General features: G+C 54.9%; 54 protein-coding genes, 1 other RNA gene, 2 pseudogenes and 2 other annotated features (2 of these 59 running past the window's edge). Of the genes and pseudogenes, 9 read left to right on the top strand and 48 right to left on the bottom strand.

Features of this window, described 5'->3' with window-relative positions:
* The 3 genes in view from mnmA to cymR are tightly spaced (at most 17 nt apart) and all read right to left on the bottom strand, a layout consistent with a single transcriptional unit that may run on beyond the window.
* Positions 1-801, bottom strand: the 5' portion of a protein-coding gene (gene mnmA, locus KNP74_RS05985; RefSeq protein WP_034776905.1) for a tRNA 2-thiouridine(34) synthase MnmA. It extends 321 nt beyond the left edge of the window; only the first 801 of its 1122 coding nucleotides appear in the window; its start codon is at positions 799-801; the stop codon falls past the left edge of the window.
* A 3-nt stretch (positions 802-804) separates the two neighbouring features.
* The gene (locus KNP74_RS05980; protein WP_214752580.1) at positions 805-1941 is read right to left on the bottom strand and encodes a cysteine desulfurase family protein; all 1137 of its coding nucleotides are present in this window, start codon (positions 1939-1941) and stop codon (positions 805-807) included.
* A 17-nt stretch (positions 1942-1958) separates the two neighbouring features.
* A complete protein-coding gene (cymR, locus tag KNP74_RS05975; protein ID WP_021066920.1) occupies positions 1959-2366 on the bottom strand; it encodes a cysteine metabolism transcriptional regulator CymR in 408 nt (135 codons plus the stop codon).
* Between the two features lie 60 nt (positions 2367-2426).
* Between cymR and KNP74_RS05970 the strand changes: the two genes are divergently transcribed.
* On the top strand, positions 2427-3734 hold the full coding sequence (locus tag KNP74_RS05970) for a replication-associated recombination protein A (RefSeq protein ID WP_214763824.1): 1308 nt from the start codon (positions 2427-2429) through the stop codon (positions 3732-3734).
* Positions 3735-3757: 23 nt separating this feature from the next.
* Here the strand turns inward: KNP74_RS05970 and KNP74_RS05965 are convergent, their stop codons facing one another.
* From KNP74_RS05965 to KNP74_RS05955, 3 genes are all read right to left on the bottom strand, one after another.
* The gene (locus KNP74_RS05965; RefSeq protein ID WP_214763823.1) at positions 3758-4525 is read right to left on the bottom strand and encodes a tRNA threonylcarbamoyladenosine dehydratase; all 768 of its coding nucleotides are present in this window, start codon (positions 4523-4525) and stop codon (positions 3758-3760) included.
* Positions 4526-4619: 94 nt separating this feature from the next.
* Positions 4620-4806: non-coding RNA, 6S RNA (gene ssrS / locus KNP74_RS05960), on the bottom strand.
* Between the two features lie 75 nt (positions 4807-4881).
* Positions 4882-6096, bottom strand: coding sequence for a DASH family cryptochrome (locus KNP74_RS05955; protein ID WP_214763822.1), 1215 nt, complete (start codon positions 6094-6096; stop codon positions 4882-4884).
* 345 nt (positions 6097-6441) lie between these two features.
* Between KNP74_RS05955 and KNP74_RS05950 the strand changes: the two genes are divergently transcribed.
* A complete protein-coding gene (locus tag KNP74_RS05950; RefSeq protein WP_214763821.1) occupies positions 6442-7086 on the top strand; it encodes a YczE/YyaS/YitT family protein in 645 nt (214 codons plus the stop codon).
* A gap of 47 nt (positions 7087-7133) precedes the next feature.
* Here KNP74_RS05950 and KNP74_RS05945 read toward each other — a convergent pair.
* Positions 7134-8166 (bottom strand): annotated as a pseudogene (locus KNP74_RS05945) (zinc-binding dehydrogenase).
* Positions 8167-8257: 91 nt separating this feature from the next.
* Positions 8258-9970: an ABC transporter ATP-binding protein gene (locus KNP74_RS05940; protein WP_214763820.1), complete on the bottom strand. Its 1713-nt coding sequence runs from the start codon at positions 9968-9970 to the stop codon at positions 8258-8260.
* A gap of 119 nt (positions 9971-10089) precedes the next feature.
* On the opposite strand from KNP74_RS05940, the gene KNP74_RS05935 reads away from it, so the two are divergent.
* On the top strand, positions 10090-10440 hold the full coding sequence (locus tag KNP74_RS05935; protein ID WP_034776892.1) for an iron-sulfur cluster biosynthesis family protein: 351 nt from the start codon (positions 10090-10092) through the stop codon (positions 10438-10440).
* Positions 10437-10619, top strand: a complete 183-nt coding sequence (locus KNP74_RS05930; RefSeq protein WP_214763819.1) for a hypothetical protein — start codon at positions 10437-10439, stop codon at positions 10617-10619. Before KNP74_RS05935 ends, KNP74_RS05930 begins: the two co-directional genes overlap by 4 nt.
* A 335-nt stretch (positions 10620-10954) precedes the next feature.
* Here KNP74_RS05930 and KNP74_RS05925 read toward each other — a convergent pair whose 3' ends face one another.
* The 8 genes and pseudogenes from KNP74_RS05925 to secD form a co-directional block, all read right to left on the bottom strand.
* Positions 10955-12088, bottom strand: coding sequence for a hypothetical protein (locus KNP74_RS05925; RefSeq protein WP_214763818.1), 1134 nt, complete (start codon positions 12086-12088; stop codon positions 10955-10957).
* A 116-nt stretch (positions 12089-12204) separates the two neighbouring features.
* Positions 12205-13977 (bottom strand): aspartate--tRNA ligase, encoded by a 1773-nt coding sequence (gene aspS, locus KNP74_RS05920; RefSeq protein WP_214763817.1) that lies wholly within the window; start codon positions 13975-13977, stop codon positions 12205-12207.
* Positions 13974-15254 (bottom strand): histidine--tRNA ligase, encoded by a 1281-nt coding sequence (hisS, locus tag KNP74_RS05915; protein ID WP_138859727.1) that lies wholly within the window; start codon positions 15252-15254, stop codon positions 13974-13976. The genes aspS and hisS overlap by 4 nt, the downstream gene beginning before the upstream one ends.
* A gap of 39 nt (positions 15255-15293) precedes the next feature.
* Positions 15294-15529 (bottom strand) — a binding site (T-box leader).
* 38 nt (positions 15530-15567) lie between these two features.
* Entirely contained in the window at positions 15568-16011 is a 444-nt protein-coding gene (dtd, locus tag KNP74_RS05910; protein WP_138859728.1) for a D-aminoacyl-tRNA deacylase, read from the bottom strand.
* Between the two features lie 16 nt (positions 16012-16027).
* Positions 16028-18160, bottom strand: a complete 2133-nt coding sequence (locus tag KNP74_RS05905; RefSeq protein WP_371743396.1) for a RelA/SpoT family protein — start codon at positions 18158-18160, stop codon at positions 16028-16030.
* A gap of 244 nt (positions 18161-18404) precedes the next feature.
* Positions 18405-18923: an adenine phosphoribosyltransferase gene (locus tag KNP74_RS05900; protein WP_214763816.1), complete on the bottom strand. Its 519-nt coding sequence runs from the start codon at positions 18921-18923 to the stop codon at positions 18405-18407.
* A 1-nt stretch (position 18924) separates the two neighbouring features.
* The gene (gene recJ / locus KNP74_RS05895; protein WP_214763815.1) at positions 18925-21216 is read right to left on the bottom strand and encodes a single-stranded-DNA-specific exonuclease RecJ; all 2292 of its coding nucleotides are present in this window, start codon (positions 21214-21216) and stop codon (positions 18925-18927) included.
* Positions 21217-21317: 101 nt separating this feature from the next.
* Positions 21318-23532: pseudogene (secD, locus tag KNP74_RS15090) on the bottom strand (protein translocase subunit SecD).
* 220 nt (positions 23533-23752) lie between these two features.
* On the opposite strand from secD, the gene zupT reads away from it, so the two are divergent.
* Positions 23753-24607 (top strand): zinc transporter ZupT, encoded by an 855-nt coding sequence (zupT, locus tag KNP74_RS05880; protein WP_214763813.1) that lies wholly within the window; start codon positions 23753-23755, stop codon positions 24605-24607.
* Positions 24608-24647: 40 nt separating this feature from the next.
* Here the strand turns inward: zupT and KNP74_RS05875 are convergent, their stop codons facing one another.
* The 9 genes from KNP74_RS05875 to KNP74_RS05835 form a co-directional block, all read right to left on the bottom strand.
* Positions 24648-26408: a methyl-accepting chemotaxis protein gene (locus KNP74_RS05875; RefSeq protein ID WP_214763812.1), complete on the bottom strand. Its 1761-nt coding sequence runs from the start codon at positions 26406-26408 to the stop codon at positions 24648-24650.
* Positions 26409-26594: 186 nt separating this feature from the next.
* Positions 26595-26873 carry a preprotein translocase subunit YajC gene (gene yajC, locus KNP74_RS05870; protein WP_021066898.1) on the bottom strand — a complete coding sequence of 93 codons (279 nt, stop codon included), beginning with the start codon at positions 26871-26873 and terminating at the stop codon, positions 26595-26597.
* Between the two features lie 84 nt (positions 26874-26957).
* Entirely contained in the window at positions 26958-28103 is a 1146-nt protein-coding gene (tgt, locus tag KNP74_RS05865) for a tRNA guanosine(34) transglycosylase Tgt (protein WP_021066897.1), read from the bottom strand.
* Entirely contained in the window at positions 28100-29143 is a 1044-nt protein-coding gene (gene queA / locus KNP74_RS05860; protein ID WP_128122996.1) for a tRNA preQ1(34) S-adenosylmethionine ribosyltransferase-isomerase QueA, read from the bottom strand. The genes tgt and queA overlap by 4 nt, the downstream gene beginning before the upstream one ends.
* A gap of 19 nt (positions 29144-29162) precedes the next feature.
* Positions 29163-30158, bottom strand: a complete 996-nt coding sequence (ruvB, locus tag KNP74_RS05855; RefSeq protein WP_034776878.1) for a Holliday junction branch migration DNA helicase RuvB — start codon at positions 30156-30158, stop codon at positions 29163-29165.
* Between the two features lie 10 nt (positions 30159-30168).
* Positions 30169-30756 (bottom strand): Holliday junction branch migration protein RuvA, encoded by a 588-nt coding sequence (ruvA, locus tag KNP74_RS05850; protein ID WP_034776877.1) that lies wholly within the window; start codon positions 30754-30756, stop codon positions 30169-30171.
* 83 nt (positions 30757-30839) lie between these two features.
* A complete protein-coding gene (gene nadA, locus KNP74_RS05845; RefSeq protein ID WP_138859733.1) occupies positions 30840-31919 on the bottom strand; it encodes a quinolinate synthase NadA in 1080 nt (359 codons plus the stop codon).
* On the bottom strand, positions 31882-32751 hold the full coding sequence (gene nadC / locus KNP74_RS05840; RefSeq protein ID WP_214763810.1) for a carboxylating nicotinate-nucleotide diphosphorylase: 870 nt from the start codon (positions 32749-32751) through the stop codon (positions 31882-31884). The genes nadA and nadC overlap by 38 nt, the downstream gene beginning before the upstream one ends.
* Positions 32705-34138 carry an L-aspartate oxidase gene (locus KNP74_RS05835; RefSeq protein WP_214763809.1) on the bottom strand — a complete coding sequence of 478 codons (1434 nt, stop codon included), beginning with the start codon at positions 34136-34138 and terminating at the stop codon, positions 32705-32707. The genes nadC and KNP74_RS05835 overlap by 47 nt, the downstream gene beginning before the upstream one ends.
* 95 nt (positions 34139-34233) lie before the next feature.
* On the opposite strand from KNP74_RS05835, the gene KNP74_RS05830 reads away from it, so the two are divergent.
* The 4 genes from KNP74_RS05830 (at position 34234) to KNP74_RS05815 (ending at position 37470) form a co-directional block, all read left to right on the top strand.
* Entirely contained in the window at positions 34234-35364 is a 1131-nt protein-coding gene (locus tag KNP74_RS05830) for a cysteine desulfurase family protein (RefSeq protein WP_251130107.1), read from the top strand.
* Positions 35342-35881 carry a transcription repressor NadR gene (locus tag KNP74_RS05825; protein ID WP_034776872.1) on the top strand — a complete coding sequence of 180 codons (540 nt, stop codon included), beginning with the start codon at positions 35342-35344 and terminating at the stop codon, positions 35879-35881. The genes KNP74_RS05830 and KNP74_RS05825 overlap by 23 nt, the downstream gene beginning before the upstream one ends.
* Positions 35882-35985: 104 nt before the next feature.
* A complete protein-coding gene (locus KNP74_RS05820) occupies positions 35986-36567 on the top strand; it encodes a DedA family protein (RefSeq protein ID WP_138859737.1) in 582 nt (193 codons plus the stop codon).
* 126 nt (positions 36568-36693) lie between these two features.
* A complete protein-coding gene (locus KNP74_RS05815; protein ID WP_214763807.1) occupies positions 36694-37470 on the top strand; it encodes an NUDIX domain-containing protein in 777 nt (258 codons plus the stop codon).
* A 44-nt stretch (positions 37471-37514) separates the two neighbouring features.
* On the opposite strand, the gene KNP74_RS05810 is transcribed toward KNP74_RS05815, so the two are convergent.
* The 23 genes from KNP74_RS05810 to KNP74_RS05700 form a co-directional block, all read right to left on the bottom strand.
* Positions 37515-38801 carry a hemolysin family protein gene (locus KNP74_RS05810; RefSeq protein WP_256441342.1) on the bottom strand — a complete coding sequence of 429 codons (1287 nt, stop codon included), beginning with the start codon at positions 38799-38801 and terminating at the stop codon, positions 37515-37517.
* Between the two features lie 15 nt (positions 38802-38816).
* Positions 38817-40106, bottom strand: a complete 1290-nt coding sequence (gene obgE, locus KNP74_RS05805) for a GTPase ObgE (protein WP_034776868.1) — start codon at positions 40104-40106, stop codon at positions 38817-38819.
* Positions 40107-40547: a Spo0B domain-containing protein gene (locus KNP74_RS05800; RefSeq protein ID WP_034776867.1), complete on the bottom strand. Its 441-nt coding sequence runs from the start codon at positions 40545-40547 to the stop codon at positions 40107-40109.
* 76 nt (positions 40548-40623) lie between these two features.
* Complete coding sequence (rpmA, locus tag KNP74_RS05795) at positions 40624-40905, bottom strand: 50S ribosomal protein L27 (RefSeq protein ID WP_016508537.1); 282 nt, start codon at positions 40903-40905, stop codon at positions 40624-40626.
* Between the two features lie 12 nt (positions 40906-40917).
* Positions 40918-41253 (bottom strand): ribosomal-processing cysteine protease Prp, encoded by a 336-nt coding sequence (locus KNP74_RS05790; RefSeq protein ID WP_029595817.1) that lies wholly within the window; start codon positions 41251-41253, stop codon positions 40918-40920.
* Between the two features lie 3 nt (positions 41254-41256).
* A complete protein-coding gene (gene rplU, locus KNP74_RS05785; protein ID WP_015881153.1) occupies positions 41257-41565 on the bottom strand; it encodes a 50S ribosomal protein L21 in 309 nt (102 codons plus the stop codon).
* Between the two features lie 15 nt (positions 41566-41580).
* Positions 41581-41652, bottom strand: a sequence feature (ribosomal protein L21 leader region).
* A gap of 55 nt (positions 41653-41707) precedes the next feature.
* Positions 41708-43033 carry a ribonuclease E/G gene (locus tag KNP74_RS05780; RefSeq protein ID WP_214763806.1) on the bottom strand — a complete coding sequence of 442 codons (1326 nt, stop codon included), beginning with the start codon at positions 43031-43033 and terminating at the stop codon, positions 41708-41710.
* 42 nt (positions 43034-43075) lie between these two features.
* Positions 43076-43933 carry a septum site-determining protein MinD gene (minD, locus tag KNP74_RS05775; protein WP_051627738.1) on the bottom strand — a complete coding sequence of 286 codons (858 nt, stop codon included), beginning with the start codon at positions 43931-43933 and terminating at the stop codon, positions 43076-43078.
* 5 nt (positions 43934-43938) lie between these two features.
* On the bottom strand, positions 43939-44607 hold the full coding sequence (locus KNP74_RS05770) for a septum site-determining protein MinC (RefSeq protein ID WP_240731247.1): 669 nt from the start codon (positions 44605-44607) through the stop codon (positions 43939-43941).
* Between the two features lie 5 nt (positions 44608-44612).
* Positions 44613-45107 (bottom strand): rod shape-determining protein MreD, encoded by a 495-nt coding sequence (gene mreD / locus KNP74_RS05765; protein WP_052090206.1) that lies wholly within the window; start codon positions 45105-45107, stop codon positions 44613-44615.
* A 1-nt stretch (position 45108) separates the two neighbouring features.
* Positions 45109-45999: a rod shape-determining protein MreC gene (mreC, locus tag KNP74_RS05760; protein WP_034776861.1), complete on the bottom strand. Its 891-nt coding sequence runs from the start codon at positions 45997-45999 to the stop codon at positions 45109-45111.
* 13 nt (positions 46000-46012) lie between these two features.
* On the bottom strand, positions 46013-47050 hold the full coding sequence (locus KNP74_RS05755; protein ID WP_021066877.1) for a rod shape-determining protein: 1038 nt from the start codon (positions 47048-47050) through the stop codon (positions 46013-46015).
* Positions 47051-47254: 204 nt separating this feature from the next.
* Complete coding sequence (locus KNP74_RS05750; RefSeq protein ID WP_214763805.1) at positions 47255-48091, bottom strand: DUF2785 domain-containing protein; 837 nt, start codon at positions 48089-48091, stop codon at positions 47255-47257.
* 136 nt (positions 48092-48227) lie between these two features.
* Positions 48228-48671 (bottom strand): hypothetical protein, encoded by a 444-nt coding sequence (locus tag KNP74_RS05745; protein ID WP_251130105.1) that lies wholly within the window; start codon positions 48669-48671, stop codon positions 48228-48230.
* 61 nt (positions 48672-48732) lie between these two features.
* Positions 48733-49389, bottom strand: a complete 657-nt coding sequence (gene radC / locus KNP74_RS05740) for a RadC family protein (RefSeq protein WP_242686679.1) — start codon at positions 49387-49389, stop codon at positions 48733-48735.
* Positions 49386-49973: a Maf family protein gene (locus tag KNP74_RS05735; protein WP_034776855.1), complete on the bottom strand. Its 588-nt coding sequence runs from the start codon at positions 49971-49973 to the stop codon at positions 49386-49388. The genes radC and KNP74_RS05735 overlap by 4 nt, the downstream gene beginning before the upstream one ends.
* A gap of 139 nt (positions 49974-50112) precedes the next feature.
* A complete protein-coding gene (locus tag KNP74_RS05730) occupies positions 50113-50820 on the bottom strand; it encodes a hypothetical protein (protein WP_214763804.1) in 708 nt (235 codons plus the stop codon).
* Positions 50817-52454, bottom strand: coding sequence for a pilus assembly protein PilM (gene pilM / locus KNP74_RS05725; RefSeq protein ID WP_214763803.1), 1638 nt, complete (start codon positions 52452-52454; stop codon positions 50817-50819). The genes KNP74_RS05730 and pilM overlap by 4 nt, the downstream gene beginning before the upstream one ends.
* A gap of 12 nt (positions 52455-52466) precedes the next feature.
* Positions 52467-53219, bottom strand: coding sequence for a prepilin peptidase (locus KNP74_RS05720; protein ID WP_214763802.1), 753 nt, complete (start codon positions 53217-53219; stop codon positions 52467-52469).
* A gap of 88 nt (positions 53220-53307) precedes the next feature.
* Positions 53308-53790, bottom strand: coding sequence for a prepilin-type N-terminal cleavage/methylation domain-containing protein (locus tag KNP74_RS05715; protein WP_214763800.1), 483 nt, complete (start codon positions 53788-53790; stop codon positions 53308-53310).
* A 141-nt stretch (positions 53791-53931) separates the two neighbouring features.
* Positions 53932-55149 carry a type II secretion system F family protein gene (locus KNP74_RS05710; RefSeq protein WP_214763799.1) on the bottom strand — a complete coding sequence of 406 codons (1218 nt, stop codon included), beginning with the start codon at positions 55147-55149 and terminating at the stop codon, positions 53932-53934.
* Between the two features lie 4 nt (positions 55150-55153).
* The gene (locus KNP74_RS05705) at positions 55154-56188 is read right to left on the bottom strand and encodes a type IV pilus twitching motility protein PilT (RefSeq protein ID WP_214763798.1); all 1035 of its coding nucleotides are present in this window, start codon (positions 56186-56188) and stop codon (positions 55154-55156) included.
* Positions 56189-56192: 4 nt separating this feature from the next.
* Positions 56193-57671, bottom strand: the 3' portion of a protein-coding gene (locus tag KNP74_RS05700) for a GspE/PulE family protein (protein WP_251130118.1). It continues 150 nt past the right edge of the window; the window shows 1479 of its 1629 coding nt (coding positions 151-1629); its start codon lies off the right edge, out of view — the gene reads right to left on this strand; the stop codon is at positions 56193-56195.

Raw genomic sequence — 57671 nt, 5'->3', positions numbered from 1 at the left:
TTCCACGTTTTTGCCGACGACGAACCATGGGTCCCCGTCGCCGCCGATGCCGAGGCCGTGGCGTTGACCGAGCGTGTAATACATGAGCCCGTCATGGTTTCCTTTTTGTTCCCCATCGAGCGTCTGCATGATGCCTGGTTGTGATGGCAAATACTCCGAGAGGAACTCTTTGAAGTTGCGCTCTCCGATAAAGCAGATGCCCGTCGAATCTTTTTTCTTCGCTGTCGCGAGCCCCGCTTCTTCGGCGATGACACGGACGTCTTTCTTGTCCATATGACCAATCGGGAACATCGTCCGCGCGAGTTGGTCTTGTGACAACTGGTTCAAGAAGTACGTTTGGTCTTTGTTGTCATCTTTCCCACGAAGAAGTCGATGCTCACCGTCGACGTACTCGACCCGTGCGTAGTGCCCGGTCGCGACGAAGTCGGCACCGAGGCGAAGCGCGTGGTCAAGGAATGCCTTGAACTTGATTTCCTTGTTACACATGACGTCCGGGTTCGGCGTCCGCCCGAGACGGTACTCGGCCAAGAAGTATTCGAACACGCGGTCCCAATATTCTTTCTCAAAGTTGACCGCATAATAAGGAATCCCGATTTGGTTCGCGACCGCAATGACATCTTCATAGTCTTCGGTCGCCGTACAGACACCGTTCTCGTCCGTATCATCCCAGTTTTTCATAAAGATTCCGATAACGTTATACCCTTGCTCTTTCAGCAAATGGGCCGTCACCGATGAATCGACGCCGCCTGACATCCCGACGACGACCGTCGTCTCGGCAGGGGCTTTTGTGCGTAAGTTCATGATTTATCTCACTCCGTTCGTGAATGTCGAGACGACCTCAGAGAGTCGTTCGGCGAGCCGCTCCACGTCTGCGACCGAGTTGCCATGTCCAAAGCTGATGCGGACGGACTGTTTCGTCCGATCCGACGTCCCGAACATCGCCGTCAATACGTGTGACGGTTCAATCGACCCTGCCGTGCAGGCACTGCCGCTCGAGATGGCAAAGCCGCGCATGTCCATCATGATGAGGAACGGTTCAAGTTCGATGCCCGGGAGATACAAGTTGACGATGTGCGGTAAGCGGTTCGCCCCGTTCACGTCATACTCGACTCCGAGTTCATCGAGTCGCTTGAAGAGCGCCTCGGTCATTTGCTGGTACGCGCCCACTCGTTCGACCTGTTCGATTTTGGCCAGTTCGGCTGCTTGTTGGAACCCGACGGCACCCGGGACGTTTTCCGTGCCGGCTCGACGTTTCCGTTCTTGTTGTCCTCCAAAAGAACGCGTCGCTAATTTTACACCTGTTTTTATAAAAAGAAAACCGATACCTTTCGGGCCATTGATTTTATGGGCCGAGGCCGACAATAAATCGACCCCGAGCGCCTTGACATCAATCGTTTCCGTACCGAGCGCTTGGACGGCGTCCGTATGGAAATAGGCCTGATGGTCGGCGAGGAGCGCACCGATTTCCGCGATCGGTTGAAGTGTGCCGACCTCGTTGTTGCCGTACATGACCGAGACGAGGATCGTATCGTCCCGGAGCGCAGCACGAACGGAGTCAAGCGTCACCGCACCCGTCGCGTCGACATCGAGATACGTCACGTCGAATCCTTCCCGCTCGAGTTGCTCCATCGCGTGCAAGACGGCGTGGTGTTCGACTTTCGTCGTGATCACATGTTTGCCTTTATGTTGATTCGCGTAAGCCGTACCGAACAACGCATAGTTGTCCGACTCGGTGCCGCCCGATGTGAAGACGATCTCGTTCGGGGTCGCCCCGATCCACGTGGCGAGCGTCCGGCGCGAAGTATCCAGTGCGGCGCGCGCCGTCCGTCCGATGCCGTGGATGCTCGACGGGTTGCCATAATGTTCGAGCATATAAGGTGTCATCGCTTCGAGCACTTCCGGACGCATCGGCGTCGTTGCGGCATGATCAAAATAGTTCATATTCGTTCACCTCATCTTTATATATAGAACATATAACCATCAGAATCTTCTTCAGCGAGATCGGCGAGTGTCGTCTCTTCGAGCACTTTCTCGATCGCCGCTTTGATTTTATCCCAAAGCTTCCGTTTCACGGCATCGTCCGCTTCTGAGTCTTCGACGATTGTGAGCGGCCCTTCGAGCAAGCGGATGATTTCTCCCGCCGTGATGTCCGTTGCCGGTTTGACGAGCTGATAGCCGCCGTACGCCCCGCGGACGCTCTTGACGAGACCGCCGTTGCGAAGTGGACCGATCAACTGCTCTAAGTAATGTTCCGGCAAGTCATGCCGGGCCGCAATCTTTTTCAAGCTGAGCGGTTTATTGTCCGTTTCCCGGGCCAGTGCGATCATGATCGTCAATCCATAACGACCTTTTGTAGATATTTTCATCTTCATATCTCCTTCTGCTATACTAGTCGAACAAACGTTTGTCGAAAGGAATGTGTACGTATGAGTGATTTATTTCAGCAATCGAATAGCGGTCCGCTCGCCAATCGGATGCGGCCTGAAACGTTAGACGAAGTCATCGGTCAACGCCACATCATCGGCGAAGGCAAATTGCTGCGGCGGGCCATCGAGGCCGACCGCCTCGGCACGATCATCCTGTATGGACCGCCGGGAACGGGCAAGACGACGCTCGCCCGCGTCATTTCAAATTATACGAAAGCGACGTTCGTCCAATTGAACGCCGTCACGGCCAAACTTGATGAACTACGAAGTGTCATCCGTGAGGCCGAGTCCCGATTCGACTTCGAACAAGAACGAACAATCTTATTTTTAGACGAGATTCATCGTTTCAATAAACTGCAACAAGACGCCCTGCTCCCAGCACTAGAGGCCGGGAAGCTCATCTTGATCGGGGCGACGACCGAAAACCCGAGTTTCGAGGTCAACGCGGCGTTGCTGTCACGCGCGACCGTGTTTCGGCTCGAACCGCCTGGACCAGACGAACTTCGTGTCGTCTTGGAGCGGGCCCTGTCTGACAAGAAAGGACTCGGCAACTATCCCGTCCAAATCGAGGAAGCCGCCGTGGACCATTATATCAAAATGGCGGACGGTGACTACCGCGTGCTGTTGAACGCCCTCGAGCTGGCCGTATTGACGACGCCCGAGGTTGACGGCAAAATCGACATCACGCTCGAAGTGGCCGAGGAGTCGATTCAACAAAAGGCCATCAAGTACGACAAGACGGGTGACCGACACTATGACGTCATCTCGGCGTTCATCAAGTCGATTCGCGGCTCGGACCCGGACGCGGCACTGTACTGGCTCGCCGTCATGATCGAGGCCGGCGAATCACCGCGTTTCATCATGCGCAGGCTCTATGTGCATGCGGCCGAAGATATCGGGCTCAGTGACCCGAACGCGCTCGTCATCGTCGATGCGGCCGCTCGCGCGAGCGAACACGTCGGTTTCCCGGAGGCGCGCATCCCGATGGCACAGGCCGTCCTATATCTCGCGACGGCACCAAAATCGAACGCGGTCATCACCGCCATCGATAAGGCGATTCACCACGTCCGCACGGTCGAAGGCGGTCCGGTACCGGTCCATCTCCGTGACGCGCACAGCCCAGGCGCCCGCGAGCTCGGCAACGGTGCCGGATACAAATACCCGCACGACGAGAAAGACGGCTACGTCGCGCAAAACTACTGGCCGGAGAACTTGGCCCGAAAACGTCCTAAATATTATACACCGACGAGCCGTGGCTTCGAGCAACAGCTGCAAAAACGACTCGATTATTGGGAAAAACGACGCTGACTCTTTTGAGCCGCGTCGTTTTTTCATTTCTGGATGCGGTTGATCTCGACACCAGCTGTCTCAAGCATTTGGTTGACGACGTACCCTGCTGCGACGAGGCCGGCGACCGATGGGACGAACGCGTTCGAACTCGGCGGCATCTTCGCTTTACGGATTGGGGCATCTTTCTTCCCGACGACCTCATTCACGTCTTCGCGTGTCACGATCGGCGACTCGTCTGAAAAGACGACCGGGACGCCTTTATGGATGCGCTCTTTACGGAGACGCGTCCGGACCATTTTGGCGATCGGGTCGTATGTCGTATCCTTGATGTCGACGACTTTGATGCGCGTCGGATCCATCTTGTTGGCCATGCCCATGCTCGAGATGACCGGGATGCCACGACGTTTGCACTCGACGATCAAGTGGATCTTATAGATGATCGTGTCCGAGGCATCGATGACGAAGTCGAGGTCTTGCGCGAAGAATTCTTCGAACGTCTCTTCCGTGTAGAACATTTTTAATTTGACGAGCTCGAGCTCAGGGTTGATATCGAGGAGGCGTGTCGCCATCGCTTCGACTTTCGGTTGCCCGACCGTCGATAAGAGCGCGTGAATCTGGCGGTTGACGTTCGTGATATCGATATCATCTTTATCGACGAGCACGATTCGTCCGACGCCACTGCGTGCGAGCGCCTCGGCCGCGAACGACCCGACACCGCCGACACCGAGGATGGCGACCGTCTTCCCTTTCAATGTTTCTAAACCTTCTTGACCAATGGCCAACTCATTACGTGAAAACTGGTGTAACATACTCTTCCTCCAAATGAATCCTATTTTCTCACACTATTTTACTCGGAATTATAATCAAAAAAAAGACGCCTAGCGACGTTTTACAATAAAATTGATGGGACCCGGAGTGCCGTGACGATGCCCTGCTTTTGAACCTGCTTAAGCAGGTGGGTGACCTAGCGTCCCCTTCACAAGTCCTCCTGCACGTGATGAGGCAGTTGATCTGGATAGCAGTTCGGTCTCCCGTATTCAAAGTGTTGGCTCAAAATAACGAAGGCGGCTCTCGTACACCTCAGGTATCCCATCTGTTGACCTTACTATAGCACTGTCTGTAAAAAGAAGTCAATCAGAAACGATGACTTCTCGTGACAGTTTCGTCACAACCACATGTTACGAAACGCACCGGTCGGGTCGTACGTGTCTTGTTGCCGACTGACGTTGAAATGCCGGTCGCGTGAGTCGTTGCCGACACCGGCCTGGTACGCCCAATTACCGTAGTTGCTCGCGACATCATAGTCAATTAGCGTCGATTCGAAATAGGACGCGCCGATGCGCCAGTCTTGCCCGAGTTCTTTCGCGAAGTAGCTCGCGACGATTTGACGGCCCCGGTTCGACATCCATCCCGTCGCGTTCAACTCACGCATGAACGCATCGACAAAGTCGACGCCTGTCTCACCCGCCTGCCAACGCGCGATGACGTCAGGGTCGACACGCCACGTCTTTCGTTTCGAACGGATGCCTTGGGCCCGGAAGAGTCGTTTCCCTTGCTCGAGTGCGACCCATTGGAAGAAATCACGCCAGAGCAATTCAAAATAGAGCCAATACGTCGACTCATTCGCCCCGTGTGACCGCTCATGTTGCTCGAGCTCGTGCAGCACCCGGCGCGGTGAGAGCGACCCGTTGGCGAGATAAGCCGACAGCTTTGACGAGTCGTCGACCCCGAAGCCCTTTCGTGTCTCTTTATACGTCCGGATTGGCCCCGCCAAATAGGCCGCGAGCCGCTCCCACCCTGCCCGTTCCCCGCCCTTGAACGGGAACGCGGTATGCTTGCCCTGCTCGACCCGTTCATAGGCGACAGGGAAATCAATCGGATATGCTTCCCCTTCACGCGGCCGGTCGAAGCGCTTTTCCGGTCTCGCATCAGACTTGACAGCTTTTCGAAACTCAGTGAAGAGGAATGGCATGCGCTCGAACGGGATTTCTGCCCGCGGATAGAGCGTGAAGCCGTCAAACCCCTGACTCGAGCCGCGCCACGCGGTCATGATTTCTCGTTCGCGCAGCCGTTCGTCAAAGCCGATCGATCGCTGGAACAATAGCCGGTCGTTCGGGTCGAGCACGTCGAGCGGATGCCCGACATGGACAAACAGAGGGATGCCGAGCGTTGCGAGCGACCCGCCCAAATCTTCGAGCGAATCGTTCAAAAATTGGAGCCGTCTCGGTCCTAGCGGGGTATGCCCGAATCGGTTCTCTGAGAGCTCATCTTCCCGGATGAAATAATGCCCTTCAATCGTGTCCTCGTGCCGGAGCGCCTCCTCGAGCGGACGATGGTCATCGACCCGCAAATCGTTTTGATACCAGATAATCGTCTTCATTGATTTCGCCTCCTGACCTCATTATGGGTCATGAATGCTTGTCTTACATAAGGTGAAGCTGTCCAAAATATGTTTTCATTTCCGCAACGGGTGGAATATACATCATTAGAAACAGAAAGGGGTGCAACAACATGGCTAGAAAAGGTAAATTTGGTACACTCATTAAAGTCGCGACAGCGGTCGCACCGTTCGTCTACGATTACTATAAAAAGAACAAAGCAAAAAAAGCATCGACACCTAAAAAGTGAGCCAAGCGCTTCGGACCTCGTCCGAGGCTTTTTTTTCTTGTGTGGAAACGAGATATGATATGATGGTGGAACATTTTAGGGAATCGAGGCGACCCTCATGCACGCGGTATGGGTACAATCTTTACGAATCAGTTTGAAGTGGGCGTTATTCATGGGCGGCCTGTTCCTGCTCGCCCTCGGGTCGTCGATGATGATCACGGCCGACCTCGGCGTGTCGACATGGGACGTGCTCCATCTCGGCCTCGCCCGCCACACGCCGATTTCCGTCGGGACGATCATCTTGCTCGTCGGTCTCTTGCTCGTCTTCTGCAAGTACATACTGGACCGGATTCGGCCCCAGTTCGGGACGCTCGTCAACGCCGTCTTCGTCGGGGTGTTCATGAATTTGATTCTCGAGCGCCACTGGTTGCCGCAACTGGACGGCATCGCGCTCAATATCGCCTGGCTCGTCCTCGGCATCTTCGTCATCGGCATGGGTGCCGGCTTGTACGTCGCCATCGGCTACGGGGCCGGCCCACGGGACGGATTGACACTCGCCTTGGCCGACCGGTTCAACACGTCGGTCCGCATGATGCGGACGTGGATGGAACTGACGGCTTGCCTCATCGGCTGGGTACTGGGCGGACCTGTCTTTTTCGGGACGGTGCTGTCGATTTTCTTAATCGGTCCGTTCTTCCAGTTTTGGCTTGAACAGTTCCGGCGTCTCGTCTCGGTCATCGACCGGGCGAAAGTGGCGGCATAAAAAAGAGAGGAAATCGGATGTCAGCGTCCGGTTTCCTCTCTTTTTGATTATGGGACGAGGACGATCTTCCCGAACTTGCCGCGCTGTTTGAAATACGCCTGCGCATCCCGTGCCTCAGCGAGCAGGAACGTCCGGTCGACGATCGGCCTGACCTTACCAGCTTTAATCGCCTCGAGCATCGTTTGGAACTCCGCGCGTGTGCCAAGCACGGAACCATACATGGTGATGTGTTTCAAATACATCGTCCGGAAGTCGAGGTTCGTCTGTTGCCCCCGGCCGAACCGGAAATACAGAACTTACCGCCATTCTTCAACACCTTGAGCGCTGTCGCGAACAAGGCATCGCCGACGACGTCGAGTACGGCATCGACCGGTCCTCCGTTCGCCTCGAGAATCTCATCGGCAAGCCTCTCGGAGCGGTATGAAAAGACATGGTCCGCCCCAAGTTCCCTGAGCTTCGCTTCATCTTTCAAGTCCCCGACGATGGCGAACACGTTCGCCCCATGCACGTTCGCCGCGATTTGGACGTTGAACGAACCGACGCCACCGCTCGCACCCGTGACGACGATTGTCTGCCCCGGCTGAATCTCAATCTGTTCGTTCATATGCCACGCCGTCAACCCGCTCACCGTGAAGACGGCGCTGTCAACGAAACTGTCGAGCGGCATATCGAAACAGAGCTCTGCCGGCCAGACGACATATTCGGCGTATCCGCCGTCGTACTCGGAGCCGATGAACGACATATCGTCAGCGATATGCTCGTCCCCTTCCGGCCCGCTCGATGTGAACGGGAATAGGACGATGCGGCGTCCGACCATCGTCTCCTCGACCCCACTGCCGACCTCTACGACTTCACCCGTGATATCGGAACCAGGAATACGCGGGAATTGGACCCATTCCGGCCGCCAGCCCGACTCTTTGTCCGTCCCATACGCGCCTTCTCGCATCCAAATCTCGGTATTGTTAATCCCGCACGCCTTCACGCGCACGAGCACTTCCCCTTGTTTCGGGCTCGGAATGGGACATCGACGACCTGTAATTGATCGACGTCCCCGTAACCGATGACTTGTACGGCTTTCATCACTTGTTTTCCTCCTCATAACCACTATTTGCTTGTCTATACCCAACTAACGCACGACAGCCACCAAAAATTATTGGTGGCTGCCCATTCCTTATAGTTGTTGGCGTCTGAGCAATCCGGCGAACACGCCGCCTTTCATGCTCAATTCATCGTGCGTCCCGTCCTCGACGATGCCGTCAGCGGTAACGACGAGGATGCGGTCAGCATTCTTCACCGTCGCCAAACGGTGGGCGATGATGAGCGTCGTCCGGTCAGCCGCGAGTTCATTGAGCGAGTCTTGAATGATCGCTTCCGTCTCCGTGTCGAGCGCGGACGTCGCCTCATCTAATATCAAGATCGGCGGATTTTTGAGGAACATGCGGGCGATGGCGATCCGTTGTTTCTGACCGCCCGACAGTTTCAAGCCTCGCTCCCCGATTTGCGTCTCGAGACCATGCTCGAGCTCCTCGACGAGCGAGTTCAAATGCGCCTTCTCGACCGCATGCATAATTTCCGCGTCGGTCGCGTCCAGCTTCCCGTAGGCGATATTCTCACGGAGCGTCCCGGCGAACAAGAACACGTCCTGTTGCACGATCCCGATTTGGCGGCGCAGACTCTCTTTCGTCATATCACGGATGTCCATGCCGTCGATTGTGATTTTCCCACTCGTCACATCATAGAAACGCGGGATGAGCGAACAGATTGTCGTCTTCCCGGCCCCGCTCGTACCGACGAGGGCGACCGTCGTTCCGGCCTTGATGTCGAGGTCGATGTCGGTCAACACTTGCCGATAGTCCGAGTAGCCGAACGAGACGTTTTGGAAAGCGATGTCGCCTTTAAGCGTCTTGACGTCGACGGCGTCCGGACGGTTCTCGATGTCCGGGGCCTCGTCGAGGAGTTGCGTGAATCGTTTGAAGCCCGCCATCCCTTTCGGGTACATCTCGAGGAGGGCCGTGATTTTCTCGATCGGCTTGATGAGCAAGTTCATATAGAGGATGAACCCGACGAGCTGACCGTATGAGAGTTGACCTTGATACGTCAAATATGCGCCGTAGACAAGGACGAGCAGCGTCATGAGCCGCGTCGTGATGTAAATCCCGGCGAGCGACTTACTCATGACCCGATACGCCTCAATTTTCGAGCCGCGATAGAAATTGTTGTCTTTCTGGAACCGCTTGATTTCGAACGTCTCGTTCGTGAACGATTGGACGACGCGTGCCCCAGAGACGCTGTCCTCGACGCGGGCGTTCACTTCGCCGATGTTCGTATACATCTTTTGCCACGCCTTGTTCATGTTCTTGTTGGCGTACGTGATCATGATGACGAGGAACGGCACGGCGACGACCGTCACGAGCGCGAGTTGCGGGTCGATCGAGAACATGATCCCGAACGCACCGAGCAGCGTCATGATGGCGATGAAGAAATCTTCAGGCCCGTGGTGCGCCACTTCGCCGATATCGAACAAGTCGTTCGTCACCCGACTCATCAAATGGCCGGTCTTATGGTTATCGAAGAACCGGAACGACTGTTTATGGATATGGGTGAACAGCTCTTCCCGCATATCGGTCTCGATATTGATGCCGAGCTTATGCCCCCAATAGTTGACGACGTACTGCATCATCATGGCGAGTATGTAAAGGATGAGCAAGCCGATGCTGATGATGATAATCCAGTTCCATTCCCCACCTGGCAACAAATCGTCGATGAACCATTGCACGGCGAGCGGAAAGCCGAGCTCGAGCAGACCGACGAGGATGGCGAACGAGAAATCGAGGATGAATAACTTCTTATGTGGACGGTAATAACTAAAAAAACGTGAGATCATTTCGTTTCCTCCTTCTAAACAAATAGTTTACGCCTTTTTGCAGGAAGTGGAAAATGGGAAGCACGTCTTTTTCAATCTTTTTTCCAGCGCGGTATAATAGAAATAAGGAGCTGATTCAAATGAACGTACAAATTACAGAACGCGCCCAAGAGCGGATTGACGCTTTAAAAGGCGACCGTAAGGGACAAATGCATTTGTTTTATGAGACGGAAGGTTGCGGCTGCGGCAATAGCGGCATCTTCGAGATTCGCTACGTGACCGAGACGACACCGGAAGACGTCGAGATTGATTCGAACATCGGCCCTATCCTCATCAAGAACTGGACGAAAGTGTTTCTCGACGAAGACATGATCATCGACTATCGCGAAGATAAACGATCGCTCGTCTTGAAGAGCAACGGCCAAGTATTCAACTCGAACTTGCTCGTGACCGACGGGACCGGTTGCCAGTTGAACGTCCCGAGCCGATGAAACAGGCGTTACGAGACCATCCGAGCCTCTGGCTGTGGTTTCTCCTCAGCTTCGGGCTCGGCTTGTTCGGCATCTACCTCGCTTTCACCGACTCCGTCTATACGATGACGGCCGTGATCGCCTCGCTGTTCGCTTTCGGGTTCGCGCTTCAACAGACTAGTAAACGAATGGATAATTAGGGGGTATAAGGTTTTTATTCCAATCCACATGATATAATTTCTAAAAAGGGGGCTATCTCATGTGGTTTAAAAACAAAATGCTTAACTATCCGACAGCGCTCTGGGGCGTATTTATTACAGGGCTATGGGTTTGGTTCAGCATCCGATTTGAAGATACTTTATCTTCACTTTTCGTGAATCTGACGTATATCGGTTTTATGTTAGCTTTGCTTCTTCTCGCTACGGTGATCCTCCGATCAATCAAATCTAGAAGCCGGACGAATCATAAAAAGAGTAGATGAAGCAACAAAAATCGTCACTTCCATAACCGGAGGTGACGATTTTTGGTTTCTATGTCAGTTCACATCGATGGTGTAGAACGTGATCAACCCGCCATCCCCAAGTTCGGCATAGGCGATTTGGCCATCACGATAGATCGGCTTGGACGTCGTGCCGCCTCGACTCGGCAAATACGAGACCGTCGCTTCATTCAAATCCGCAACTAATAAGCGATTCATGCCTTCACGGAATAGGATTCGCTGATTCGGCAAGAAACGAAATGAGTCAAATGTAATCTTTGACTGTGTGCTTTTATGTTGGAACTGTTTCGCTCCCCCCGTCAGCCCTACAAAATCGGCACGTCCTTCTTTTCCAAGAGCAACATAGTCCGCACCTGTTTCAAAGTCGACCAATGCGCCCATGTCTTCGTCAAACGTTCCATCGAGCGTGGTTAACTTTGTCGTCTTCTCCCCATCAGCGAATGAGCTTCGATGGACGATGACACCGTCCCCACCAACTCTGTAATCGAACACGTACTCGCCATCTCGTTTCTCTCCTTCTTGAAGCGTGTACGTCTGAATCGTTTCCACCGTGGCCGTATCATATAAATACTGCATCACCGCCGACGTCGTCATCGTTTCTGACGCCTCATAATCAACCCATGTGACGCGATCATCCGATGCATTCAAATGAGGAACGGGCGTCTCGAACATACTGACCCCGTTATACAGTTCAGTCAGTTCTGATGCGTCGAGCTTCATCCGGAAAATGGACCAAGTATACCCATTGTCTTCAGTCAGTTCGTATTCGATCCAAAATATTTCATCTTTGATGCCGACGAGACTACCGATTGTTCTCGATGTCTTATGTAACGACCGATTAGTTGCTCGTTCCGTATCATACACGTAGATGTCATGGCCGACTTCACCGACAGAATCCGTATAGACAATGTGTTCATCGACCATATGCTCCGGTGCAATCATCGCGACTTTATGTTGGAAGAACGATGATAGGTCATAGTCCTTCACTGCCCCGATTGAGGCGTCCTCGGCGACGGGACGCAATCGAATCATTTCCGAATCTTCCGATTTGGCCTCCTCGACGGTCTCGTCAACTTTCGGCGTCGCTTCCGTTTCTTGATTACATCCTGCTAAGATTGTCGTCAATCCAATCACCAACCCGATCGATTGAACAATTTTTCTTGGTTTCATGCTTCCCCGGCTCCCCCATCTTCATCATACAATTTATTCCATAACTATATCACCTTTCCACTTATTCACATATACGCAAAAAGACCCGCCAAGTGACGGGTCCTTGTGACTAACTATTATTTTTTCTCTTTCACCGCTGTCCGAATCGACAACTCCTCGAGTTGTGCATCCGCGACCGGGCTTGGTGCTTGTGTGAGCAAGTCGCTCGCCGACGCCGTTTTCGGGAAGGCGATCGTGTCACGAAGGTTCGAGCGACCCGCGAGGATCATGACGAGACGGTCGAGACCGAGTGCGATACCCGCGTGCGGCGGTGTGCCGTATTCGAACGCTTCGAGCAAGAAGCCGAACTGGTCGACCGCTTCTTGTTCTGTGAAGCCGAGCAATTTGAACATCCGCTCTTGAATGTCGCGCTCATAAATCCGTTGCGATCCGCCGCCGAGCTCATACCCGTTCAAGACGAGGTCATAGGCGAGTGCGCGTACGCTCGCTGGGTCCGTCTCAAGCAAGTGGAGGTCGTCACGGTTTGGCATCGTGAACGGGTGGTGGTTGGCGTAGAAACGTCCGTCTTCTTCTTCGAACGTGACGAGCGGGAAGTCCGTCACCCAAAGGAAGTTGAACTTCGACTCGTCGATGAGACCGAGCTCATGACCGAGTTTGACGCGAAGTGCGCCGAGGCTGTCGGCGACGACAGTCGGTTTTGACGCCACGAAGAGGAGCAGGTCGCCCGCTTCCGCGTTCGTCGCTTCCATCAACTTCTGGGCGTACGTCTCATCAAAGAACTTGGCAATTGGTCCGTTCAAGCCTTCCGGCGTCACTTTGAGCCAAGCGAGGCCTTTGGCACCGTAGACGGCTGTGAACTCTTGAAGCTTGTCGATGTCTTTACGCGAGAACTTGTCCGCCTCGCCTTTGACGTTGATCGCTTTCACTTGTCCGTTTGACTCGAGGGCCATATCGAACACTTTGAAGCCGGCACCTGTGACCGCGTCCGCGACGTCGATCAACTCTAGACCAAACCGAGTGTCCGGTTTGTCTGATCCGAAACGGCGCATCGCTTCCGCATATGTCATCCGTTCAAATTTGGCCGGCGTATCGGTGCGACCGAGCGTCGCTTCCATGACTTGCCCCATCATCGATTCCATCATCGCCATCAAGTCTTCGACGTCCATGAAGCTCGTCTCGATATCGACTTGCGTGAATTCCGGTTGACGGTCGGCCCGAAGGTCTTCGTCACGGAAGCAGCGTGCGATTTGGAAGTAACGGTCGAACCCGGCCACCATGAGGAGCTGTTTGAACAACTGTGGTGATTGCGGGAGCGCGTAGAACTCGCCGCCGTGGACACGGCTCGGGACGAGATAATCCCGCGCACCTTCCGGGGTCGATTTCGTCAAAATCGGCGTCTCGACTTCGAGGAACTCTTCTTCCGTCAAGAAGTTACGAATCGTGTTCGATGCTTTCGAACGGAGGCGGAACGTCTCTTGGAGCGCCGGACGACGAAGGTCAAGGTAACGGTATTTGAGACGGAGGTCTTCGGAGACGTTTTCCGCCTCGTCACCGATTGGAATCGGCGTCATCTTCGCCGCGTTCAAGATGTTAATCTCTGAAGCGATGACTTCGACGTTCCCGGTCGGCATGTTCGGGTTCTTGTTCTCACGCTCGAGGACAGTCCCTTTGATATCGAGCACGTATTCGCTGCGAATCGATTCGGCGAGCTGGTGCACCGCTTCGTTTTCCGGGCGAACGACGACTTGGACGATGCCTGTGCGGTCACGAAGGTCGATGAAGATGAGTCCTCCGAGGTCGCGACGTTTTTGTACCCATCCTTTAAGTTGTACCTCTTGGCCGATGAGTGACTCTGTCACGCGGCCGTTCATATGTGTGCGTCCGATCATTGTCCTGCTCCTTCCGATAGTTCACGAATTTTGTCTGCGACGGCCGAGAGCGGCACGTCGACTTGTTCCCCGGTCGCCATGACCTTGAGGGAAGCTGAGCCGCGTTCGACTTCATCGTCTCCGAGGATGACGGTGAACTTCGCGTTCAAGCGGTCGGCTTGTTTGAATTGGCCTTTGAACTTGCGGCCGAGGTAATCGCGGTCCGCCTTGAAGCCTTCGCTGCGAAGCAGTTGCAACAGGCGTGTCGCCGTCACTTCGACTTCCGTGCCGCCTTGGGCGACGACGAAGACGTCAAGTCCCGTCTCGAGTTCAGGAAGTACTCCTTCGTTCTCAAGAGCGAGGATGAGTCGCTCGAGCCCGATCCCGAAGCCGATGCCCGGCATGTCCGGTCCGCCGATGTCTTGGACGAGACCGTTATAGCGTCCACCGCCGCAAAGCGTCGTGATGGCGCCGAAGCCTTCTGCTTCTGACATGATCTCGAACGCCGTGTGCGTGTAGTAGTCGAGACCACGGACGAGCGTCGGGTCGACCTCATAGGCGACACCGAGCGCGTCCAAGTGCGCGAGGACTTTCTCGAAGTACGTCTTCGACTCTTCGTTCAAGAAGTCGAGAATCGATGGTGCCGATTTCATCGACGGGTGGTCGCGGTCGACTTTACAGTCGAGGACGCGAAGTGGGTTCTGGTGAAGCCGCGTCTGGCAATCTTGGCATAACTCATCTTGGACCGGCTCGAAGTGACGGATGAGCGCTTCGCGGTGAGCGTTGCGGCTCTCGGCGTCACCGAGCGAGTTGACGACGACTTTGATTTTTTTAAGCCCGAACGATTTGTAAATCGTGTAGGCGAGGCTGATGACCTCGGCGTCAACGGCTGGGTCGCTACTGCCGATCGCCTCGACACCGTATTGGTGCAGTTGGCGGAACCGTCCCTTTTGTGGACGTTCGTAGCGGAACATCGGTCCCATGTAGTACAGTTTCGTCGGCTGGTCAGGGCTACCGAACAGCTTGTTCGTGACGAAGGCGCGGACGACCGAGGCCGTGCCTTCCGGACGGAGCGTATACTCGTCCTTGCCTTTCTTGACGAGTGTGAACATCTCTTTTTGGACGATGTCTGTCGTCTCGCCGACGCTTCTTGTGAACAGGTCGGTCGTTTCAAAAATCGGGGTACGAATCTCTTTATAGTTGTAACGGGCGCTGATGTCGCGTAGTTTCTCTTCGACATACTGCCACGTCTCGACCGTGCCCGGAAGCAGGTCTTGTGTGCCGCGTGGTGCTTTCATCCAATTTTCCTCCTTAAAATACAAAAAGGCCCTCGTCCGCAAAGGGACGAGAGCCTGTTAAAGTTTCCCGTGGTACCACCCTCGTTGCAGAGCCAATACTTGAAACTCTGCCACTCGAAATCGGTTAACGCCCGATGAAACGGCTCCCCCTACTAAGCGTTCAAGGAAGCACCTCCAAAGTGTCGTTCGGGTCATCATCCAGTCGATGCTTTCAGCCTAGGCATCGCTCTCTTTGCTGGTGGGGTGACCGTACTCTTCTTTATCGCAGGTGTTAGGTTATATGGTTCATGATGCCGAATCGTGCCCGCTTCTGTCAAGCGTTTTTTTCGAGCATGAGCGTGACCGGTCCGTCATTGACGAGCGCGACATCCATCATCGCCCCGAACTGCCCGGTCTCGACGACGAGCCCGTGCGTCCGCAAACGATCGTTGAATTTCTCGTAAAGCCGTTCCGCGATGTCCGGCTTCGCCGCTTGCGTGAACGCGGGACGACGGCCTTTCTGCGTGTCGCCGTACAGCGTGAACTGTGATACGGACAATACTTTCCCGTCGACGTCTTGAATCGATAGGTTCATCTTCTCGTCCGCGTCCTCGAAGACACGGAGTCCGGCCACCTTGTCGGCGAGCCAGTTTACTTCCGTCTCGGTGTCCTCGTGGGTCACCCCGACGAGGAGCAGATAGCCGGCCTCGATTTGGCCGACCGTCTCCGCGTCGACGGTGACCGAGGCTTGTTTCACTCGTTGCAACAATACACGCACTGAAATCTTCCTTTCGTTACGTCATCATGACTCGGCTGACCGAGTACACGTCCGAGATTTGCTTGATCCGGTCGACGACTTTTTGCAGATGGTTCACGTTCGGAATCGAGATTGTCATCGAGATGCGGGCCTGTTTGTTCTGGTCTCCGCGTCCACTCACGGCCACGATGTTCGTGTTCGTCGCCGAGACGGCTTGAAGCACGTCGTTCAAGAGCCCTGAACGGTCGTAGCCTGTGATCTCGATGTCAACGTTATAGTTCTTCTCTTTTGCTTGTCCGGCTTCCCACTCGACCGTGAGGAGCCGCTCCGGATGCTGCTCATTGATGATGTTCAAGCAGTCTTTCCGGTGAATCGACACGCCGCGTCCGCGCGTGATATACCCGACGATTTCGTCGCCCGGTACCGGGTTACAGCACCGGCTCATGCGGATGAGCATGTTGTCGATCCCTTTCACCGAGACGCCGGCCTCGGCCGTCTTCTTCTTCGGTGACTGACTGACTTTCAATTCGTTGATCGCGTCCGACAGCTCGAGTTTCGGTTCTTTCCGCTGCTTCTCCGTCAACTTGTGGGCGACTTGCGCCGCCGTGATGCCATGATACCCGACCGCGGCGTACATCTCTTCTTCGTTCCCGAAGTTGAACTTCTCGACGACGACGGCAAGCGACTGGTCATCGATCACTTCTTTCGGTTCGAAACCGAGCTTCTTGATCTCGACGTCGACGAGCTCTTTGCCTTTCTCGACGTTCTCTTCACGCTGTTGGCGCTTGAACCATTGGCGAATCTTGTTCTTCGCTTGGCTCGAGACGGCGAGTTTGAGCCAGTCCTTGCTCGGCCCGTAGCTGTGTTTCGACGTGATGATCTCGATGATGTCACCCGTCTCGAGTTTATGGTCGAGCGGCACCATCCGTCCGTTCACTTTCGCGCCCGTCATCCGGTGACCGATTTCGGTATGGATGCGGTACGCGTAATCGATCGGGACCGAGCCTTTCGGCAACTCGAAGACGTCACCTTTCGGTGTGAAGACGTAGAGCATGTCGCTGAAGAAGTCGACTTTGAGCGATTCCATGAACTCTTCAGCGTCGGTCGTATCTTTTTGTAGCTCTAAAATCTCGCGAAGATGGGCGATTTTTTCATCGAACCCGTTCGTCGCGACACTCTTTCCTTCTTTATAGGCCCAGTGCGCGGCAATCCCGAACTCGGCGATGAAGTGCATGTCCTTCGTCCGGATTTGCACTTCGAGCGGCTCACCCTTCGGTCCGATCACCGTCGTGTGGAGCGACTGATACATGTTCGGTTTCGGCATGGCGATGTAGTCTTTGAACCGGCCTGGCATCGGCTTGTACTGCGTGTGGATGATGCCGAGGACGGCGTAACAGTCGCGAATCGAATCGACGATGATGCGGACGGCCATCAAGTCATAAATTTCATTGAACTCTTTTTTATGCTTCACCATCTTGTTGTAAATCGAGTAGATATGCTTCGGACGGCCGTTGACATCGGCCTCGATGCTCACGTCCTCGAGAACGGTGTTCACTTCCGTGATGACCGATGTGACGAGCGCTTCGCGTTCGGTGCGCTTCTGTTTCATCATCGAGACGATCTTATAGTATTGCTGCGGGTTGATGTAACGTAACGAGATATCCTCGAGCTCCCATTTTATCGTCGAGATCCCCATCCGGTGGGCGAGCGGGGCAAAGATTTCGAGCGTCTCTTCCGCCTTTTGAACTTGTTTCTCTTTCGGCATATGTTGAAGCGTCCGCATGTTGTGCAGACGGTCGGCCAGCTTGATCAAGATGACGCGCACGTCTTCTGCCATTGCGATAATCATTTTACGGTGATTCTCAGCGAGTTCTTCTTTTTTCGATTTATATTTGATTTTACCGAGCTTCGTCACTCCATCGACGAGCATGGCCACATCGACACCGAACTCATCGGCGAGTTCTTTGAGCGTGACGTCCGTATCCTCGACGACGTCGTGCAAGAGCGCCCCGATGATGGTCGTCGCGTCTAACCCGATATCAACGAGAATACCGGCCACTTGGACCGGATGCAGAATGTAGGGTTCGCCTGAACGTCGGAACTGACCGGTATGATGCAGTTTGGCGTATTCGTAAGCGCGTCTTACTTCGGCAATCTCGTCTTCACCCATATACTCCCCGAGCGCGTCGAGAAGGTCCTCAATACTTACGATTTGTTTTTTGGTCATAACATTCGACACCCTTTTTCTTACCGCTCCAATCGACTCGGACAAGTCGCAGCATGGTAGTAGTTAACGTACGTGGTTGTTCTAATTTTACTTACTATTATCGAAAAAATCTGACGACCTGTCAAAGGTTGTGGGTTGTTTTACTTAAAAAACTATTTAAAAAAGGGAAGCCATCGCTTCCCTTTGATTAATCTTCGTAACGGATGAGTGAGAACACGTCGTATCCTTCGAGACGCTCACGTCCACCAAGTCCATCAAGCTCGATTAAGAATCCGATCCCAGCGACGACGCCGCCGAGCTGTTCAATCATTTTGATTGTCGCTTCGATCGTTCCGCCTGTTGCGAGCAAGTCATCCAAGATGACGACTTGTTGGCCCGGTTTGATCGAGTCTTTGTGCATCGTCAAAATGTCTGTGCCGTATTCGAGTCCGTAAGAGACGCGAACCGTCTCACGTGGCAACTTGCCTTCTTTACGGACCGGGACGAACCCGAGCTCAAGTGCGTATGCTGCCGGGCAACCGACGACGAAACCGCGTGCCTCAGGGCCGGCGATGAGTTCAGCACCGCGCTCCTGTGCGTAAGCGATGAGCTCGTTGACCGCTTTTTTATAAGCCGGGCCGTCTTGCATGAGTGACGTGATGTCCTTGAAGCTGATCCCTTCTTTCGGGTAATCCGCTACTTCTTTAATATGCTGTTTGAAATCCATTTTATGTGTAAGCCTCCTGCATCTTGTTCGATCGCAATGATTGTAACCGCTCTTTCAGTTCTGCCAACGACGCATAGATGAAACGCTCCTCGAGTTGGACTCGTCCGACCCGGCGCTTATAACACGGCGCTTCGGTCAAATCGCGTTTCGGCGCTTCTGGATTCACTCCAGGCAGTCCGTCTTCCATTGTAACAAGAAATTCGAGTTCAGAGAATACTTGATGCATAAATTGAATCGTATTTTTTGACCATTTTCGCTCGATTGACAAACGAATCAAGTTTTCGCGCAGGTTTTTCCGTTCGCACGTCGCCATGTGGACGTAGTATGTTCGGAAATCTTCACGCGTCGGCAACTTCTCGAAGAACGAGCCGCCTTGTCCGAACGCACAGTAGATGCGTTCGACGTCCTCGGTCAACAAGTCCGCCAATACGTCTTCCTCGTCCGGCAAATCGAGCAAGACGACAAACGGCTTGAGCGGCGTATCAAGGTCGTGGAGCGGGAAGTCGTCCCGCCCTTGGAACGAGATGAACGACGTCGTGTCGCCCGGGAGCTGTTTCAATTCGTCGAGCGAATTTTTCTTGCCCCGATAATCGAACACTTGGAACCCGTCGACACGGATGTCTTGAATCATGAGCTGCGGCTTGCGCATCCCGTTCCATTCATTTACTTGCAGACTGCCCATGACCGAGACGTGGGCCATCTTCGAGATTTCAGAGACGACGTGACCGAAACCGAAGCCGATGCCATCAAGTTCCCGCTTATCCCCGGCGAGCTGAACCTTCAAATGGGTGTTGTCGCGCCCGATTTGACGGATATCGCGAAGTCTAGCGTCTGCCACGACGACACGCGGTGATGGATTACCCATCCCGAACGGGGCGAGCTTGCCGATTTCTGCAATCAAGTCGAGCGACACGTCGTTCACGTCAAGTTTCAAGTCGACGTTCACGCGGGCGACGAACGTCTCGTCCGGAATCGATTCGGCCTGTTCGTTCAGACGCCGGCGCAGTTCGGCCACGTTTTCCGATAACAAGGTCATCCCGGCTGCGGCCGGGTGTCCGCCGAAGTGCGGCAAGATGTCTTCATTTTTCGACAGTTCTTTGAACAAGTCGAAACCGTCGATCGAACGGCCCGACCCCTTCGCCTTCCCTGTTTTCGGGTCGTGGCACAACAGGATGACCGGACGATAGTACGCCTCGACGAGTCGTGAGGCGACGATCCCGACGACACCCGGATTCCATCGTTCGCTGGCGACGACGAGGACGCGGTCGTCCGTCATCGAGGCCTCGACGAGTTCCGTCGCTTCTTTGGCGATCGTCTTGACGATGTCTTGACGTTCTTTGTTCTGTTTGTCGAGCTGTTGTGCCAGTGCGAGCGCTTCTTCCTCGCTCTCGGCGAGCAACATTTGGAGCGCCGGCATCGCCGAGTCGAGACGACCAGCGGCGTTGATGCGCGGACCGAACGCGAACCCGACCGATTCCTCGTTCAATGTCCCGTCCGTCAACGCACACACTTCACGGAGCGCCAAAATACCCGGGCGTTTCGAATCATCGAGCGCCTTGAGTCCGAGCTTGGCGAGCAAACGGTTCTCCCCATCGAGCGGGACGAGATCGGCAATCGTGCCGAGGACGGCCAAGTCGAGAAGCTCGTCCGGCATCCGGTCGAGCACGGCGTGCGCCACTTTGAGGGCGACGCCTGCCCCGGCGAGTTTGTCATACGGATACGACGGGTCGATATGAGGATGGATGATAGCGAATGCATCCGGTAACGTCTCTTTCGGTTCGTGGTGATCGGTGATGATCAAATCGACACCGAGCTCTTTCAAGAGCGCCGCTTCTTCAATCCCCGAGATGCCGCAGTCGACCGTGATGATGAGGGTGAACCCTTCACCGGCGGCCCAGCTGAACGCCTCTTTGTTCGGCCCATATCCTTCGGTGAACCGGTTCGGGATATAGCATTCCGCCATGACGCCAATCTCGGTCAAGGCGTGCCACATGACGGCCGAGGCGCTGACACCATCGACGTCATAGTCACCATATATGAGCACCATCTCGCCTTCGTCGGCCGCCCGTTTCACGCGTTCGACGACTTTTGGCATCTGTTCAAATAAAAACGGGTCGTGGAACGTCAATTCATCCTCGACGTATAAAAACGCCTTGGCCGCCTCGACGTCGCGGTGCCCCCGTTGTGTGAGGAGCGTCGCGAGTTGCTCCGATATATTCAATTCTGTCTGTAACTGTTCAACCGCGGCCGTATCCGTCTCCGGATACACCCAACGTTTCTTCGCATGATACATAATGCCTCACTCCAATCAATTGTAGATTATATCAGAACGAGCGAGTGAAGTGCCGTCTTGACATTCAAAAAGGTCCCCCGATTGACTCGGGAGACCAGTGGTTACGCCTCTGGGGCAGCTGATTTCTTTTTGTTGAGCGACATGCCTTTGATGAGCAACCAAAGGTACGAAGCGATGAAGATCGACGAGTACATTCCCATGATGAGACCGACGAGAAGCGCGAGCGAGAAGCCGCGAATCGATTCGGCACCAAAGATGTACAAGGCGATGACGGTGAACAATACAGTGACGACCGTGTTGATCGAGCGAACGATAGTCTCTTGAATCGCTTTGTTCACGAGCATACGGTACTCGTCCATCGTCTTGATTTTCCGTTCTTTCTCATACGCTTGGATGTTCTCGCGCACCCGGTCGAACGTAACGATTGTATCGTTGACCGAATACCCGATAATCGTCAAGATCGCGGCGACGAAGTACAAGTTGACCTCGATGCCAAAAATCGAGAACGCCACAAGCATGAAGAACGCATCGTGGAGCATGGCGACGACGGTGGCGACACCGTAAGAGAATTGGAAGCGGAACGTGATATACAAGATAATCCCGAGCGATGCGAGCGAGACGGCGTAAATCGCGTTACGGGCGATGTCTCGACCGACTTCGGCTGAGACGGTGCTGATGTTCGGGTCGTTCCCGAACGTCTCCGTGAATACGGTCTTCACCGAAGCGACTTCATCTTGAGTGAGCTGCCCGACGAACGTCACGTTCGCGAGCGTCCCGCCTTCTGCATATTGAACGGACGAAATGTCTTCATCCACGCCTGCCTCGGTGAAGGCGGCCGCTAAATCGTCTTGCGACACTTGCGACTCGGTCTGGACTTCGACCCGCGTTCCAGACGCGAAGTCGATTCCGAGGTTCAAGCCGCGGAAGAACAAGATCCCGAGTCCGATGATGACGACGGCACATGAGATGAGGAACAACGTGCGCATCGGTTTAATATAGTTTAATTCAGTGAGCTTAAAGTTCACGGATTTCACTCTCCTTCACACCAAACCAGCCTTTGCGCTTGTCGAAGAGACGACTTGCGACGAGGAGGTGCATCAAATAGCGCGAGATGAAGACGTTCGAGATGAACGTCATCGCGATCGAGATCATGAGCATGAGCGCGAACCCTTTGACGGAACTCGTTCCGAAATAGAACAAGACCGCTGCCGAGATGAGCGTCGTCAAGTTGGCATCGATGATCGTACTGAGCGAGCGACGGTTACCGGCACGGAACGCCGATAGGACCGACTTCCCTGAGCGGAGTTCGTCTTTAATTCGTTCGGCCGTGATGATGTTGGCATCGACTGCCATACCGATACCGAGAACGAGACCGGCAATCCCTGGGAGCGTCAAGACGGCGTTAATGCCGTTAAAGAACAACATAATCAAATTGATATACAAAATGAGCGTGATGATCGAGACGAGACCGGGTAAACGATAGAAGAACAACATGAACAAGAAGATAGCGACGACACCGATGACCGAAGCGAATACAGTCTTCTCAAGTGCATCTTGACCGAATTGGGCCGAGACCGACGTCGAGTAAATCTCTTCAAGTTTGACCGGGAGTGCCCCGGCGTTCAAGATGTCAGCGAGTCGTTGACCACTCTCGGCGTCGATATCCCCACCGGAGATGATGGCTTTATCCGAAAGAATCGGTCCGTTGACCGAGGCGTCCGAGACGATTTTCGAGTTCTCTTTTTGAATCTCTTCTTCGTACGAGTCACCTTCCTCATAATCGAGCCAGATGACAAGGCGGTTTTCCGGTGCCGGGCGCTGAGCGATCTCAGACGTCACTTCACCGAACTGTTCTGCTGATTGGAGCGTCAATTCAACAACCGGGTTGCCTTGCTGATCGTAGCTGATTGAGGCACCGCGCGGCGCGAGATCTTTTCCGTCGAGCAGGACGTTGTCATCGATGTCGCGGAACGTAAGCTGCGCCGTCGACGACAGCACTTCTCGGGCATCGTTTTGGTTCGATACACCCGCGAGTTGGACACGAATCCGGTTATCATCCTCAATCCGAATGTCCGGTTCAGACACACCGAGCACGTTGACCCGGTTGTTGATGGCGCGAACGGTTGCATTCATCGCCGATTGGTCGATGACATCGCCGTCTTCGAGCGGTTGCACTTCATACAGCACTTCAAACCCGCCTTTTAAATCGAGACCGAGGTTCGTGTTCTTCTCGACCCAAGGTGTCGTGAAGACGGCGAGTAGAATCGTTGCAATCATGATGACCGCAAAGATCGCGATATTCCCTTTTTTGTACATACGACTATTTCCTTTCTAAACACATGTTCTCGTAAAAAAACTTCTCTCGTTAACATTACAAATATTCTAAACATTTATCAATCGTTTTCCTGAAATTGTAACACCCACACGTTGATTTCCCACGCTTTTTTGCACTTGCGACTAAAAGTTGCATTAGGGCAAAACTTGAGCTATGATGTGATTATCAACTTACACACTACATGCAAAGGAGTCCTTTCTAATGGATAGTACGATACTCTATGCCTTTTTACTGACGCTGTTCGCTGGACTCGCGACGGGGATAGGAAGTATGATCGCCTTCTTCGCCAAACGGACCAACACGGCATTCTTGTCGGTATCCCTTGGCTTCTCAGGCGGGGTCATGATTTACGTATCCTTTATCGAGATTTATCCGAAAGCGCTCGATGAACTCGTCGGGGCCCACGGAGAGCAGGCCGGGACGCTCTATACCGTCCTCGCCTTCTTCGGCGGGATGTTGTTGATCGCCTTGATCGACAAGTTCATCCCGTCTCCGGAAAACCCACACGAAGTCAAATTTGTCGAGACGATGCAAAACGACCCGTCGTCCCAGGAACTTGCGACGACGGCGACCGAACGTGTCCCATTGAACCAAGAGACGAAACAACGGCTTCATAAAATGGGTCTGTTCATGGCGCTCGCCATCACCATCCATAACTTTCCGGAAGGTTTAGCGACGTTTATCTCGGCCCTCGATGACCCGGCGGTCGGTCTCGCCATCGCCATCGCCATCGCATTACACAACATTCCGGAAGGCATCGCCGTCTCGGTCCCAATCTATTATGCGACCGGTTCTCGGAAGAAGGCGCTGAAACTGTCCTTCTTGTCCGGACTTGCCGAACCGCTCGGAGCGGTCGTCGGTTTCCTTCTTTTGATGCCATTCTTGAGTGACACGGTGTTCGGCCTCTTGTTCGCAGGCGTCGGCGGCATCATGGTGTTCATCTCGCTCGACGAGTTACTCCCAGCTGCCCGTGAATACGGACGGGCCCACCATGCGGTGTACGGCATGGTCGCCGGTATGATGGTCATGGCAGCCAGTCTGATTTTGTTAATGTAACCGAAACAGCGTCTCCCCGATTGTCGAGGAGACGCTGTTTTCATGCCTTGAATAAATGAACAAGATCTTTCAACTCGACGGACATATGGCTCATCGTCTCGGCGATGCCGTTGATTTCTTGAATGGCGGCGAGCTGTTCTTCGACGTTCGCGCCTGCTTCTTCCACGCTTCGTTGCGTCGACACGGCATTCGTCGACATATCCTCGACCGAGACCGCTACCTCGGTCGTGTTCGCGCTCACTTCTTCCGTCGCCGCCGCGATCTCACTCATTTGACGAGACGTCTCTTGAATGACAGAGACGATCTCACGGAACGCACCGGCGACTTCTCCCATTTGGGTGACGCCGCTCGTCACATGCTGGCTTGTGACGTCGAACGCCGCTTCTACTTCCGACGTGTCGCGCTGAATGTCGGCGACGACCGCTTGAATCTGTTTGGCCGACTGTTTCGACTCTTCGGCGAGTTTTCGGACCTCGGCCGCGACGACGGCAAACCCTTTCCCGTGTTCACCGGCCCGGGCCGCTTCAATCGCGGCGTTTAGGGCTAGCAGGTTCGTCTGTTCCGTGATGGCGGTGATCGAACGCGTGATTTTCTCGATCTCGAGCGATTGATTCGATAAGCGCTCGACCATCTGTTGCGTCAAGTCGTTCGCTTGTTGAATCTCCCGCATCTGCTGCTCGGCCAACTGAATTGTCTCCAGTCCCCCACTCGCCGCTTCGAGTGTATGAATCGTCTGCTCGTTCACGCCTTGCGAGGCAGCGGCGATTTGGTTCAAGCCGACGACGGCTTGATTGACGCCGGACGTCCCTTCTTCGGCCCGTTTCGCCGACACTTGGGCGGCAAGGTTCATCTGTTCGAATAGACCGGCTACACCTTGCGTCGTCGTGGCGACATGGTCCGTACTGGCGTACAGCTCTTCCGAATAGGCCGTCACTTTATCCGAGGCTGCACCGACTTGGCGAATCAGGCCGACGAGGTTCCGTTTCATATCGTTGAACGCCGTGACGAGGTCACCGAGCTCATCGTTTGAACCGACCTCGATATCGTCTCCGGTCAAGTCTCCCTCGGCAACGACGCGCGCTTCGCTGACGAGTCGATTGATCGGCTTCAAGAACAGCTTTTGGAGGGCTACTAGTGAAAGTAGACCGACAGCGACGCCGATGATGCTGATGACGATCATCCAGATGATCGATTGCCCGGCACTCGCCTGGACCGCTTCCGACTCAGCGGCGAGCGCTTCGCCTTGATACGTGACGAGGTCGGTCACCGTCATTCGGACACGATCCGTCGTCGGTGTCACACTCGTATTGAGCACCGTCTTGTATCCGATCTCGTCTTGTTGTTGACGGAGGTCGATGACGCGCGCCATCTCCGTGTCGAGATGTTGATTGAACTTCTCGAGATCATCAAGCCAGGCGAGCACTTTCGGATCTTCTGTCGACTGTTGGAGCGTATTCATCAATTCGTCCCGTTTCGTTTGGGAAGCCTCAAGGCTAATCAACGTTTTCGGGTTCGAGACGAGCAGGTAGTAGTTCAAATAACGCTCGGCATCGGTCACGGTCAACGCCAAATCTTCGGCGACGAGCATATCTTGGAGCCGCTCGTTCAAGACGCGGTCATACTCTGACGTCGCGTTCTGTAATTGATACGAGCCGAGCGCACCGACGATCAATAAAGCGATCAGTGTCGGCACGAGCGCCATCGCCATCTTACGGCGCATCGACGAGCGTCCTTTCACGCGGTTAGGGCGACGTCGTACCTTCCATTTTTTGAGTGGGCGTAGCAATCGTTTCACATCCATGTCTTCTTCTCCTTCTTTCCAATTCTTCTCAACTTGACGATAATGCAAACGTTTTCACGATTCAATTTGATTTTTGGAAAACAGGTGGATGATTCGTCGGATTGACGAAGTTTGTCAAAAATAAATCATTTTTCAAAGTATGACAAAAAAAATACGCCTGACCAGTGATGGTCAGGCGTTGTTTGGTTACTCGGCGAATGATGAGTTGCCTTTTTTCGTCACTTCAGCAATCGCACTGCGATTGAACTTGAGGAGTGACTGGTCACATTTCAATGTGACTTGTGTATCTTCGATTTGGTGGACGACGCCGTGAAGGCCGCCGATTGTTACGACGTGATCCCCACGCTCAAGCGCGTTTTGCATCGATTGTACTTCTTTCTGACGTTTCGTCTGCGGACGGATCAACAAGAAGTAGAACACGACGAAAATAAGGATCATCGGTAATAGTGCTACGAGAGTTTCCATGCGTAAAATTCACCCTTTCCTTCAATATCAGGTTCATTATACCGTGAAACTGAAACGTTGTCACATAATCGCTGTCAGAACAATTTAGAAATTCTTAGCGTTTGGTTTGTTATACCCATATTCTTCGAAAAACTCTTCCTTGAAGTCCAAGAGACGGTCTTCGCGGATGGCTTGACGTACTTGACTCATCAAGTTCACGAGGAAGTGAAGGTTGTGTGTCGAACAGAGGTGAAGCCCGAACATCTCGTCGGCGCGAATCAAGTGGTGCACGTACGCGCGCGAATAGTTCTTACACGTGTAGCAATCGCACTTCTCGTCGATTGGTCCGAAATCCGTCTTATGTTTCGCATGTTTGATCGTGACGCGGCCTTTCGATGTCATAAGCGTCCCGTTGCGGGCGATCCGGGTCGGCAAGACGCAGTCGAACATGTCGATGCCGCGAATCGAGCCTTCGATCAACGCATCCGGTGAACCGACGCCCATCAAATAGCGCGGCTTGTTCTCCGGCATGAACGGTGTCGTGAACTCGAGTGCGCGGTACATGACGTCTTTCGGTTCACCGACCGATAATCCACCGACGGCATAACCTGGGAAATCAAGCGAGACGAGGTCGGCCGCACTTTGACGACGGAGATCTTCGTACTCGCCGCCTTGGATGATACCGAACAACGCCTGGTCTTCCGGACGTTCGTGTGCCGCGAGGCAACGCTCTGCCCAACGGCTCGTCCGCTCGACCGATTTCTTCATGTATTCATGCGTCGCCGGGAATGGCGGGCATTCGTCGAACGCCATCATGATATCCGAACCGAGCGCGTTTTGAATCTCCATCGCCTTCTCCGGTGACAAGAACAACTTGTCGCCGTTCAAGTGGTTGCGGAAATGGACGCCTTCTTCTTGGATGTTGCGAAGGTCGGCGAGCGAGAAGACTTGGAAGCCGCCCGAGTCCGTCAAAATCGCGCCGTCCCAGTTCATGAACTTATGAAGGCCGCCGGCTTGTTTGACGACCTCATGTCCTGGACGAATCCAAAGGTGGTACGTGTTCGAGAGGATGATGTTCGCTCCCATCGCCTTGACTTGTTCCGGGGCCATCGTCTTGACGGTCGCCTGCGTGCCGACCGGCATGAAGACAGGTGTCTCGAACGAGCCGTGCGGCGTATGGACGATTCCGTGCCGCGCTCCCGTCTGTTTACATGTGTGGATATGTTCGTATGTGACTGCGTGTTTGGTCATTTGTTCTCTTCCTTCCTCGTGATGAGCATCGCGTCCCCAAAGCTGAAGAAGCGGTAACGTTCTTGTACCGCCGTGCGGTACGCGTTCAAAATGATGTCGCGCGACGCGAACGCCGAGACGAGCATGACGAGTGTCGACTTCGGCAGATGGAAGTTCGTGATCAGTCCATCAATCGCCTTCAACTCGACGCCTGGGTAGATAAAGATGTCCGTCCAGCCCGATGACTCGACGAAATCCCCATGGTCGCGCACGATCGTCTCGAGCGTCCGGGTCGACGTCGTCCCGACGGCGAAGACGCGGCCGCCGCTTGCACGGACATCGCGGAGCGCTTCAGCCGAAGCGGCCGACAGTTCGAAATACTCACTGTGCATCGTGTGCTCTTCGATCGTATCGGCCGTGACGGGGCGGAACGTACCGAGACCGACGTGGAGCGTGAGCGGGATCAGCTTGACGCCTTTCGCCTCTGCCGCTGCGAGCAGTTCTTCCGTGAAGTGGAGGCCTGCCGTCGGTGCGGCCGCACTCCCGCGTTCACGGGCATACACCGTCTGATAACGGTCTTGGTCGTCGAGCTGTTCACGGATGTAGGGCGGGAGCGGCATCGTGCCGAGCTCATCTAAAATCTCATAGAAGATGCCGTCGTAATCGAACTTGAAGCGGCGTCCCCCTTCCGGCAGCTCTTCGACACATTCGGCCCGGAGCAACCCGTTGCCGAACTCGACGATGGCGCCGACTCGGACTTTTTTCGCCGGTTTGACGAGCGCTTCCCAGACATCATCTTCCGTCTGCTTCAAAAGAAGAAGCTCGACTTTCCCGCCCGTCTCCTGCTTCGCCCCGAACAATCGGGCCGGGAGCACGCGCGAGTCGTTGACGACGAGAGCGTCGCCTGCCTGCAAGTAGTCGAGCACGTCACGGAAATGACGGTGCTCGATATCGCCCGTGTCGCGGTCGAGGACGAGCAGTCGTGAGCTCGTCCGGTCAAGAAGCGGTACTTGGGCGATCAGTTCTTCCGGTAAGTCAAAATCATAGTCGTTTACGTTCAATTGAATGTCTTGCATATCGTTACTCCTCTTCATAGCCAAAATGCGTCTTTGCGTACTGGGTGATCATCCGGCCGCGCGGCGTCCGTTGCAGAAAACCTTGTTGCAACAAGTACGGCTCATACACGTCCTCGATCGTTTGGGCATCCTCCCCAATCGTCGCGGCGAGCGTCTCGAGTCCGACCGGTCCACCGCCGAACCGTTCGACCATCGCCCGTAACAGCCGATGGTCGACTTCGTCGAGCCCGAGGGCGTCGACATGCAACCGGTCGAGCGCGTCTGAGGCGAGCACCGGATCGATTTCTTTCGTTCCCGCCACTTGGGCAAAATCACGAACTCGGCGCAACAGCCGGTTGGCGATCCGCGGCGTACCGCGTGCACGTTTCGCGATGGCACCGCTCGCCTCTGGTGAGATCGACAGGCGGAACAGTTGGGCCGTCCGACTGACGATGGCGGCGAGCTCATGCGGCTCGTAGTATTCGAGCTTCAACGTCACACCGAAGCGGTCACGGAGCGGCGCCGACAACATGCCGGCCCGCGTCGTCGCGCCGACGAGCGTGAACGGCGGTAAATCGATGCGGACGCTTCGCGCCATCTCGCCTTGTCCGTAGACGATGTCGAGACAGTAGTCTTCCATCGCCGGATAGAGAATCTCTTCAATCGTGCGGCTCAAGCGATGAATCTCGTCGATGAACAGGACGTCGCCCGGTTCGAGCGTCGACAGGATTGCGGCGAGGTCACCTGGGCGTTCGATGGCTGGGCCGGCCGTCGTCTTGATGCCGACGCCCATCTCGTTGGCGATGATTTGGGCAAGCGTCGTCTTTCCGAGTCCCGGAGGACCGTAAAGGAGGACGTGGTCGAGTGTCTCGCTGCGGAGCTTCGCGGCTTGGATAAAGATCGACAAGTTGCCTTTCGCCTTCTCCTGTCCGATATACTGCTCGAACTTTTGCGGACGCAAGCTCCACTCTTCAGAGTCTTCATATTGTTGATGGGATTGTGACAACAATCGTTCGTCCATGGTCTCCTCCTTATTTCAATAGCAATTGCAGGGCGCGCTTTATGTAAGCGTCTGTCGTCAATATTTCTGAATTCAGTTCCTTGCGGACACGGGTGATCTCACGCTCTGAATACCCGAGTGCGACGAGCGCTTCGCACGCCTCGTCGAGTTCGGAGGCCCCTTGAGCGAACAGTCCGGTGTTCGGTACGTAATCCGGGGCGAGCTCGGACAGCTTGCCTTTCAAATCGAGCGCCATCTGCTTCGCCGTCTTCTTGCCGACACCCGGGAACTTCGTCAAATACTTCTCGTTCTCGGTCTCGATCGCGTCGATGAGCGCGTCCATATCGCCTGAGGCGACGATGGCGAGTGCGCCTTTCGGTCCGATGCCGTTGACGCCGAGCAGTTTATTGAACAGTTCGCGTTCCCGACGTGAGCGGAAACCGTACAGTGTCTGTTGATCTTCACGCACATAATGATGCGTAAACACGATTACATGTTCGTCTTGTTCACGATAAAAAAACGGGTTAGGCACATGTACTTTGTAGCCGACGCCCGAAACATCCAACGTTATATATTCCGCGCACACATAGGCGACGGAGCCTTTTACGAATTCAATCACGGTCATATCTCCTCTTCATGGGAAAACTGCATTCATTGTACCATAACCACCGCCACGAAAAAAGGACAGGCGATTGCCTGTCCTCAGTGCGCGAGCATCCGCTCGAGGGCGAGTGTCGCCCACTTCGTCGTCTCTAGATCGACACGGATGACGTTGACCGGATCGGTCTCGAGCGACTCGAGCGCCCAGAGCAGATGCGGCAAATCGATGCGGTTCATCGTCAAGCACGGACACATGTACGGATTGAGCGAGATGATATCGAGCTCGGGGTGCGTCGCCGCGAGACGGTTGACCAAGTTCATCTCGGTGCCGACGGCCCACTTCGTCCCCGGCGCGCTCGCTTCGATTTGCTCGATGATATATGACGTCGACCCGGCCTCGTCCGCCGCCTGCACGACGTCGAACGTGCACTCGGGATGGACGATGATGCGTCGTTCCGGGTCGTTCTTCCGTAACGCCTCAATTTGGGCGACGTTGAACTTCTCATGGACCGAGCAGTGCCCTTTCCACAGAATGACCCGCACGTCCTCGATGTCACCCTCATAGACGAGTCGTTCCCGGAGTGGGTCCCAGACGGCCATCGCCTCGAGCGGCACGCCCAAGTCATATGCCGTGTTCCGTCCGAGATGCTGGTCCGGTAAGAACAGAATCCGCTCGCCCGCCTCGAGTGCCCAACGGACGATGTCATGGGCATTGGAAGATGTGACCGTCGCGCCCCCGTTCTTGCCGACGAACGCCTTGATCGCCGCCGTCGAATTGACGTACGTGATCGGAATGATATCATCACCGAACGTATCGGTCAGCTCTTCCCAAGCGACCTCCGTCTGATCGATATCGGCCATGTCCGCCATCGAGCATCCGGCCCGCATGTCCGGCAAAATGACGAGCTGGTCGTCACGCGTCAGCATGTCGGCCGTCTCGGCCATGAAGTGGACGCCACAGAAGACGATGAACTCCGCCTCGCTCATCTGTTCGGCGAGCCGTGCGAGCTGGAGCGAATCTCCGGTCGCATCCGCGAACTGGACGACCTCGTCTTTTTGATAATGGTGGGCCGGTAAAAACAGGCGGCTGCCGAGCCGTGCTTTGATGGCTTCAATCCGTTGTTCCATCTGTTCAATCGTCAACTCAGCGTACTGCGCTGGCATCGTTCCGAGTAATTGCATATTTGATTCCTCCTACAAGATTTAGACTGCAATCGAGCGCCGTCACCGAATGCGTCAACTGCCCGATCGAGATGACGTCGACACCCGTACCGCGATACGTTGCGATCGTCTCGACAGTGATACCTCCTGACGCCTCCGTTTTAATATGTGGTGGTACGAGCGCACGCCACGCCTTCAGTTCTTCTGGTGCCCGGTTGTCGAACATGATGATGTCGGCGTTCGCCGCGATCGCCTCATGCAGTTGTTCGAGCGTCTCGACCTCGACTTCAATCGGCGTCGTGTGGCCGGCAAGCATCCGAGCTCGTGCGACCGCGTTCGTGATCCCGCCAAGGGCCGTGATGTGGTTGTCTTTGATCATGATGGCATCGTCGAGACGGAGCCGATGGTTCTTCCCACCACCCGAACGGACGGCATGTTTCTCAAGCATACGAAGCCCGGGCGTCGTCTTGCGGGTGTCCGTGACGGCGATCGTCGGGTCGTCGAGCCGTTCGACGCAGCGCCGCGTCATCGTCGCGATCCCGCTCAAGTGCTGGACGAGGTTCAACAGCACCCGTTCCGTCTCAAGGAGCGTCCGCGTCTTGCCTCGCAAAATAAAGAGCGTGTCACCTGCCGTGACGTTCGTGCCGTCCGGTTGGCACGATTCGACGACGAGACGTTGCAACTGCGCCAGCTCGAGGACGACGTCCATGCCGCAGAAGACGCCGTCTGCCTTGGCACTGACCGTGGCGAGCGACGTCTCGCGGTGGTCAATCAAGGCACTCGAGGCGTCCCCAAACCCGATGTCCTCATGTAAAAATGCTGTCAGCTGTTCGCGCAAGGCGATTTTGTTCATCTGAATCCTCCGTTCTTATAACGGCACTGGCCAACAGGCGTGCCGCTTTCAGACTCAACGTCTGTTCACTTAATTGTCTTGACACGTGTTTCGTCTGTGCCAGTTGTTGGGTATTTTCTAAGAAACTTACGATTTCGCCAATCTGAGGCGAGATTGTCAACCATTCCCCAATCTGTTGCCGATAGCGGCTGAACAGATCATCCGAAACCTCATACACGGTCGTCTCGTTCACCGTGAACGGCTTCTCCTCCACCATCACCGCTGCCGCCACCCGCTTCCCGAACACCCAGCATTCGAGTAACGAATTTGACGCCAGTCGATTTTTCCCGTGGACGCCCGAATCGGCGACCTCACCAACCGCATATAACCCAGCGACGGTCGTCCGCCCGTCTACGTCGACGTCCACACCGCCCATATGAAAATGTAGCCCGGCCCGCACTGGGATTCGCGTCGCGTCGAGCCCATACATCCGGCACGTCTCGACGAGTTTTGGGAACCGTTCATCAATTCGCTCGACGCGACTCGTATCCAAGTAGACGGTGCCGTCATGACGCGTGAGTGACCGAGCGACCTCGTCCCTAGGGGCGAGGCTTCCGAGTGGATGGTGAGCCATCACGTGACGTCCTGACGCATCGACGAGCGTCGCGCCTGCTCCTCTTAACGCTTCCGTGACGAGGTGGGGCGAATCGACCGCGAGTAACGTCGGGTGGAATTGGATACGAGACAAGTTCTTGAGTCTCGCTCCGATCTCATCCGCCAAGACGAGCCCGTCCCCCGTGACCGAGCGACAATTCGACGTCCAATCGATGAGTCCACCGATTCCCCCGGTCGCCAAGACGACGGCTCCGGCCTGGACGTGAAGACGTGTCTTTCCGTTGAATCCGGTCGCCCCGGTCACGCGGCCGTCGGTCTTCACCAACGAATCGATCAATACGTGTTCCATGACGGTCACGTTATCTGGCAATTGACGCCGAAGCGTCGCCATGACGTGCCGTCCGGTCTCGTCCCCGCCGACGTGAAAGATTCGATTCATGCCATGCGCCCCTTCGCGTCCGACGGCGTACTCAGCACCCTCCCGGTCGAAGACGACACCGAAGCGCTCCAAGTCGCGGATCGCGCTCCGTCCTTCTTCGACGAGTGTATAGACCCGGTCTGGCACGGCTGCGAGTTTCGAGGCGACGAGCGTATCCCGCTCATGGTCGACACTCGATGGCTCCAAATACGAGCTCGCGATCCCGCCTTGGGCCAGATCTGAGTTCGCGCTTGTCACTTCGTGCTTGGAGACGACAAGGACGTTCAATGAATGAGGCAAATGGAGTGCCACCGTCACGGCGGCCAAGCCAGCCCCAACGATCAATACATCGACCCGTTCAAACTGTAAAGACATCTGTATATCACCTGTTTTTCATATGTAATGTTGACTTGTAAACTAGTTTCGCATAATTTTGTGAAGAAGACAACATGAGAAAAGGGGAACTTACGATGAACCGTTACTTTGATTATGCGGCGACGCACCCGATGACAAAATCCGCTCTCGACCATTACGTGGCCATGGCACGAAGCGTATACGGTAACCCGTCTTCCCTCCACACGCACGGCTATATGGCGGAAGATTACTTGACCGAATCCCGACGTCTGTTGAAGCAGGCGCTCGGGCTCGACATGCTCCGCGGCAAGCTCCTCTTCACCGGAAGCGGCTCCGAGAGCAACTATATCGCCCTCACGAGTCTCCGGAAGCGCATGAAAGGCAGTGAAGTCATCACGTCGTGGCAAGAACACGACTCGGTCGCGCTTCTGCTTGACGAGTGGGAAGCCGAAGGGCTCACCGTCCACCGCTTGAAGCTGAAGGGCGGACGGTTCGACCACGAGACGTTCACGCATCTGCTCGACCGGGATATCGGGCTCGTCACGTTCCAACACGTCAACTCGGACACCGGATGGACGCTCCCGCTCCACAACATCCTCTGCCAGTTGAAATATAAGAAAGTGTTGTTCCACGTCGACGGCGTCCAGGCGCTCGGCAAGATCCCGGTCTCCGTCGACGGGATTGACGCCTATTCGTTCAGCGCCCATAAAGTCGGGGGGCCGAAAGGCGTCGGCGGCCTCTATATGGAACGGCTGTTGCCCCCGCCCTATTATCCGGGACACCATCAATACGGCATCCGTCCCGGCACCATCGACGTGCCCGGCATCTGCGCTTTCGTCAAAGCGTTCACCGACCGTCACGAGCAACGGACACGTCATGAAAGAAATTTCTTGGCGTTTCGTGCTATCTTGAAAGAGAAGACATCGTCTTACGTGGATTGGCTCGAGTTCGACCAGCAGAGCCCCGCCATCTTCTCGTTCGTCTCGAAACAGCGGGACGGGCAATGGTGGATGACCGAACTCGACGGGCTCGGGTTCCAAGTGTCGGCAGGGTCGGCCTGTCGGGCCGGCCAGAACGGACCGAACCGGATGCTCGAGTCGCTCGGCTATGAGACGAGCGCCTGTCACGGACTCGTCCGCATTTCTTTCGGCGAAGACACGACCATCGAGACCACGACGGCACTCGCCGAAGCCATCGTCACTTTAGCAAGGAGAGTTGGATCTTATGAACAAACGCTTAGCCGGTGAAGAACGCCGGCGCACGTTACTGGAAATGATTGAACAGAGTTCCGAGCCGATCACAGGCTCCGAGCTCGCCCGCCGCGTCGCCGTCAGCCGACAAGTCGTCGTCCAAGACTTGTCGCTCTTGAAGGCGAAGGGCCATCAGATCGTCGCGACCGCCCGCGGGTACGTCTATCTACCAGGTGAGGCGTCACCGTCCGCCTATACCCGTAAAATCGTCTGTCGCCACGAGGCCGAGGACATGGAAGCGGAGATGAACGCCATCGTCGACGAGGGCGTCACGATTCGCGACGTCATCATCGACCATCCGGTCTACGGTTCATTGACGGGGCAATTGATGGTGAAGAGCCGTCGCGACGTCCGTGCTTTCCTCGAACGGGTCGAGGCGAACCAAGCCGCCCCGCTGTCGCATTTGACGGGTGGTCTCCACATTCATACGCTCGAGGCCGATAGTGAAGACGCCATCGATGCCGCCGTCTCAGAACTTGAACGGCTCGGCGTCCTCGTCTCCGAGCTCGACTAAGATGTCACAAATACGTGACATCTTTTCTTTTGCTTTCGACTCATGTTCGTTATACTGATGGATGGAATGCATCCTGTACAAAATTTGGAAAGGGGGAAACGGTCATGTGGCACTTTCTCGAGCAACTGTTGCTCGGGTGTGGCGTTTTTAGCGTCCCGCTCGGCATCTTCATCCAACTCATCCCGAACGAGCTCGTGCTCGCCTACGGCGGCTACCTGACCGGATCTCTCGACACCTCGTTCCTGTTCGTCTTCCTGCTCGCCTGGGCGGCGTTCGTCATCAGTCAAATCGTCTTATATGGGATTGGCCGCTACGGAGGACGCCCTGTCGCCCTTCGCCTCTATCGGTCGTTCCGCATCAGCGAGGCGAAGCAACGCCGGGCCGAGACTTGGTTCGAGACGTACGGCGCTTGGATCGTCTGTCTGAGCGTCATTTGGCGCCAACTGTTCGCCGTCAGCGCCGGGGTCATGCGGTTATCGTTCCGGAAGTTTTTGACGGTGACCGTCCTCATCTTCGCCGTTTGGTCGTTCATCTTCGTCAAACTCGGGATGATGCTCGGCGACAATTGGCGTCACATCGGTGAAGTCACACACGGGTTCTTGCCGTACGTCGGCATCGGCATCGGGCTGTTCTTTCTCATCCGCTATATCCGTGCGAATCCGCGCCTATTCAAAAAGTCAGCCTGAGCAGATGCGCTCGAGCTGACTTTTTTTGATATAGAGGGAAAACGGATCGTGATGACGAATATAGAGTTATGAGGAAAGCGTTTTTTTCTCGGAATAGAGACAGCCACCTTCAAAGGAGGAATTACCATGTTCCATCGTCGAAAAACGTACACCATCCGTCCTGAACGCTTAGACGAATTCACCGAATTTTTCCATACATACCTGTATCCGATTCAGGTATCGCACGGCGCACGGCTCGTCGGTCGTTGGGTGACCGAAAACAAGAGCGAGGTCATGGCCCTGTGGGAATACCGCGACCGCGAGCACTACGAGCAAGTCGAACGCGATTACCGTTCGAGCGGCTTGCGCCGCGAGGCGATGAAGAAGCGGGCCCGTCTCGGCAAAGATTTATATATCAAATCGAGTGAGGAGTTCATGATGCCGACCGGTCACTATACGCCACCGCGCACGATCGTCTCCGTGACCGCCTATGTCACGAACGAGGCCGGTGAAGTGTTGCTCGTTAAAAACACGCACCGGAGCGACACGTATGAGATGCCGGGCGGACAAGTCGAGGAGCATGAATCGATTGTCGACGCCGTGCATCGTGAAGTGAAAGAAGAGACCGGTGTCGATATTGAAGTCGAAGGCATCACCGGTATTTATCAAAACGTCTCCTCGCGCGTGCTCTGCGTCACGTTCCGTGCCCGCTACGTCTCCGGCGACCTGCAACCGCAGGAAGGCGAGACGCAAGAAGTCGGCTTCTTCAAGGTCGATGCGTCGAACGTCGGCGACTACATCAAACGTGAGCACTTCCAAATGCGTCTCGTTGATGCGATCGACCCGACGTATATGCCGCACGCCATCTATAAAGTACGCCCTTACGAGCTACTCGAACGCGTCGAGCGCCATCATACCGTCTAAACAAAAGGAGGGACCGCCAGTTGGCGGCCCCTCCTTCAGTTCGTTTACGCTTGTTCGACCGGTTCGGATTGACCCGTCTCGACGAGCAATTTGCGAATCCGACGCTTTTCGACGTGGAGAACGGTGAACGTCATGTCATCGTACGTGACACGCGCACCTTTCTCTGGAATGTCTCCTAATAGTTCGACGATCCAACCACCCATCGTGTTGGCATCTACTTCAGGTTCTTTAATTCCCATCTCATCAGCGAACTCATCGACATCCATGTCGGCCATACACTCGTAGACGCCGTCACGGAGTCGTCTCAAATAGACGATCGATTCGTCGTGCTCGTCCCAAATGTCTCCGACGAGCTCCTCGAGCATATCTTCGAGTGTGATCAGACCGGCCGTCCCGCCGAATTCGTCGAGGACGACGGCCATGTGCGATTGTTTTTGCTGGAGTACAGGAAGCAGCTCAATCAATTTTGTCTGCGGCGATACGTACGTGAGCGGACGAATGAGCGAACGGACGTCCGTCACTTCATCCCGCATCATCGAACGAAGGAAATCACGCTCTGACAACACCCCGATGACGTTGTCAATCGAGTCTTTATACACCGGCAGACGAGAATGTCCACCGCTAAAGATCGTGTCTTTGATCTCTTCAAGCGTATCGTCAATGTTGACGGCGAGGATATCGATCCGCGGCGTCAACACATCGTCGACGGTAATGTCGTTGAAGGCGAAGGCGCTATGCACGAGTTCCGCTTCGGTCTCGCCGAGCACCCCTTCTTCTTCTCCCATATCGACGAGCACTTTCAACTCTTCTTCCGTCACGGACGGCTCTTTGTCGTTCATCCCAATCATGCGGAGCACCAACTTCTTCAACCCGGTAAAGATCATCGTCACCGGTTTCAAGACTTTGACGAGGAACAACAAAATGCCGCTGATGAGAAGCGAATACTTCTCCGCGAACTCTTTCGCGAGCGACTTCGGTAAAATCTCACCGAAAATCAAGATGACAATCGTCGTCGCGAACGTCGAGATGACGAGTCCGGCCCCACCCGAGTAAATACTCGTGGCGATGGCCGTCGACACCGTCGCGGCACCGATGTTGACGATGTTGTTCCCGACGAGGATCGTCGAGAGCGTGTCATCGAAGCGGTCGACGAGGTGGAGGACGCGCTTGGCGCCCTTGTCCCCGTCTTCACTCATACGAATCATCCGGACGCGGTTCACACTCGAGAGCGCGGTCTCGGCAGAAGAGAAAAAGGCTGACAACATAACTAAAACTGCATAAAGAATTAAACTAGACGAGGGCACAGGGTCCACGTTTACTTCACACTCCATTTCATTAATAAAAGATTATTCGACAAATTCGAATTCAAAATCCAAGATAGCGACGACGCTGCCGTCTTCGGCACCCAACTTGCGAAGGTCGTCATCGACGCCCATTTGACGCATTTGACGCGCGAAGCGTTTGATCGACTCGTCGTGATCGAAGTTCGTCATCTTGAAGAGCTTCTCGATGCGCGGCCCCGTGATCACGAAGCGTTCGTATTCATCGACATGAATCTGATACCCTTTCTCTTCCTTCTCGTAACGATAAACGACACGTGGTGTGGCCGTCTTCTCTTCGAGCTCTTCGAGTGGGAACTCAGGTGTCGAGTCCACGAGATTAGCTACTTCGATGAGCAGGTTGCGGAGTCCTTCTTTGGCGAGTGCCGAGATCGGGAAGACTTTGACGTCGTCTCCGATTTTCTTTTGGAACTCTTCCAATAATTCCGGCGCATCCGGCATGTCCATCTTGTTGGCGACAACGATTTGCGGACGCTCGAGGAGGCGTAAGTTATACGACTCGAGTTCGCGGTTGATCGTCGTGTAGTCTTCGAACGGGTCGCGCCCTTCCATGCCGCTCATATCGATCATGTGGACGATAACTTTCGTCCGCTCGATGTGACGAAGGAACTGGTGACCGAGACCGACGCCTTGGCTCGCCCCTTCGATGAGTCCTGGAAGATCGGCCATGACGAAGTCACGGTCGTCCGCCGTCTTGACGACACCGAGGTTCGGTGTGATCGTCGTGAAGTGGTACGCGCCGATTTTCGGGCGTGCCGACGAGACGACTGACAAGAGCGTCGATTTCCCGACTGACGGGAATCCGACGAGACCGACGTCAGCGAGCAATTTCAACTCAAGACGCAATTCGCGCTCTTGACCTGGCTCCCCGTTCTCGGCGATCTCTGGGGCCGGGTTGGCTGGCGTCGCAAAACGACAGTTCCCGCGGCCACCGCGGCCACCTTTGGCGATTGTGGCCCGTTGGCCGTGCTCGGTAAGGTCGGCGATGACCGTATCGGTCGATGCATCAAATACGATCGTACCTGGTGGGACTTTGACGACGAGCGGCTTCGCTTTTCGTCCGTGCATGCCTTTCGACATCCCTTTTTCACCGTCATGGGCGATGAACTTTTTCGAGAAGCGGAAATCTACGAGCGTGCGCAATCCTTCTTCTACTTCGAATACGACGTCACCACCGTGACCGCCGTCTCCTCCTGCTGGTCCACCGTCTGGAACATACTTCTCGCGGCGGAACGCGACCATCCCTTTACCGCCGTCTCCAGCTTTTACAAAAATATTAACCTGATCGACAAACATTTAATTCCCCTCCTTTATAACGAACGTAGAACATTCTACTGTCTGCTCGTACACTTCGTCTGACGTGAACACGTCGTCCGGCACATGACCGAAGACGCGGACCATCAGTCCGTCCGTGAACGTCACATGAATCGGTCCATCCGTTCCTGACAGAAGACGGACAAGTTTGTCCGCCACACGCGCGTCGTCGAGCGACACACGGTCGGCCGATACCTTGTAGGTCAACCGTCCTTCCCAATTCGCTTGTATGATGACGAGACTCGTCATCGGCAAATCCAAACGAATGAGCGCACTCTCCTCGTCGGCGTGCTGACGATATCGCTCGTACAGCTCCTCGAGTTTTTCAGGCTCGAGCGCCGCATACAAGGAGATCATCTGAAGCCGATTCATCCATTCGTGACGGACGGTCGATAATAGTTTCAGTGCTGCCTGTGAGTTCATGCAATCCTCTCCTAGGTAAAACTAGTAAAAAAGACTCTAACCAAATAAGTGGCTAGAGTCTTCTGCGTGGTTCTACTTACGCAACTGGGTAAACGCTCACTTGTTTCTTGTCGCGACCAAGACGCTCGAAGCGTACTACGCCGTCAACTTTTGCAAACAATGTGTCGTCGCCACCACGGCCGACGTTTTCACCTGGGTGAATTTTCGTACCGCGTTGACGGTAGAGAATCGATCCAGCTGAAACAGTCTGTCCGTCAGCGCGTTTAGCGCCGAGGCGTTTCGAAATCGAGTCACGACCGTTTTTAGTCGATCCTACTCCCTTTTTCGATGCGAAGAACTGAAGGTTCAATTGTAACATGAGGTCCACCTCCTATTGTTCAATTTGGATATAATCACCGTAACTATGGGCGATCGTGTCTAGTTGCACGAGCATCCCTTCTAATAACAGTTGGGTGCGAGTCATGTCCTCCGGTGATACGTCAGGATATGTCTCGACATAAAAGTAGCCACCCTCTGTTTTGTCTGCCATTTCTACAAGAAGCGACTGACCGGCAAGTACCTCGACAGCGTTATATGCCCCAAAGATGATGGCAGAAACGCCGGCACAAACCAAATCAGAACCGGGTTCAGCAAAGTTGGCGTGACCTGTCACTTCGACGGAACGAATCGACTTCGTCTCGTCTCGTCTGACCGTTACTCGAATCATAGCTTACGCTTCGATTTTCTCGATGCGAACTTTCGTGTAAGGCTGACGGTGACCTTGCTTACGACGGTAGTTTTTCTTAGCTTTCATTTTGAAGACAGTGATCTTCTTAGCGCGGCCGTGTTTTACCACAGTACCGACAACTTTAGCGCCCTCTACGAGTGGAGCTCCGACTTTAACATCGTCACCACCAACGAAAAGAACTTCACCGAATTCTACAGTACCCTCGACATCAGCATCGAGTTTTTCGATGTAGATCTCTTGACCTGCTTCAACTTTGATTTGCTTACCACCAGTTTTGATGATTGCGTACATATACGTGCACCTCCTTATTAAACTCAGACTCGCCATCCAGGGCAGGGCGAAACCGTTTCAACCCGTTCTGTGCGGTTGTAGCCATTTGGGTGCTTCCAAACGAACTAACGTTATAGATAATACCACTCTCGTTTCATCGTTGTCAATGACGAGATACGAAATTCTGACATTCCTCGAGCGTCCCGTAGAACGCCACATCCGGTTCTCCCTCGACGAGGAGGACCGTGCAGTCAAAACCGTCCCACGACGCGTCGTGCCACTTGCCCGGGAGCGTCAAGACGACCGCTTCGACTTCCGGCGCGAGCTCCATCAAAGCACGTTCAATCCGAGAGAAGACGGCGAGCTTCGACGGCTTCCCGTCGTACGTCATCCGGTCTTGAATCGAACGTCCCGTGCGTTCCCGAGACAGCTCGAACAAGCCCATACGCGTGAAACCGTACACTTCGACGCGGCGTGGATCACGGGCACCGAGCTCTTTCATCTTTTTCAAGAGCCGGGCCTGCCCGTCTTTTGACCCGCGTAAGAAGTCGATGACGACCATGCCGCCAATATTGCGCAGCCGGAGCTGTTCCATGACCGCGTAGAGCGCGGCCTCGTTGATTGTGTCGGCTGCCCGTCCCTTGTCCTTGACGGCGACGTTCTTGCCGCTGTTGACGTCGATGACGGTCATCGTCTCAACTTGTTCGACCAAGACGTAAGAACCACCTTCAAGCCAGACGACGCGCTGTCCGAGCTTTTCAATCGCCCCGTCGAGCCGGGCCGCTTCTTTCATCCGACCTTTGCCGACATGGCGTTCGACGTTGACCTCGAGCCGTGATAACCGCTCTTGTGCTTCCTTGTCGTTCAACATGACCGACTCGACCGCATGGCGGCGCACGAACTGTTCACACAGCAGCTCATCCTGCCCGCGTCGTGCCGTCACGACGTCCGCGGCGCGACGCCGAAGCAAGGCAAGTTCTTCTTGAAGGACGTCCGGGCTAGCTTGCCCTGACTCCGTCCGAAACAAGACACCTTCCGCTTCTTCGAGCTCGAACACTTTCGATAACCGGTCCTGGGTGACGAGGTCGAGCTTCCGGCTATACAGCTTACGCCGACCGTATGGGAAGTAGACGATGTAGCGTCCGCCGAAGCGGATGTTCTCCGTCACTTTATGATGTTTGCCGTTGATGCCTTCTTTCGTCACTTGAACGAGGCGTTTGTCACCGACGACGGCCGCCTGGCCGATGCCTGGCACGTTCGGATACGCCTCGAGCGCTTTGAGCGTCTCGGCAATCGGCAGGAAGAACGTCGTCTCGCCGGTCGTCAAAAACGCGGCGCCGAGCGACGGGTGAATCCGTTCGATTGCGGCCTCGAGAATCGTCCCGACCGACAGTTGGTCGATGAAGCGTTCCTCGACCTCGAGGAGACGTTCCCCATCGACGAGCATGGCCCGTTCGATGGACGGGGTCCGTTCATAGATCAATCGCACACGTATCTCTCCTTTCGACACAAAAAGGCAACTTTCGTTGCCTTAGGCTTTTTTCATTCCAAACTTCATCATGAGCCGCGTCCAGAAGCCGACCGGTTTTTGTTCGGTTTGAATCGACATGAGCGGCACCGACTCGCCGAGAATGCGGCGCGTGATGTTGCGGTACGCTTGTCCGGCGTTATTGTCCGGGTTCATCGTGACCGGCACTCCGCGGTTCGCAGCGGCGATGACTTCTTCATCGTCGACTACGACGCCGAGCAAGTCGATCGACAAGATACGCATGATGTCATCGATGTCGAGCATGTCGCCTGATTCGACGAGGTGGTTCTTGACGCGGTTGACGATCAGTTTCGGTGCCGCGACGTGTTCCGCTTGCTCGAGCATGCCGATGATGCGGTCCGCGTCTTGAACGGCAGCCTTCTCAGGCGTCGTCACGACGACAGCCTCGTCGGCGCCGGCGATGGCGTTCATGAAACCTTGCTCGATACCGGCCGGGCAGTCGATCAACACGAAGTCGTATTCGGTCTTCAACTGGTCGATGATCTCTTTCACTTGCTCCGGTTGGACCGACGTCTTGTCTTTCGACTGGGCCGCAGGCAAGAGATACATCTCTTCGAACCGCTTGTCACGGACGAGCGCCTGATGCAGCTTGCACTGCCCGTTGATGACGTCAACGAGGTTATAGATGCTCCGGTTGTCGAGTCCTAAGATGATATCCAAGTTCCGTAGACCGATATCCGTATCGACGAGACAGACCGAGTGGCCAGACAATGCGAGGCCCGTCCCGAGGTTCGCGGTCGTGGTCGTCTTCCCGACGCCACCTTTCCCCGACGTCACGACGATGGCCCGACCTTTCTTCACTTCTTTAGCTGTATGTACAGGCTCTACTACTTGCTCCATCAAACTCACCCTCTCTGTAATTCCATTGCATATGCGTCTTTCAGCCCAGTCATGACTTGACGAAGACGCGTCATTTCAATGCCCTGATTCGTCTGATACGCGCATCCCATCTCGATCTCCGGAAGCTCTTCGTCGTCGTCCGACGCGAGCACATGTTCACCGATCGCTAAAAACTTCGGATGGAGCAGACTGGCGGTGATGACCGCTTCCTCCCATCCTTCGACACCGGCACGCACATTTCCTCGTATCGTCCCTAAACAATATATGCTGCCCGTTGCCCGAACCTCGGACCCCGGGTTGATGTCTCCGATAATGAGCACCGAGCCATCGAAATCGAGCATTTGCCCGCTTCGAATCGTCCCGCTATGGTAGTGGAACGTCTTTTTGCCGTAGGTCGCTTTCGCTTCTTCGGTCAACATGACCTCGCTCGATAGCTCCTCGATATAAAAAACGCCATGACGAGCGACGACTTCACGAATTTGACGTGACAGCTCCTCGTCGATGTAACGAGTACCCGCGTGCAATTTGAGTGCAATCTTCCCAGAGGGCGGCTCCATTTCTTGTAACGTGGCCTCAAGCTCTCCGAGCACCTCATCGATGCCACTCCGTGGATTGAAGTGGATTGCAATACCGTTGCGATGTCCTTTTATCGTAATATGTCGTTTACGCTCCATCATGGCTACCCTCTTTTCGCTACAGGCCGCGGCGCCACGTATCGTGTCATCGGCACGTATAACAGTGCGATGGCGACAGCGTTGACGGCGAGCGTCCCTGGAATCTGTTCAACTAATAGTGTTTGAATGGTCATGGTCGTCCCACCGACCGCCGTCATGACACTGAAAATCCCGAAAGAAAACACGAGGATCATGAATGTGAACGTGATGACGACCGAGAAGAAGTTCTCACCTATATATTTTAACACGAAGCTGACTAAGAGAGGAATGAGTGAAAAAGTAAATAAGTAAATTCCGAGCAAGTCGGTGTAGACGATGTCATACAATAGCCCGAAGACGAGACCGAATCCGAGCGCCGACTCCCAGCGGCCATACAAACTGACGTACATCAAGCCGATCAACGTCAAATACAAGAACGGCGTCACATAGTGCCATGAGAAGATGGCGGCCCATGTCCCTTCAATAAGAAAGAGGAGGAACAGGGCGATGAACACTTTCATGTTACTCACCCGCTGCTCCTCCTTCCTCGGGACCCGTCAAGAACGGTTCGTCTAGCGTTCGATCGATGACAAACATTTGCGAAAACTCGTTGAAGTCCGCCTCAGGTTTGATGCGGGCGACTTGAGACACGCCGTATTCGTCGGTTTCGATCGACTCGACCGTACCGATGACGAGACCGGCCGGATAGCGCCCACCGAGACCTGACGTCGACACGATCTCGCCTTCTTTCAACTTGACGCTGTTCGAGACCTTCGTGAAGAAGAGCTCGTTCGTCTCGCTGTCGAAGCCGTCGATCGTCCCATACGTCGCTTTGCCGTCCGCATCCTTGACGACGGCCGAGACGTTGTTCGTCCGGTTGTTGTCAGAGAGGAGTTGCACTTGCGACGTATAGGCGCTCGTCTGGATGACGCGACCGACCATACCGCCGGCGGCCGTGACGGCCATGCCTTTCTCGACACCGCGCTCTTCCCCGACGTTGACCGTTACGTAGCGCTGCCAGTCGTTCGGCGTACGCCCGATCACTTCGGCGGGAATCAAGTCGAAGTCACGGAGCGACGTGTCGGAGGCCTCGACCATTTGCCGCAATTCTTCGTTCTCACGGCGCAGGTCATCGGCTTCGACCGACACTTCCGCGTATTTCGTCAAATGTTGTTTCAATTGACGGTTCTCTTCATAAATATCGCGTACGTTCGAAATCGAGGACACGGTACTGTCCATCCAGCCGATCGGCACCGTGAACACCCGTTGGAACGTTCCGACCACATCACGCGTGACGTCTTGGTACCAGGCGGATTCCGACCGTCCTCGAATCGAAACCCCTAAAATCACAACGAATAAGATGATACCGATCAGCGTGATGATGAGCTTTTTATTGCGTACGAACCGGCTCATCGTGTGTCACCACTCATCGACGCGACGAGATGCCTGATTTTGAACGGAGGACGTCCATCATTTCAAGAGATTTTCCTGTCCCGATGGCGACGCAATCGAGCGGCTCATCCGCGACGAGTGTTGGGATGTGTGTCTCGTCCGAGATGACGTCATCCAAGTTTTTAAGGAGTGCTCCACCGCCTGTGAGGACGATGCCGCGGTCCATGACGTCAGCAGCAAGTTCCGGCGGCGTCTGCTCGAGTGTTTGTTTCACGCCAGCGAGGATCGCTTCGACCGTATCCGAGAGTGCTTCACACACTTCAGCAGCCGAGACTTCGATTTGTTTCGGAAGACCTGTCACGAGGTCGCGACCACGGATTTCCATTTTCTCATTTTCGTTCGAAGCGTCGATGCGAGCCGAACCGACTTCCATCTTGAGCGTCTCTGACGTCCGCTCCCCGATCATGAGGTTGTATTTGTTTTTGATGTAACGAATAATGGCGTCATCCATTTCGTCACCGCCGACACGAATCGATTGGCTCGTCACGATGCCGCCGAGTGAAATCACTGCGACTTCGGTCGTACCGCCACCGATATCCACGACCATCGAGCCTGTCGGTTCCCAAACCGGAAGACCGGCGCCGATTGCTGCCGCGAACGGTTCTTCGATCGTGTACGCTTCACGTGCGCCCGCTTGCTTGGCTGCGTCTTCGACGGCACGTTTTTCGACTGATGTGATGCCGCTTGGCACACAAATCATGACGTTCGTCTTCGATGAGAACAAACCGCTCTTCGACTTCTGTGCTTGCTCCATGAAGTATTTGATCATCGTCGCTGTCGTTTCAAAATCGGCGATAACTCCATCTTTCATCGGACGGCGTGCCGTGACGTTGCCCGGCGTACGTCCAATCATATCCTTGGCCTGGTTACCCACGGCCTCAATTCTACCTGTATCTGTGCGGAACGCCACTACGGACGGTTCACGAACAACGATGCCTTGACCTTTTACATAAACGAGCGTATTTGCCGTTCCAAGGTCGATTCCGATTTCTCGGTTAAAACTACGAAACATACGTGCTGCTCCTCTCTTGGTTACACTATTTTTTATTATAACGGAAAAATCATGTTTGAAAACGTTCATTCGATTACAGGTTATTTACAATAACGTTCATCTCAGTCCTGTCTCACCGTATATTAGTGTGCCTTCTTTTCGACAAAAACGCAAATCAAAAAGCAAACGCGTGAAAGCGCCTGCCTAGATTTTTACGGGTTCTCGTCAAATCTGCTTTAACGTCTCGAATACGGCGGTTTGAAGCATCGGTCGGTTTGCATCGTACAATTTCACGAAGAAGCTCTTTAGAAACGTTTTCATGTTGTGGACGACGTGCCAATAATGCTCGGGCTCGAGTTGCTGTTTTTGTGCGCTCAGTTGAGCCGGCAGGCCGTCTAATAGAACGACGATTTCGTGCTCGTCCATTCCGCGCTCTAGCAAGGCGAAGATGGGATTCAGCAAGCGCTCATCCTCATCGTGCAAATAAACGGTCGGAAACATCACTTTGTCCCACAACGCCTCGAGGATCTCAACGAACTCCGTCTCGTCGAGGTGCGGATGCAGGACGAGCTCGTCGAAGGCATCGGCCACATGGGCGATCGCATGGGCCCAACCTTTTGTGGGCACGTACCCTCTCGTATCGATTTCACAATCGAGATATGCCAGGAGCTTCGCTTTCAACATCTCGAGATTTGGTTCCGATAAAAATTCTTGTTGACGGTCTTGGTACAAAATCAAAGCGATCAATAGCGTCGAGAACGCCCGCGTGAAGACGGTATCTGATGACGTCTCCCCGATACCATGAAACAAGTGGTATTTGAGCGTCATATTGAATAGATAAATCAGTTGTTCGTTCGCCAGTTGTTCGTCTTCGATGATGAATCGATAGAATAATGTGTAAATCAACTGATCTCGAAGCTCCGCATCCGTCGATCCGATATGATGGAGCATCGATTGGATGACCCGCTCCTCATCTAATTCCTGTAACCGAACCGTCCCGTCCCTGATGTCCGTCAACATCAACTTCAAATCCCGTTCCTGATAGATGGTTTCCTCATTCATATCTGATCACATTCCCTCTTCGTAGGTCGTATAGAACCGTATACTCTCCGTGTTCGACGCCGCGTTTGATGACTCCTCTAAACAGACAAAAAGCAGGCGCGGATGCGCCTGCTTCGTTCGAATGACAAGTTGAAGATTAGAGACCTGGTTGGAGCGGGAGCAAAAGCATCGACCCATAAAAAACGACCGAGAAGATGAGCACCGGCCGAAAGAATCGGGACGGACGGACGCGGGTCGCCCCTGCCAAAAAACTCGACACCGTCACCACGAATAAGTAAATTCCGATATACATGAAGACGAGTTGCGGGATGACTTGCCACGCCTGAAGGTCGATCGATGAATTGAACCAGGCGACAAATAGAGCAGCATACGCGATCAATGCGCCAATCCCGATGCCGACACCGACGAGCGGTGAGACGCGGTCGAGCCAATGATCCTCACGTTGGAACCGTTGAAACAGCGCCACACTGATGAAGACGAACATCGCGAATACGAGAAACGACAACACGAGTGGCTCGAGCGGGACGAAACTGGCGACGAGCGCGACAACAAGCATCAATAACCAAATCAATTTTTCCATATGAACACCTCGTCTGTCAGTATAACAAACGGATGTCTCATTTGGAAAATAAATCCCAGTTTCAACCGTTCATATAGCCCCGCTGTTTCATACTGACGTAATGGTCCTCCCCGATGATGACGTGATCGAGACAAGCGATACCGACGATATGACCCGCCTCAACGAGCCGTTCCGACACTTCGATATCTTCCCGGCTCGGGGTCGCGTCCCCGCTCGGATGGTTATGCACGGCAATGAAGCAAGCCGCCGACAGTTTGAGCGCCTCACGGAACACGTCGCGCGGATGGACAATCGACGAATTGAGCCCACCGACGAACAATGTCTTCCGGGCGATGAGCTGGTTCTTCGTGTTCAAATACAGACAGATGAAATGTTCCTGGTTCAACAGCCGGAGCTCATCACGGAGCAGTTCATAGGCGTCCTGTGGCGAACGGATCGTCGGCGTCTCTACTTTCGGCTCCTCGACGTAACGGAGACCGATCGCGAACGCCGCGAGCAACTGCTCGGCTTTCTTCTTCGTCATGCCCTCGATTTGACAGAGGTCGCTCACGGACGCCTGCGACAGCGCCCGGAGCGTCGGATATACGTCGGACAGCCGTCGGGCCGTCTCATGCGGGTCGCCACCCCTGCCCCCGATTTGGAGCAGCCGGGCGATCGCGGATTCAACACTTCGGTCGAGCACCATGGTCATTCCTTCACCAACTTTCGCTTCATTCACAGAAAGCGCGGCGCTACCCCGTGTCGCTCGAGCGTCTCGACGAGCGGACGAATCGGCAGACCGACGACATTATAAAAGTCCCCTTCGAGCCGTTCGACGAACAGACCGCCCGACCCTTGGATGCCATAGGCGCCAGCTTTATCGTACGGCTCCGTCGAATCGAGATAGCCATCGAGCCACGCGTCCGGGATGTCGATGAACGTGACGTGCGTCGTCGTGACGAACAAGTCTTGCCGCTCGGGCCCGATGATGCTGACGCCGGTGAGCACTTCGTGGGTCGCCCCCGATAAACGCTGTAGCATATCTCGCGCGTCGTCCCGGTCTTTCGGCTTCTCTAAGATCGTCCCGTCTAAGACGACGACCGTATCCGAGCCGATGACGATGGCGTCACGGTTGTCGCGGGCGACGTCCATCGCTTTCTCGCGAGCGAGGCGTCCGACGTACTCGTCCGGATGTTCCCGACCGTTCGTCCCTTCGATGACGTTAGATGGGATGACCTCATGACTGATCCCGGCCTGGCTCAACAGCTCAGTCCTCCGTGGCGACATCGAGGCGAGGATGACACGTTTCTGTGTTGGTTTCATTGTAACGACTCCTTCCATATGTGCGTAACGGGCTTCTTTTCCGTATCACACTTCACTGTCGATTGTAGGCAAACGGGCAGGCGTTTACAATCCAAGACGCCTCAAAAAAACGCCCCTTCTTTTTGAAGGGACGTTCGAATCATGGCGTCGTATAGTCGTACACCGGGACGTCTTTCGGGGTGAACGTCTGCGCCGGTACGTAACGATCGTCTGTGAGTTGATCGAGGTCCGGACGATAGAACGCATCGAGTTCGACCGTGAAGTCGAGCGGCTCGGCCGTCTCGGTCGTGTTCGGGCCCGTCTCCGTCGGTCCGGTGAATTGGACCGTGCGCAAGATATGGATCCGGTTCATCGATTCGACCGACTCGAGGAACAGGACGAGCGACTCGTACGTGTCCGCTTGGAGCGACACCGTCGAGCGGATTGACGAGGCGTTGACCGGCGTGATCTCAACCGGTTCGGCCGGTTCAGCCGTCGCGCTCACGTCGTTCGGTTCCGGCTCGTCGATGTCTTCCGGCACTTCCGATTCGGCGATGACACCGTCGGCGAAAGCGATGCTCGTGACGCGCACGTCAGACAGTTGGCTCGCCTGCGATAACGTCTCGACGACCGTGTCGAGTGCTGCCTCGGTCGGGACACGCGTCTGGAGGCGCTGCGAGTCGGCGACGTCGACGACTTCCCCTTCCTGGCGCAATAGTTCGAGCTTCGTCTGCTCGAGCGACAGTTCCCGCTCGAGTGACTTGACGTTGCCTTGGTGGATGAAGTATTGGTAGCCGAAATAAGACGGTACGGCGATGGCCGCGAACAAACAGATTGTAAAGATCAAATAAATCGTCGAGCGTTTCATTCGCTCACCACCTCCTCATCGGTCGTCTCTTCCGTCTCGCCGTCCGGTGTCTCACCATCTGGGGTCTCCCCTTCCGGCGTCTCCGGTTCAGCATCGATGAACGTGAAAGTGAACTCGCCGATGTAGCGTGGGAGCGGTTCGTTCGTCGAATCGAGCACGCTCGGACTGAGCGGCTCATCGGTGTCCGTCTCATCCTGCTCGGTCTCCGCTTTCGTCTCGGTCGTCACGCCGAGCAGTTTGACGTTCTCAAACCGTGGGTCGTTCAAGAGCGAGCGTTGGAACGCATTCAAATCGGCGAGCGTCTCGAACTGAGTACGCACACTCATGAGCGAACCGTCGGCGTAGTTATACGTCAATACGTAGCCCGTCGGCGGCAATTGCTCGGTCAACGCCCGGAGCGCCGGCACGGCCCATCGTTCTTCAGCTGTGAGCGCAGTCACCGTCTGGTCGAGCGATAGGACTTGCTGACCTTTCGAGTTCACTTGCTCGGTCTGATAGATGCGGACGAGCTGCAACTGCTCCTCGACCTGGGCCTCGTTCCGCTCCAACTCGTTCACTTCATAGAACAAGTAACCGGTCGCGCCGCCACCGATCAACAGCGCGAGCAGGCTCGCGATGATCGGCCAGCGGAGCGTCACATCGGTCGAGTTGATGAAGTTGGCGTCGTGTTCTTTGTCGAGCGTCGCCATCCCGAGGAGCGGCAACATCTGGTGCGACAATGGCGTCGCGTGAGACAGTGGAAGCGGGTCGGCGATCCGTTTGACCGGCACCATCGCCTCACTTTCAATCGTCTGGACGAGATCGTCAAGGCTCGGGACCGTCCCCGAGACGAGCAGCTCGTCAATCGGGCGTCCGTCCGTCCGGAGCGAGTAACGATAGAAGTCGAGGAAACGGGCCAGCTCGTTCAGCCACTCGTCTGTCTGCGTCGCAAGTGTCTCCTTCGAGCCGCTATATGTATACGTGACAATCCCGTCCGTCGTCTCGGCGTGGTACGGGAGGTCGGTCTCGATGGCCCGGATGAACCGGACTTGCCCTTCCTCGAGAACGAGCAACTGGTGCGCGAACGGTGTCACGTGCCAGAGGAGCGTCGATTTGAGCGGGTCGAGCGTCTCGAGTCGGCTCACGCCGTTCGCGATTGCGACCGGGCGTGGAACGATTTTCTTCAATTGGAACCCGCGTTTCTTCATGTAAGCGCGGATGGCTTTCGTCAAATCGACCGAGACGGCGTGGAGCATGACCTCGGTCTTCGTCTCCGTCTCGCCGAGCACCTCGTAGTCGAAGGCGACGTCGTCGAACGGCAAAATGATCGAGCTGCCGATCTCCATGAACAGATAGCCGCGGATCTCATCTTTCGGGATCGTCGATGGAATCTCGACTTTGCGGGACAACACTTCGGTCTCGGCCATATCGACGGCACAGACCATCCCTTTTCGTACTTTCAGTTTACGGCACAGTTCATCGAAAGCGAGACCGAATGCGTTCTCGTCTTCAATCCGTCCCCCCACGTAGGCACCTTTCGCCAATTGGACGGAGGCGCTACGTTTGAACACGCCTTGTTTGATCACGGCCCCGTGGATGCTAAGCGCATCGAACGAGAAATACGCGACCGTTCCTTTCTCTATAGACCGGCTCATGCTGGTTTCCCCCTACATCAAATCAAAATACCAATCAAAGAAGCGTTCGCTGAACCAAAACGTCAGCATCGTACCGAGTGCGATTGACGGTACGAACGGAATCGGCTGTTTGCGATCCATCCGTTTCAAGCCGATGAGCGTCACTCCGACGATTGCGCCAATCAAGCTCGATAAAAAGAGTGCGACGAGGACGTCGCGCGGCCCGAGGACGAGCCCGATTACTGTAAATAGTTTGACATCGCCGGCCCCAAGTCCCCCCTTGGAGACGAAAAAAACGGTGGCGAGGACAGAAAAGCCGAGTGCCGCTCCGGCAATCGGGCTCCACCAAGCCACACCCGCGCTATAGGCGAGCAAGAGGAGGACCGGTGCCGAGAACATGAGGATCACGTTCGGGACGAGCATCGTCGACAAATCCGACATCGCTAGTGCGAGGAGCGTCGGTAAGAAGACGAAGGCGAGGAGCGTCGTGAGGCTAAAGCCATACAGCCAGAAGCTATAGGCGTAACCGACCGCTCCAAGCAGTTCGAAGAGCGGGTACGTCGGCGCGATCCGCCCGCCACAGCCGCGGCATTTTCCGCGCAGGAACACGTAACCGAAGACCGGAATCAGTTCCCAAGCGGATAAGACGTGTCCGCATGACGGACAGTGCGAGCGCGGCGTGACGATGGACTGTTTGCGTGGCACGCGGAGCCCAACGACGTTCGTGAATGACGTGATGACCGCCCCGAGGACGAGGCTATAAATGAGTCCGATGAATTCAACCAATCAAGGTCACTTCCTTACTTGTAAGTATATGCCAAAAACAGAAAACCGGCTAGGCTGAGCGAGTGCCCAGCGCCAGCCGGAGATTTTATCATAAGCTATCTTTAGTAATAGATGAACTATCAGCATTGGATAATGCATATTCACTCTTGTCACTAGTAAGTGTCACTTCATAAGTGTATTTACCACTAGTGCCAGGTTTTACTGTGACTTTAGCTGTTGGATATGACGGTGTAGCAGTTTCTCCTGCCTTTGTGTCAAAAGGATCTTTCAATTTATCGATGTAAGAATCCATCGGTACTTCACCGTCTGCAGCACTGTTGAAATTTAATACAGTATCTGAAGTTACCGGATTTGACGCCGTATACAACTTCGCCGCACTTACCATTTGTTTCGCATCGGCAACCATCGCGTCCTTCTTCGAGTTCTCGATAATCCCACCGATTGCGACAACGGCAATCGCTGCGATAATCCCTAAGATAACGACGACGACGAGCAACTCGACGAGTGTGAGTCCGCGCTCATCTTTCAATTGTTTGGCATCTTGCCAAATCATTTTCATTTTCTCTAACATGATTCATTCTCCCCTTTTGTGTGTTTTGCTGTGATGTAAGCTAGATTCATTACCTTTGACCTAATACTAGTAGAACAATTTTACTATACATTCAAAATTTAGGATTGAAAAGATACAAATCTGCAAATAAATAAAAAGTTTCTACTGATTTTGGATATCGCCATAAATTTGGAACATCGGGACGACAATCGCGATGACGATGACGCCGACGATACTCGCCAAGACGACAATTAACAGCGGCTCGATAATCGACTTCAGACGGTCCGTCGTCGTCTCGACTTCGGTCTCATAAAACTCCGCGACCTCGTTCAACATCGAGTCCAAATCTCCGCTCTCCTCGCCTACCGCAATCATTTGCGTCATGAGCGGCGGGAAGCTGTCGTTCCGTTCGAGCGGTTCATGGAGCGGGATCCCTTGCGCCATCATCTTACGTGCTTGAGCAAGACCTTTGCGGATGACCCGGTTCGAGACAATCTTCTCGGTGATCTCGATCGCCGACAAAATCGGGACCGCCGCTTGCAGCAAGACGGCCAAACTTCGGGTCAATAACGCGATTTGCGACTTTAGGACGATCGGCCCGAAAATCGGCATCTTCAACAGCAATCCATCAATCACATACCGTTCCTTGTCGCGCTTCAACATCCACATAAAGACGAGCAGTGCGAGAAGTGCCCCGCCGAAGATGAGCCACCAATAGGCGGCGACGAAGTCTGACACGGCTACGACGATGCGTGTGATGAGCGGCAGTTCTCCGCCGAGCTGGCCGAAGATGCTCGCAAACGTCGGGACGACGTTCACCATGAGGAACGCGACGACGCCGATGGCGACAATCGACACGACGAGCGGATACGTCAACGCCGAGATGACTTTCCGTTTGACGTCATATTGTTTTTGGAGCTGGAGCCCGATTTGGTCGAGCGCCTCCTCCAAGTTCCCGCTCGCCTCACCTGCGAGCGCCATCGAGCTGAAGAAGTTCGAGAATACGCGCGGATGTTTTTTGATCGCCTCCGAGAACGCGATCCCTTCGCGCAAATCGTCCTCGACTTGGCTGAGCGTCTTCTTCAACACTTTCGATTCGGTCTGGACGCGCAAGATAGACGTGGCCCGGACAATCGGCACACCGGCCCGGATGAGCGTCGCGAACTGGCGCACGTACATAATCAAATGTTCAATCTTGACCCGCTCCGGGAGCAGATTGACTTCTTTATTCAATCCTGTCGACTCGAGTTCGGCGAGCTCGGTGACGAGGATCGATTCTTGGCGCAACTTTTCTTTCGCTTCGCGGAGCGAGACGGCAGTGACCCGCCCTTTCTTACGCTTCCCGTTCAGCAGTTTACCTTCGTATTGGAAGATGGCCATTCAGTCACCTCTCTTCATTTGGTACGGCGTTCGGGTTGATGACGCCTTGACGGACGAGCTGTTCGATCGCCATGTCCATCGTCTGCATCCCGTTCTGCCGGTTCGTCTGGATGACGGTCGGGAGTTGGAACTCCTTCTCGTTCCGAATCAAGTTGGCGACGGCCGGATTGCCGATCATAATCTCCATCGCGGCGACACGACCTTTCGGCACGTCGACACGCGGGAAGAGACGCTGACTGACGACACCGAGCAGGACGTTGGCGAGCTGGGTCCGGATTTGGTCCTGTTGCTCGGCCGGGAACGCGTCGATGATGCGGCTGACGGTCGACATCGCACTCGACGTGTGGAGTGTCGCCATGACGAGGTGGCCCGTCTCGGCGGCCGTCATCGCCGTCGAAATCGTCTCGAGGTCGCGCATCTCACCGAGCAAGATGACGTCCGGGTCTTGCCGGAGCGCGGCCCGCAGACCGTCGACGAACTTCATGACGTCGGAGCCGATCTCGCGTTGGTCGACGATGCTCTGGTCGTGCGAATGCAAATATTCAATCGGATCCTCGAGCGTGATGATTCGTTTCCGCTGCGTCCGGTTGATCTCATGAATCATCGCGGCGAGCGTCGTCGATTTCCCTGATCCCGTCGGTCCGGTGACGAGGATGAGCCCGTACGGCTTCTCGATCAGTCGCTTCAGCACTTGCGGCAAATCGAGCTCGTTCATCGTCGGGATTTCCCCGGAAATGGAACGGAACGCAATCGCGACCGTGCCTCGTTGGTAATAGGCGTTGACGCGGAACCGCGATACGCGCGGGACCCCGAACGAGAAGTCGAGGTCGCGCTGCATCTCGAGCCGCCCCCGCATCTCCTCGGTCATGATGTCTTTCAAATAGCTTTCGATATGGAGCGGCAACACTTTCTCATCACCCATCGTGATGAGGCTCCCGTCAACCCGGATGATCGGCGGTGAGCCGGCGGTCAAATGGATGTCCGAGGCGCGTTGTTCGACCGCTTTCGTTAAAATCACTTCAATCGACTGATGGATCATAGACTCACCCCGTTATCACTGTTCTCAATATTTCCTCGGTATTCGTCAGTCCGAACGCGACTTTCTCGAGCCCATCGGCAAGGAGGAAGCGGGCACCTTGCGCTTTCGCGTAGGCGACCATCTCGGCTTCCGTCGCCTGGTTCATAATCAATCGGCGCAACCCTTCATCGATTGGCACGACCTCATGGATGGCGAGCCGTCCACGATAACCTGTGAAGCTACATGAGGCACAACCGTTGCCGCGCATGATTCGTTCAACCGGAATCCCTTCAGCGGCAAACAGTTCCTGCTCGCGCTTCGAGACCGGCTGTTCATGACCGCAGTCGCGACAGACGCGCCGGACGAGCCGCTGGGCGACGAGCCCGGATGTCGAGGCGGCGACAAGGAACGGTTCGACTCCCATGTCAATCAAGCGGGTGATCGAGCTGATGGCCGAGTTCGTATGTAGTGTCGACAACACCAAGTGACCGGTCAACGACGCTCGAATGGCAATCTCGGCCGTCTCGGTGTCCCGAATCTCCCCGACCATGACGATGTTCGGGTCTTGTCGCAAAATCGAACGCAGACCCGACGCGAACGTCAAGCCGACCTTGGCGTTGACCTGGACTTGGTTAATGCCGTCGAGTTGATACTCGACCGGGTCCTCGACCGTGATGATGTTCTTCGATTCCTCGTTCAGTTCGCGTAGCGACGCATAGAGCGTCGACGACTTCCCTGATCCCGTCGGCCCGGTGATGAGAATAATCCCGTTCGGCCGTTTCAACATGTCGCGGTACACCGCCTCGTTCTGGTCGCCGAAGCCGAGCTTCGTCAAATCGGTCAATCCTTCCGACGAGTCGAGCACCCGGATGACGATTTTCTCGCCATACATCGTCGGGAGCGTCGAGACGCGGAAGTCGTACGGGCGGCCCCGGAGCGTATATTTGATACGTCCATCCTGCGGCAAACGGCTCTCGGTGATGTCTAAGTTACTCATGACCTTAAGGCGCGTCAGCATGACGCTTTGAATCTTCTTCGGATAAATCGTTTCGGTCCGAAGATCACCGTCGACCCGGAAGCGGACGTGCAACTGCTTCTCGTGCGGGTCGAAGTGAATATCCGAGGCGCGCTGGTCGATCGCACTCAAGAAGAGCTGATTGACGAGCCGGATGACCGGGGCGTCATCGCGCGACGCCGTCTCCTCGCGCTCGAGTTCAGGCGCTTCTTCTTTCAGAATCTCGATGAGTGACGCATCCATCTCATAATAGCGGCTGATCGTTTTACGAATCTGTTCGCGCGTGGCAATCCCGACCTCGATGTTCATTCCCGTCTGAAGCCGGACGTCATCGATGGCGATCAAGTCGAGCGGGTCCGCCGTTGCGATGAACAGCGTGTTCCCTTGTAACTCAATTGGCATAATGTCATGTTTTTGAGCAATAACTTTCGGGACGAGTTTCGTCACCGTCACATTGATGTCTTGCGCGTATAAAGAAATGACTGGTAC

It is taken from the genome of Exiguobacterium sp. s141 (genome assembly GCF_018618085.1).
In the GTDB taxonomy this organism is placed as follows: Bacteria; Bacillota; Bacilli; order Exiguobacteriales; family Exiguobacteriaceae; genus Exiguobacterium; species Exiguobacterium mexicanum_A.
This window is presented reverse-complemented; position numbering and strand designations above follow the sequence as displayed.

Excerpts from the sequence above, each read along its gene's own strand:
- KNP74_RS05980 (WP_214752580.1), bottom strand. The coding sequence starts at position 1,941 with ATGAACTATTTTGATCATGCCGCAACGACGCCGATGCGTCCGGAAGTG.
- cymR (WP_021066920.1), bottom strand. The coding sequence starts at position 2,366 with ATGAAAATATCTACAAAAGGTCGTTATGGATTGACGATCATGATCGCA.
- KNP74_RS05970 (WP_214763824.1), top strand. The coding sequence starts at position 2,427 with ATGAGTGATTTATTTCAGCAATCGAATAGCGGTCCGCTCGCCAATCGG.
- KNP74_RS05965 (WP_214763823.1), bottom strand. The coding sequence starts at position 4,525 with ATGTTACACCAGTTTTCACGTAATGAGTTGGCCATTGGTCAAGAAGGT.
- KNP74_RS05955 (WP_214763822.1), bottom strand. The coding sequence starts at position 6,096 with ATGAAGACGATTATCTGGTATCAAAACGATTTGCGGGTCGATGACCAT.
- KNP74_RS05950 (WP_214763821.1), top strand. The coding sequence starts at position 6,442 with ATGCACGCGGTATGGGTACAATCTTTACGAATCAGTTTGAAGTGGGCG.
- KNP74_RS05940 (WP_214763820.1), bottom strand. The coding sequence starts at position 9,970 with ATGATCTCACGTTTTTTTAGTTATTACCGTCCACATAAGAAGTTATTC.
- KNP74_RS05935 (WP_034776892.1), top strand. The coding sequence starts at position 10,090 with ATGAACGTACAAATTACAGAACGCGCCCAAGAGCGGATTGACGCTTTA.
- KNP74_RS05930 (WP_214763819.1), top strand. The coding sequence starts at position 10,437 with ATGAAACAGGCGTTACGAGACCATCCGAGCCTCTGGCTGTGGTTTCTC.
- KNP74_RS05925 (WP_214763818.1), bottom strand. The coding sequence starts at position 12,088 with ATGAAACCAAGAAAAATTGTTCAATCGATCGGGTTGGTGATTGGATTG.
- aspS (WP_214763817.1), bottom strand. The coding sequence starts at position 13,977 with ATGATCGGACGCACACATATGAACGGCCGCGTGACAGAGTCACTCATC.
- hisS (WP_138859727.1), bottom strand. The coding sequence starts at position 15,254 with ATGAAAGCACCACGCGGCACACAAGACCTGCTTCCGGGCACGGTCGAG.
- KNP74_RS05905 (WP_371743396.1), bottom strand. The coding sequence starts at position 18,160 with ATGGGTGAAGACGAGATTGCCGAAGTAAGACGCGCTTACGAATACGCC.
- KNP74_RS05900 (WP_214763816.1), bottom strand. The coding sequence starts at position 18,923 with ATGGATTTCAAACAGCATATTAAAGAAGTAGCGGATTACCCGAAAGAA.
- recJ (WP_214763815.1), bottom strand. The coding sequence starts at position 21,216 with ATGTATCATGCGAAGAAACGTTGGGTGTATCCGGAGACGGATACGGCC.
- zupT (WP_214763813.1), top strand. The coding sequence starts at position 23,753 with ATGGATAGTACGATACTCTATGCCTTTTTACTGACGCTGTTCGCTGGA.
- KNP74_RS05875 (WP_214763812.1), bottom strand. The coding sequence starts at position 26,408 with ATGGATGTGAAACGATTGCTACGCCCACTCAAAAAATGGAAGGTACGA.
- yajC (WP_021066898.1), bottom strand. The coding sequence starts at position 26,873 with ATGGAAACTCTCGTAGCACTATTACCGATGATCCTTATTTTCGTCGTG.
- tgt (WP_021066897.1), bottom strand. The coding sequence starts at position 28,103 with ATGACCAAACACGCAGTCACATACGAACATATCCACACATGTAAACAG.
- ruvB (WP_034776878.1), bottom strand. The coding sequence starts at position 30,158 with ATGGACGAACGATTGTTGTCACAATCCCATCAACAATATGAAGACTCT.
- nadA (WP_138859733.1), bottom strand. The coding sequence starts at position 31,919 with ATGCAATTACTCGGAACGATGCCAGCGCAGTACGCTGAGTTGACGATT.
- nadC (WP_214763810.1), bottom strand. The coding sequence starts at position 32,751 with ATGAACAAAATCGCCTTGCGCGAACAGCTGACAGCATTTTTACATGAG.
- KNP74_RS05835 (WP_214763809.1), bottom strand. The coding sequence starts at position 34,138 with ATGTCTTTACAGTTTGAACGGGTCGATGTATTGATCGTTGGGGCTGGC.
- KNP74_RS05830 (WP_251130107.1), top strand. The coding sequence starts at position 34,234 with ATGAACCGTTACTTTGATTATGCGGCGACGCACCCGATGACAAAATCC.
- KNP74_RS05825 (WP_034776872.1), top strand. The coding sequence starts at position 35,342 with ATGAACAAACGCTTAGCCGGTGAAGAACGCCGGCGCACGTTACTGGAA.
- KNP74_RS05820 (WP_138859737.1), top strand. The coding sequence starts at position 35,986 with ATGTGGCACTTTCTCGAGCAACTGTTGCTCGGGTGTGGCGTTTTTAGC.
- KNP74_RS05815 (WP_214763807.1), top strand. The coding sequence starts at position 36,694 with ATGTTCCATCGTCGAAAAACGTACACCATCCGTCCTGAACGCTTAGAC.
- KNP74_RS05810 (WP_256441342.1), bottom strand. The coding sequence starts at position 38,801 with ATGGAGTGTGAAGTAAACGTGGACCCTGTGCCCTCGTCTAGTTTAATT.
- obgE (WP_034776868.1), bottom strand. The coding sequence starts at position 40,106 with ATGTTTGTCGATCAGGTTAATATTTTTGTAAAAGCTGGAGACGGCGGT.
- KNP74_RS05800 (WP_034776867.1), bottom strand. The coding sequence starts at position 40,547 with ATGAACTCACAGGCAGCACTGAAACTATTATCGACCGTCCGTCACGAA.
- rpmA (WP_016508537.1), bottom strand. The coding sequence starts at position 40,905 with ATGTTACAATTGAACCTTCAGTTCTTCGCATCGAAAAAGGGAGTAGGA.
- KNP74_RS05790 (WP_029595817.1), bottom strand. The coding sequence starts at position 41,253 with ATGATTCGAGTAACGGTCAGACGAGACGAGACGAAGTCGATTCGTTCC.
- rplU (WP_015881153.1), bottom strand. The coding sequence starts at position 41,565 with ATGTACGCAATCATCAAAACTGGTGGTAAGCAAATCAAAGTTGAAGCA.
- minD (WP_051627738.1), bottom strand. The coding sequence starts at position 43,933 with ATGGAGCAAGTAGTAGAGCCTGTACATACAGCTAAAGAAGTGAAGAAA.
- KNP74_RS05770 (WP_240731247.1), bottom strand. The coding sequence starts at position 44,607 with ATGGAGCGTAAACGACATATTACGATAAAAGGACATCGCAACGGTATT.
- mreD (WP_052090206.1), bottom strand. The coding sequence starts at position 45,107 with ATGAAAGTGTTCATCGCCCTGTTCCTCCTCTTTCTTATTGAAGGGACA.
- mreC (WP_034776861.1), bottom strand. The coding sequence starts at position 45,999 with ATGAGCCGGTTCGTACGCAATAAAAAGCTCATCATCACGCTGATCGGT.
- KNP74_RS05755 (WP_021066877.1), bottom strand. The coding sequence starts at position 47,050 with ATGTTTCGTAGTTTTAACCGAGAAATCGGAATCGACCTTGGAACGGCA.
- KNP74_RS05750 (WP_214763805.1), bottom strand. The coding sequence starts at position 48,091 with ATGAATGAGGAAACCATCTATCAGGAACGGGATTTGAAGTTGATGTTG.
- KNP74_RS05745 (WP_251130105.1), bottom strand. The coding sequence starts at position 48,671 with ATGGAAAAATTGATTTGGTTATTGATGCTTGTTGTCGCGCTCGTCGCC.
- KNP74_RS05735 (WP_034776855.1), bottom strand. The coding sequence starts at position 49,973 with ATGAAACCAACACAGAAACGTGTCATCCTCGCCTCGATGTCGCCACGG.
- KNP74_RS05730 (WP_214763804.1), bottom strand. The coding sequence starts at position 50,820 with ATGAAACGCTCGACGATTTATTTGATCTTTACAATCTGTTTGTTCGCG.
- pilM (WP_214763803.1), bottom strand. The coding sequence starts at position 52,454 with ATGAGCCGGTCTATAGAGAAAGGAACGGTCGCGTATTTCTCGTTCGAT.
- KNP74_RS05715 (WP_214763800.1), bottom strand. The coding sequence starts at position 53,790 with ATGTTAGAGAAAATGAAAATGATTTGGCAAGATGCCAAACAATTGAAA.
- KNP74_RS05710 (WP_214763799.1), bottom strand. The coding sequence starts at position 55,149 with ATGGCCATCTTCCAATACGAAGGTAAACTGCTGAACGGGAAGCGTAAG.
- KNP74_RS05705 (WP_214763798.1), bottom strand. The coding sequence starts at position 56,188 with ATGATCCATCAGTCGATTGAAGTGATTTTAACGAAAGCGGTCGAACAA.